34 protein-coding genes and 1 tRNA gene (1 of these 35 cut by a window edge) are annotated in these 40,876 nt (G+C 33.8%); 15 read left to right on the plus strand and 20 right to left on the minus strand.

Annotated features, from left to right (window positions below; genetic code table 11):
- The 7 genes from lon to RMR09_RS11180 form a co-directional block, all read right to left on the minus strand.
- Positions 1-691 carry the 5' end (the start) of an endopeptidase La gene (gene lon / locus RMR09_RS11150; RefSeq protein ID WP_310595879.1) on the minus strand. It extends 1,763 nt beyond the left edge of the window, so only the first 691 of its 2,454 coding nucleotides appear in the window; it begins with the start codon at positions 689-691; its stop codon lies off the left edge, out of view.
- 142 nt (positions 692-833) lie between these two features.
- A complete protein-coding gene (locus RMR09_RS11155) occupies positions 834-2,159 on the minus strand; it encodes an MFS transporter (RefSeq protein ID WP_310595880.1) in 1,326 nt (441 codons plus the stop codon).
- A gap of 148 nt (positions 2,160-2,307) precedes the next feature.
- Positions 2,308-3,123, minus strand: a complete 816-nt coding sequence (locus RMR09_RS11160) for a M48 family metallopeptidase (protein WP_310595881.1) — start codon at positions 3,121-3,123, stop codon at positions 2,308-2,310.
- 86 nt (positions 3,124-3,209) lie between these two features.
- Positions 3,210-5,117 carry a 1,4-alpha-glucan branching protein GlgB gene (gene glgB / locus RMR09_RS11165; protein WP_310595882.1) on the minus strand — a complete coding sequence of 636 codons (1,908 nt, stop codon included), beginning with the start codon at positions 5,115-5,117 and terminating at the stop codon, positions 3,210-3,212.
- A gap of 47 nt (positions 5,118-5,164) precedes the next feature.
- Positions 5,165-6,802, minus strand: coding sequence for a trehalose synthase (locus RMR09_RS11170; RefSeq protein ID WP_310595883.1), 1,638 nt, complete (start codon positions 6,800-6,802; stop codon positions 5,165-5,167).
- Entirely contained in the window at positions 6,802-8,736 is a 1,935-nt protein-coding gene (locus RMR09_RS11175) for an alpha-1,4-glucan--maltose-1-phosphate maltosyltransferase (protein ID WP_310595884.1), read from the minus strand. Before RMR09_RS11175 ends, RMR09_RS11170 begins: the two co-directional genes overlap by 1 nt.
- Positions 8,737-8,933: 197 nt before the next feature.
- On the minus strand, positions 8,934-10,214 hold the full coding sequence (locus RMR09_RS11180) for a glucose-1-phosphate adenylyltransferase (RefSeq protein WP_310595885.1): 1,281 nt from the start codon (positions 10,212-10,214) through the stop codon (positions 8,934-8,936).
- A gap of 144 nt (positions 10,215-10,358) precedes the next feature.
- Between RMR09_RS11180 and RMR09_RS11185 the strand changes: the two genes are divergently transcribed.
- Both RMR09_RS11185 and RMR09_RS11190 read left to right on the plus strand, forming a co-directional pair.
- Positions 10,359-11,228, plus strand: a complete 870-nt coding sequence (locus RMR09_RS11185) for an alpha/beta hydrolase (protein WP_310595886.1) — start codon at positions 10,359-10,361, stop codon at positions 11,226-11,228.
- 40 nt (positions 11,229-11,268) lie between these two features.
- On the plus strand, positions 11,269-12,621 hold the full coding sequence (locus RMR09_RS11190) for a M28 family metallopeptidase (protein ID WP_310595887.1): 1,353 nt from the start codon (positions 11,269-11,271) through the stop codon (positions 12,619-12,621).
- Positions 12,622-12,662: 41 nt separating this feature from the next.
- On the opposite strand, the gene menD is transcribed toward RMR09_RS11190, so the two are convergent.
- Positions 12,663-14,324, minus strand: coding sequence for a 2-succinyl-5-enolpyruvyl-6-hydroxy-3-cyclohexene-1-carboxylic-acid synthase (gene menD / locus RMR09_RS11195; protein ID WP_310595888.1), 1,662 nt, complete (start codon positions 14,322-14,324; stop codon positions 12,663-12,665).
- 150 nt (positions 14,325-14,474) lie between these two features.
- On the opposite strand from menD, the gene RMR09_RS11200 reads away from it, so the two are divergent.
- The 3 genes from RMR09_RS11200 to RMR09_RS11210 are packed head-to-tail and all read left to right on the plus strand — an operon-like array spanning position 14,475 to position 17,176.
- Positions 14,475-15,701 carry a thioredoxin fold domain-containing protein gene (locus tag RMR09_RS11200; RefSeq protein WP_310595889.1) on the plus strand — a complete coding sequence of 409 codons (1,227 nt, stop codon included), beginning with the start codon at positions 14,475-14,477 and terminating at the stop codon, positions 15,699-15,701.
- Entirely contained in the window at positions 15,701-16,198 is a 498-nt protein-coding gene (locus RMR09_RS11205) for an N-acetyltransferase family protein (RefSeq protein ID WP_310595890.1), read from the plus strand. Before RMR09_RS11200 ends, RMR09_RS11205 begins: the two co-directional genes overlap by 1 nt.
- A gap of 33 nt (positions 16,199-16,231) precedes the next feature.
- Entirely contained in the window at positions 16,232-17,176 is a 945-nt protein-coding gene (locus RMR09_RS11210) for a tRNA-dihydrouridine synthase family protein (RefSeq protein ID WP_310595891.1), read from the plus strand.
- 71 nt (positions 17,177-17,247) lie between these two features.
- On the opposite strand, the gene RMR09_RS11215 is transcribed toward RMR09_RS11210, so the two are convergent.
- From RMR09_RS11215 to RMR09_RS11240, 6 genes are all read right to left on the minus strand, one after another.
- Positions 17,248-17,835, minus strand: a complete 588-nt coding sequence (locus tag RMR09_RS11215) for a glutathione peroxidase (RefSeq protein WP_310595892.1) — start codon at positions 17,833-17,835, stop codon at positions 17,248-17,250.
- Positions 17,836-17,902: 67 nt separating this feature from the next.
- Positions 17,903-18,406, minus strand: a complete 504-nt coding sequence (locus RMR09_RS11220) for a hypothetical protein (protein ID WP_310595893.1) — start codon at positions 18,404-18,406, stop codon at positions 17,903-17,905.
- 10 nt (positions 18,407-18,416) lie between these two features.
- Entirely contained in the window at positions 18,417-19,832 is a 1,416-nt protein-coding gene (locus tag RMR09_RS11225; protein WP_310595894.1) for an SUMF1/EgtB/PvdO family nonheme iron enzyme, read from the minus strand.
- Positions 19,833-19,949: 117 nt separating this feature from the next.
- Positions 19,950-23,663: a hypothetical protein gene (locus RMR09_RS11230; protein WP_310595895.1), complete on the minus strand. Its 3,714-nt coding sequence runs from the start codon at positions 23,661-23,663 to the stop codon at positions 19,950-19,952.
- 5 nt (positions 23,664-23,668) lie between these two features.
- Positions 23,669-24,286, minus strand: coding sequence for a hypothetical protein (locus RMR09_RS11235; protein WP_310595896.1), 618 nt, complete (start codon positions 24,284-24,286; stop codon positions 23,669-23,671).
- The gene (locus tag RMR09_RS11240; protein WP_310595897.1) at positions 24,283-24,765 is read right to left on the minus strand and encodes a T9SS type A sorting domain-containing protein; all 483 of its coding nucleotides are present in this window, start codon (positions 24,763-24,765) and stop codon (positions 24,283-24,285) included. The genes RMR09_RS11235 and RMR09_RS11240 overlap by 4 nt, the downstream gene beginning before the upstream one ends.
- 297 nt (positions 24,766-25,062) lie before the next feature.
- Between RMR09_RS11240 and RMR09_RS11245 the strand changes: the two genes are divergently transcribed.
- The gene (locus RMR09_RS11245; RefSeq protein ID WP_310595898.1) at positions 25,063-26,238 is read left to right on the plus strand and encodes an AraC family transcriptional regulator; all 1,176 of its coding nucleotides are present in this window, start codon (positions 25,063-25,065) and stop codon (positions 26,236-26,238) included.
- A 56-nt stretch (positions 26,239-26,294) separates the two neighbouring features.
- On the opposite strand, the gene ccsA is transcribed toward RMR09_RS11245, so the two are convergent.
- A complete protein-coding gene (gene ccsA, locus RMR09_RS11250) occupies positions 26,295-29,444 on the minus strand; it encodes a cytochrome c biogenesis protein CcsA (RefSeq protein ID WP_310595899.1) in 3,150 nt (1,049 codons plus the stop codon).
- Positions 29,445-29,576: 132 nt separating this feature from the next.
- On the opposite strand from ccsA, the gene RMR09_RS11255 reads away from it, so the two are divergent.
- From RMR09_RS11255 to RMR09_RS11275, 5 genes are all read left to right on the plus strand, one after another.
- Positions 29,577-30,338, plus strand: coding sequence for a DUF2520 domain-containing protein (locus RMR09_RS11255; RefSeq protein ID WP_310595900.1), 762 nt, complete (start codon positions 29,577-29,579; stop codon positions 30,336-30,338).
- Positions 30,322-30,849: an HAD-IIIA family hydrolase gene (locus RMR09_RS11260; protein WP_310595901.1), complete on the plus strand. Its 528-nt coding sequence runs from the start codon at positions 30,322-30,324 to the stop codon at positions 30,847-30,849. The genes RMR09_RS11255 and RMR09_RS11260 overlap by 17 nt, the downstream gene beginning before the upstream one ends.
- A gap of 10 nt (positions 30,850-30,859) precedes the next feature.
- Positions 30,860-31,447 (plus strand): Maf-like protein, encoded by a 588-nt coding sequence (locus RMR09_RS11265; protein ID WP_310595902.1) that lies wholly within the window; start codon positions 30,860-30,862, stop codon positions 31,445-31,447.
- 10 nt (positions 31,448-31,457) lie between these two features.
- Positions 31,458-31,988: a mechanosensitive ion channel domain-containing protein gene (locus tag RMR09_RS11270; protein WP_409070964.1), complete on the plus strand. Its 531-nt coding sequence runs from the start codon at positions 31,458-31,460 to the stop codon at positions 31,986-31,988.
- A 145-nt stretch (positions 31,989-32,133) separates the two neighbouring features.
- Positions 32,134-33,858 (plus strand): sodium:solute symporter, encoded by a 1,725-nt coding sequence (locus RMR09_RS11275; protein ID WP_310595904.1) that lies wholly within the window; start codon positions 32,134-32,136, stop codon positions 33,856-33,858.
- A gap of 57 nt (positions 33,859-33,915) precedes the next feature.
- Here RMR09_RS11275 and RMR09_RS11280 read toward each other — a convergent pair whose 3' ends face one another.
- From RMR09_RS11280 to RMR09_RS11300, 5 genes are all read right to left on the minus strand, one after another.
- A complete protein-coding gene (locus RMR09_RS11280; RefSeq protein WP_310595905.1) occupies positions 33,916-34,761 on the minus strand; it encodes a DUF2911 domain-containing protein in 846 nt (281 codons plus the stop codon).
- A 64-nt stretch (positions 34,762-34,825) separates the two neighbouring features.
- Positions 34,826-35,488 (minus strand): HAD family hydrolase, encoded by a 663-nt coding sequence (locus tag RMR09_RS11285; RefSeq protein ID WP_310595906.1) that lies wholly within the window; start codon positions 35,486-35,488, stop codon positions 34,826-34,828.
- A 19-nt stretch (positions 35,489-35,507) separates the two neighbouring features.
- The gene (locus RMR09_RS11290; RefSeq protein ID WP_310595907.1) at positions 35,508-36,227 is read right to left on the minus strand and encodes a tRNA threonylcarbamoyladenosine dehydratase; all 720 of its coding nucleotides are present in this window, start codon (positions 36,225-36,227) and stop codon (positions 35,508-35,510) included.
- Positions 36,228-36,253: 26 nt separating this feature from the next.
- Positions 36,254-36,916 carry a TatD family hydrolase gene (locus tag RMR09_RS11295; protein ID WP_310595908.1) on the minus strand — a complete coding sequence of 221 codons (663 nt, stop codon included), beginning with the start codon at positions 36,914-36,916 and terminating at the stop codon, positions 36,254-36,256.
- Positions 36,916-37,518: a DUF1684 domain-containing protein gene (locus tag RMR09_RS11300; RefSeq protein ID WP_310595909.1), complete on the minus strand. Its 603-nt coding sequence runs from the start codon at positions 37,516-37,518 to the stop codon at positions 36,916-36,918. Before RMR09_RS11300 ends, RMR09_RS11295 begins: the two co-directional genes overlap by 1 nt.
- A 141-nt stretch (positions 37,519-37,659) precedes the next feature.
- Here RMR09_RS11300 and RMR09_RS11305 point away from each other — a divergent pair, with 141 nt between their 5' ends.
- The 4 genes from RMR09_RS11305 to RMR09_RS11320 all read left to right on the plus strand — a co-directional run bounded on the left by RMR09_RS11305 (position 37,660) and on the right by RMR09_RS11320 (position 40,283).
- Entirely contained in the window at positions 37,660-38,874 is a 1,215-nt protein-coding gene (locus RMR09_RS11305) for an MFS transporter (RefSeq protein WP_310595910.1), read from the plus strand.
- 139 nt (positions 38,875-39,013) lie between these two features.
- The gene (locus RMR09_RS11310; protein WP_310595911.1) at positions 39,014-39,916 is read left to right on the plus strand and encodes a hypothetical protein; all 903 of its coding nucleotides are present in this window, start codon (positions 39,014-39,016) and stop codon (positions 39,914-39,916) included.
- Between the two features lie 54 nt (positions 39,917-39,970).
- Positions 39,971-40,114, plus strand: a complete 144-nt coding sequence (locus tag RMR09_RS11315) for an SsrA-binding protein (protein WP_310595912.1) — start codon at positions 39,971-39,973, stop codon at positions 40,112-40,114.
- Positions 40,115-40,209: 95 nt separating this feature from the next.
- Positions 40,210-40,283, plus strand: a tRNA-Arg gene (locus RMR09_RS11320).
- Positions 40,284-40,876 lie beyond the last annotated feature (593 nt).

Genomic DNA, 40,876 nt, shown 5'->3' on the forward strand with positions numbered 1-40,876 from the left:
TTTCTAAAGCACGATCTTTTAAGTTATTAATTTTCAACAAATCTTGTTTCTCTTTGACCGAAAGGTTCATGTTAGACGAAACAAAATTCACCAAGAACGATTTACTTTCAATATTTTTAATTGCAAAAGTTGCTTCACTTGGTAAATTCGGGCTTTCTTGAATGATTTTAACGGCTAACTCTTTCAACGAATCAATAATAGCATTGAACTCCGTATCATTCTTTTTGGGACGTTTTTCAGGAACTTCTTTTACGGTAGCGGTAATGTAAGGTTCTTCTGAAACTACTTCTGCAATTTCAAAACGTTTTTTTCCTTGTAGAATCACAGTAATATTACCATCGGGCATTTTTAGCACACGTAAAATTCGAGCTACAGTACCAATAGTATGAATATCAGATTTAGTAGGATCTTCGTCTTCTTCGTTTTTTTGTGCTACAACCCCAATATTTTTACCTGAAGCATTAGCATCATTAATTAATTTAATGGATTTATCACGCCCCGCAGTAATAGGGATCACAACACCTGGAAACAACACCATATTGCGCAATGGCAAAATAGGTAGCATTTCAGGTAATTCTTCATTGTTCATTTCCTCCTCGTCTTCAGGAGTCAATAATGGAATTAATTCAGCATCTGAATCAAATTCTTGAAGTGACAGATTGTCAATAGTAAGTATTTTATGATTTGACATAAAGTATAATAAGTCGTTTTGTCATTAATTTTTAAAATTCAATTGGTCTAGACTATACAGAATGTATTTCATTAGACCGAAGCATAATAAGTCAATCTTTGTGCCAAAATAAAAAAATGAAGTACTATTAAAGACTTGTATCCTATTCTAATTCGGTGGTTTTAGGAACACGACGTAATAAAACAAGTCCGATAACAAAGAATACTCCCAAAAACACAATAGCAAATCTTGGACTGCCTGTAATCTGGTCTATAATTCCATACACACACATTCCAATAACAATTCCAATTTTTTCGGCTACGTCGTAAAAACTAAAAAAAGAAGCTGTGTCTTCAGATTGTGGCAACAACTTAGAATAGGTAGAACGAGACAACGCTTGAATTCCTCCCATTACTAAACCTACTAAGCCCGCCATAACATAAAAATGAATTGGCAATGTAATGAAATAGGCCAGCGCACATAATACAATCCAGAAGCCATTAATTACTACTAAAGTGGGGATATTACCATATCTAGCAGATGCTTTTGAAGTAAAGGTGGCTCCCACAATAGCCACTAATTGTATCAATAAAATACAAATAATTAATCCAGTCGTACTCTCACTTTGAGATGACCATTGAATTTCCTGTGCTCCAAAATAAGTAGCGATCAACATCACAGTCTGAACTGCCATACTATACACAAAAAAACTAGCTAAATATCTTTTGAGAGCTTTATTTTCTGCCAACAAATGCCATACTTTTTGCAACTCTTTGTAACCATTAAAAATAATGTTTTGTTTAATCTTACTTGCCACGAATTTATTCCCTTTAGGCAAATAGTAATACGTATATTGACTAAAAACAATCCACCAAATCCCTACCATGACAAAAGAATACCGCATAGCTTTCATAGCTGCCTCCCCTTTAGTACCTGAAATTCCAAATACATCTGGAATCATAATCATAGCCAAATTAACCACAAGAAGAATCACACTTCCGATATAACCATACGAAAATCCTTTTGCACTAATCGCATCTTGTTGCTCAGCAAAAGCAATATCAGGTAAATAGGAATTATAAAAAACCCAACTACCCCAAAAACCCACTAATCCTAAAAAATAAAAAACTAAACTGAGATAAATATTTTCAAGGCTAAACCAATACAGTCCAACACAAGAAAGCGCACCCAAATAGCAGAAAAATTTCATGAAGGATTTTTTATTTCCCACATAATCCGAAATTCCAGAAAGTATCGGAGAAATAAAAGCAACTACTAAAAACGCAAATGCAGTGACAAAACTAATTAAGGCTGAATTTTTAAGCGAGAATCCAAAAACAGTAATGTAATGGCTTCGTTCTGAAAATAATGCTTCGTAGAAAATAGGAAAAACAGCTGAAGATATAACTAATGAATATACTGAATTAGCCCAATCATAAAATGCCCAAGCATTTAATAACTTCTTATCCCCTTTTAGTAAATCTGCCATAATTCTTTTGGTTTAGGGGACTAATTTATTTATTTTTTAATTAGTATCACAAAAACCAGAACAAATTCGGGTTTTAAATCGTATTTGATAAAAAAAACAGGCTATTTTCTGTTAAAAAATAGCCTGTTTTTAAATTCAACTTATTTTATTATTTAGCAATTATTCCAACTTTAGCTGCAATTGTTTTCGCTTCAGGAATTAAAGCTTTTAAATCTGCAATTCGAGTGGCATCAGAAGGGTGTGTGCTCAAAAACTCTGGCTGCGATTTTCCCGATGATTTGGCTGCCATTCTTTCCCAGAATACAACGGATTCCTCTACATTATAACCTGCAATTGCCATCAAAGCCAAACCTATTTTATCGGCTTCACTTTCATGACTTCGACTAAAGGGCAACATCACCCCTACTTGAGAGCCTATACCATAATATTTCTGCCACATTTCTTGTTTATCGGCACTTTCTTTTCCTGTGGCCAGCGCTACCCCAACAGCGCCTATTTGTTGCAATTGAGCCGCACTCATACGTTGTGCTCCATGATTAGCCAAAGCATGAGAAACTTCGTGCCCCATTACCGTTGCAAGTCCTGCTTCATTTAGTGTAACAGGCAATATTCCTGAATACACTACAATTTTACCACCTGGCAAACACCAAGCATTTACTTCTTTACTTTCTACTAATTTGTACTCCCAAGCGTAATCTTTTAAATATTGGGTTTGTCCCAAATAATTCAAATATTTCTCAGCGGCTAATTTAATTCTGACACCTACTTTCTCTACTAATTTTGCTTCGGCTGTACCCGTAATTACTTTATTCTCCTTTAGAAATGTACCATATTGCTGGAAAGATGATGGAAATAATTCAGAATTAGAAACAAAGTTAAGCGTTGATTTTCCTGTTAATGGGTTAGTTGCACAAGAAAATAATAATCCGAAGGCGGATAATCCAAGTAAAAAGTATTTTTTCATTCGATTTAGATTTAAGAGTTACAAAATTACATTTTTAAAACATCTTTTAAAATCTAAATCGAATAAAAACAAAATATACAGCTAAACTACGAAACTCTAAATACCATTACAGCTAATGGCGCTAAATCCAATGCTACAGAATAATCTCGTCCATCATAAGGCGAATTTTCTATCGTTAATTTACCTAGATTCGCTACACCACTTCCTCCGTAAATTTCGGCATCACTATTGAAAATTTCTACTAATTTCCCTTTTTGAGGTAAGCCAATTCTATAATTTTTACGGACTACTGGAGTGAAATTGCACACTACGATTACATCTTCTTTTGAATTATTCCCTTTACGAATGTAAGCCATTACTGCATTATGATGATCTGAATAATTAATCCACTCAAATCCTTCTGGACTAAATTGTTTTTCGTGTAATGCGGGTTGCGATTTATACAGATCATTCAATCCTGAAATTAACTTTTTAACCCCCACGTGCAATGGGTATTCTAGTAAATGCCAATCCAAACTTTGTTCAAAATTCCATTCGCTACTTTGTCCAAACTCAGCTCCCATAAACAATAATTTTGTTCCAGGATGCGTAAACATATAACCGTACAATAATCTCAAGTTGGCAAATTTCTGCCATTCATCACCAGGCATTCTTCCTGCAATCGAACTCTTGCCATACACCACTTCATCATGAGAAAGTGGCAACATAAAATTCTCAGAGAACGCATAGGTCATGGAAAATGTCAAATCATTTTGATGGTATTTTCTGTGAATTGGGTCTTTTTTGAAGTACTGCAACGTATCATGCATCCAACCCATCATCCATTTCATTCCAAAACCTAAACCTCCTACAAATGTGGGTCTAGAAACCATTGGAAACGAGGTGCTTTCTTCAGCAATAGTTTGAACTCCTTCATAATTAGCATAAACGGCTTCATTAAAATCTTTTAAGAAACTGATGGTATCTAGATTTTCTCTTCCTCCAAAAATATTAGGCTCCCACTCCCCGTCTTTTCTAGAATAGTCTAAATACAACATAGAAGCAACTGCATCTACTCGAAGACCGTCAACGTGATAATGTTGCAGCCAAAATAATGCATTACTAATTAAAAAGGAACGCACTTCATTTCGTCCATAATTAAATACTAAACTTTTCCAATCCGGATGGTACCCTTTACGCCTGTCAGGATGTTCGAAAAGATTAGAACCATCAAAGAAACCTAATCCATGTGCATCATCAGGAAAGTGAGAAGGAACCCAATCCAAAATCACTCCAATTCCTGCTTGGTGTAATTTGTCAACCAAAACCATAAATTCTTGTGGCGTACCAAAACGAGAAGTTGGTGCAAAATAACCAACTAATTGGTATCCCCAAGAAGGGTCATACGGATATTCCATAACAGGCATAAACTCTACATGAGTAAACCCAGTTTCTTTTACATATTGAACTAATTCGTCTGCGAATTCTAAATACGTCAAAAAACGATTCTCTGAACCATGACGCCTCCAAGACCCCAAATGCACCTCGTAAACCGAATACGGCTTATCTAAATCGTTGTGCTCTTTACGAGTTTTCATCCATTTTGAATCCTTCCATTTGTAATCTAAATCCCAGATTACAGAGGCAGTATGAGGTGGTTTTTCACAATAAAAAGCAAATGGATCTGCTTTTTCAGTAATAATTCCACCATTATCTGATTGTATTTTATATTTATAAGACGTTCCTTTTTGAACTCCAGGAATGAAACCTTCCCAAATTCCAGAAGAATCCCAACGCACTTGTAATTGATGCTCTCCTTGAATCCAATAGTTAAAATCCCCAACAACCGATACTGATCGTGCTGATGGCGCCCAAACTGCAAAATAAACACCCGAAACTCCATCTACTACTATAGGATGTGCTCCTAATTTTTCATACAGTCTGAAATGTTTTCCTGCCTTAAATAAATCGATGTCAAAATCGGTAAAAAGGGAATATCCTTGTACTTTGTTCATTGTAAGTTTGTATTTCTATAAGTAGTTACTCTACTTTTATTTTCAAATTATTTTTTATCAAATTCCATAATGCTTGCAATACCCGTCAACGGAATCACAGACCAACGCGGACGTGAATTCAACTCATAACCAAGTTCATACACTGCTTTTTCTAACAAGCAATATTTCAACAAAAAGTCAATTTCTTTGTTGTAACCAATATTCAAATTACCTGCTTGAGCAACTTCTACATAGGTTTGTAAAAATACGCCAACAAAATATTTGAATAACACTTCTCCTGCCTTAAACAACTCTTTTTGTTCAAACGGATACTTCTCTTTATTGTTGAAAATAGTTGCATAAATAGAATAATGAAAGGAGCGGAACATTCCCGCCACATCTTTCAATGGCGGCTGTTTTACTTTTCTATCCCGAATAGTACTTTCTGGTTCTCCTTCAAAATCTAAAATATAAAAATCATCGCCATTCACAAGGACTTGTCCCAAGTGATAATCGCCGTGAATTCGGATACGTTCCGATTTCATTTTAGTCCAATCAAAATCCAAGAATAATTTTCGAATTTCTTTTTTATGATCTAAAAATTGATTGGCCAAGTCTAATGCTAAACCATCTAATTTATGCAAATTATTTTCCAGAATATTCAATCGATTCTGAAATTGATAGGTCAATCTGTTTTTTAACCAAACCGTGTAATCACCATTGTAAGTAGTTGGTGTAAAAGCCGTTTCGTGTATATCACTTCCTAAGGCAATATGCATTTCAGCAGTACGTCTTGCTAAAGTTTGGATACGCAAAATAACACTCAATCCAGCCCAATCGATAATTTCTGGAGGTACTTCATTCAATCGTAATTTCTGAAACAGTTGAATATTAGGTAACCTATCAATATTTATTTTTTTCGAACTCAAATTAGAGAAAATTCGATCTACTTCGTCCAACATATATTTCCAAGCATCGCCCTGATTTGGAACTAATTCTTGCATTAATCCTAAAGTTATATCTCCTTCAGAAAAATTAACGCTAATACTTCCTTTGTATTCAGGCGAACTTTTAAAATTCATTCTTTCTGTTAGAAAACGACTAATTTCGTAGTCGGGATTCATACTGATATAGATGCGTCTAAAGATCTTTAATACTAAATTTTCATTGTAAATAATGGAAGTATTACTTTGCTCTACCCCCATGAATTTAGATGAAATATATTCTTTATCAACTAATTTCACCCCCTTGTGAAAATTCACTTTTGAAATGTCATTTTCTTTTGAGTTAATGATTTTATCAAAAAGTAATTTTCTAAAATCTTCTTGATGCAAAGCATCTACCAAAAAACCTTCCTTATCGTTCAATTTAACAGGAGCAATAATCGTATTGGTATCCAATTCCTCTTCTAACATAAAAGAAATAGGCATAAAATAATGTTGAAAGAAAGCTTCTTTAAAATTTACCTCCAACAGCACACCATAGTAATTATTGTTTTTTGAGGTAATTTTAAAAGAATCAACTACCTCGATATATTTCAATGTACTCGCCTTACCGCCATACCAACGCTTGTTGATAATGTAGTTTTCTAAAATATCTGACGAAAAAACTTTTACAAATTCTTCGTCATCAAAGGCATTTTTCCAATCTGTTTTAAAAACAAATGGATTTTGAAATTCGGCTTCGTTGATCTTGTGTTCTTTCATTATCGCTGAATTTTAAATAGATGAAATGGTAGTTCTGGCGAAAGTTCTATAAAATTCCACTCCTGATTCCAGTAATAACTATTTCCTGTAATCAAGTCAGTCACTTGAATTTGTTGTGTTCCTAATTGCTCTACCGGAATTCTGATTGAAGTTTGAATCGTATTAAATGGATCCAAATTCACTACCATCAGTGTTTCATTTTGTTTGTCGTCATCAAATTTATAATAGGCTAAAATTTGATCATTATGGGTATCACAAAAAACAATATTATTCGTTTGTTGCAATGACGATTGCTCTTTTCGAATGAAATTGATTCGGGTTATTAAAGTGGTTAATTTGTTTTGTACACTCCAATCCCATTTCACAAATTCATACTTTTCTGAATTGAGGTATTCTTCTTTGCCTGGAGCCATTGGTTCACAAACTCGGTATTCAAATACAGGTCCATAAATTCCAACACTAGAACTTAAAGTAGCTGCTAAGAAATACTTTTGCAAATGCACGGATTCGTTACCACTTTGTAATGCAAATGGATTGATATCAGGAGTATTCGGCCAGAAATTAGGTCGGTAAAATTCTTTTTGATCGGATTGCGTTAATTCAGTTACATATTCTGTCAATTCACTTTTTGAATTTCTCCAAGTAAAATACGTATACGATTGACTAAACCCTTGTTTGGCTAATTCATTCATTATTTTTGGACGCGTAAAAGCTTCCGCCAAGAACAGCACATCAGGATGTTTCTTCTTGATTTCGGCAATCAACCAACCCCAAAAATAAAATGGTTTTGTATGTGGATTATCTACTCTAAACACTCGAATGCCGCATTCTTCGACCCAAAATAAAGCCACATCAAGCAACTCTTTCCAAAGATTTTTCCAATCACTACTTTCAAAATAAATAGGTAAAATATCTTGGTATTTTTTAGGCGGATTTTCAGCATATTGTACCGTGCCATCAGGACGCCATTTGAACCATTGAGGAAATTCCTTTACATAAGGATGATCAGGAGCCGCTTGTAAAGCATAATCCATAGCCACCTCAATACCTAAATCTTTAGCTGTTTTTACTAGTGATTTAAAATCTTCAATAGTTCCTAATTCAGGATGAGTGGCTTTATGTCCGCCATATTGAGAACCTATTCCCCAAGGCGATCCTACATCTCCTGGCGCTGCATTCGTAGCATTGTTTTTTCCTTTTCGGTTCACTTCTCCGATAGGATGAATGGGAGGAAAATACAACGTATCAAATCCCATAGCGGCAACTCTTGGTAAAAGCGTTTCACAATCTTTAAATGTTCCATGTTTTCCTTCTTCTTGCGAAGCCGAACGTGGAAAAAATTCGTACCAAGTACTAAACAAAGCTTTTTCTCTATCCACATATACCTGAAGTTCTTGTGATTGATTCGCAAGAAAACGCGTAGGATATTTTTTGAAAATCTGCGTCAAATCATGAGATATTGCTTCACTAACCCCATTTTCATATTCAGAATCTGTCGTAAATAAAGTCACCACATTGTCTAAATATTTCTTTTCTTCTTTTGTTGCTAATGCAATAACCTCTTTTACATATTCGGCACCTTCTAATAATTCAGACTTCACATGCTGACTATCAAATATTTTTCGTTCTGTACCATGCTGCCAATTCAGCGCATAATCCACCCAACCTTCAACAAAATAAGTATATGTGCCTTGTTTTTCGACTTTAAATTCGCACTGCCATTCATCATTTTCCATAGGAATCATTCGAACTTCTTGCCATTTTTTATCCGATTGGTGTTTGAATTTTACACTACACTGAATTACATCATGTCCATCTGAAAAAACAGATGCAGTAACACGAACTTTTTGACCAACAATTCTTTTTATTGCAAAAGCACCTCCATCTAATTGAGGTGAAACATTTTCTATTATAATACGGGTTTGATACTGCATTGTATAAAATTATATTGAATTGGAAATTTAGTAAAAAAAATAGATACGCAAAACTTTACCCTAAAAATTATGGGTATTCTAAAAATAATAGATTTTGAATGCTAATAATTATAAATAAACTTAAAATTATCAACATTCACGCTATTATATTTTACCAATTGAGTTTTTTGCTTTTTAGGATAAAATAGCCCAAGTAACTACTTCACAACAAAATTATTTGGAATTATAGCTCCTTTTTTAATGACAACGATTCCATCTTTAACCGCGTACAATTCATTGGAACAGTTTTCTAAGTGCTTACCGCCATTAATATAAACATCATTTCCAATACGGACATTCTTATCAACAAGTGCATTATTGATAAAACAACGTTCTCCAATACCCACTAATAATTTGTCATTATAAATATCATCGTTCATATCCTCGATACTTTGATAGTAGTCATTTCCCATCACATAACTATTTTGAATAATAGTACCCACTCCTATACGGGAACGAATACCAATAACAGACTTATTAATTTCCTTTGCATTTAAGATACATCCTTCAGAAATGAGCGATTTATCTATTAATGTTTTCTGAAATTTAGAAGGAGGCAATAACCTTGGTCGTGTATAGATTTTATTTTCGTTATCAAATAAATTGAATTGTGGAATATCATCTGTCAATCCAATATTAGCTTCAAAAAACGAATCAATATTTCCAATATCTGTCCAATACCCTTCGTATTGGTAACTCAAGATTTTTTGATGACCAACAGCCTGAGGAATAATTTCTTTACCAAAATCTTTGGTGTCAGGATTTTTCATCAACTCCACCAATAATTTTCTGTTGAAAATATAAATCCCCATCGAAGCCAAATAATGTTTTCCTTGCGCTTTCATTTCGTCACTCACATCCGATTCCCACTTAGGCAATAATTCCGCTGCTGGCTTTTCAATAAAAGCTTCAATACAACTTTCTGCATTGGTTTTTAATATCCCAAACTCAGGTGCATCTTTAGCATTTACAGGCAACGTAGCAATAGAAATGTCTGCTTGAGCGGCAATATGCGCTTCAATCATTTCATTAAAATCCATTTGATATAATTGGTCTCCAGAAAGAATCAAAGCATAATCAAAATCATGATTTAAAAAATGAGGCATGCATTGACGCACCGCATCCGATGTCCCTTGGAACCAAGTTGGATTATCTGGAGTTTGTTCAGCAGCTAAGATATCAACGAACGAGTGGCTAAATACACTAAAATTATAGGTGTTTTTAATGTGTGCATTTAAGGAAGCCGAATTGAACTGAGTCAAAACAAACATTCTATAAATATCAGAATTCAAGCAATTGGAAATTGGAATATCTACTAATCGGTATTTTCCACCTATTGGAACTGCAGGTTTCGAGCGGGTTTCTGTTAATGGATACAATCGAGAACCTTGTCCTCCTCCTAAAATAATCGCAATTACATTTTTCTTTTTTGCCTTCATTTCCGAATGAATATTTAATGTTAGTAAAGTATTATGGATTCTTCAAAATATTGGGGTAATACATTGTTAATTAAAGTACTTTTATGTTTTTCTAAATTTAGTAAAAAAACGATTACTTTAGAACTTTCTTAAAGAATTACGACAATGTCAAAAAAACCAATAAATTCAGCTAAGCCTTTAGCGATTCCTAAAATTATTCTATGGATTAGTGCATTTTTAAGCCATATCTCTACAAGAGCCGTTACTGTATTTGCTGCAAAATTATTCACCACTCCCATCAAACACAAAGTACCTAAACGAGAATTAGGCATGGATAATAGTACTAAACAGCAATTAATTCTGATCCCTAACATCAATAAATCGATTATGGTGTATGAATATGGGAATAGTTCTAAAAAAGTGCTTTTAGTTCACGGTTGGTCCGGAAGAGGAACGCAACTTTTTAAAATAGCCGATGCTTTACTACAAGAAGGCTATGCTACTATTAGTTTTGATGCGCCTGCTCACGGAAAGTCACCAGGTAACTCAAGTATTATGCTCGAATTTATTGCCTCTATTTTTGAATTAGAAAAACAATTTGGCCCTTTTGAAATTGCTATTGGACACTCTTTAGGTGGAATGGCGGTGTTAAATGCTGCAAAATCAGGATTACAAGTACAAAAAATTGCGGTCATTGGAAGTGGAGATAGTGTTCAGGATATTTTGGATAATTTTATTCGAAGACTAAAATTAAAACCTATCATTAGTTTCAAATTGAGAGACTATTTCGAGAAAAAATATAACGAAGCAATGGATAACTTCTCAGCCTATAAAGCAGCGAGAACTCTAGACGTTCCTATATTAGTAATCCACGACAAAAACGATCTTGAAGTTCCAGTACAAGCTGGAATTAATATTCATCAACATTGTAAAAAAGGAGAACTTATGTTAACCGAAGGTCTAGAACACCGCAAAATATTAGGTGATTCTCAAGTAATTAAAAAAATAATTGAGTTTATAAAAATCAATAATTGAACTCTTTCAGTAACTTTAGCGCATCAATAAAATCCAATTTATGAAAACTACCTCTTTTATTTATACAATTCTAATGGGATTGATGTTTCAAATTAGTCCTGCACAAACAATTGTAAGCGATCCAGAAATTAAAAAAATGGTTTCGGAAGTTAGCGCTTCCAATATGGAAAATACGGTACGAAAACTAGTCTCTTTTGGCACGCGTCATACCTTAAGCGATACCAAAAGTAATACACGAGGTATTGGAGCTGCGCAACGCTGGGTAAAATCCGAGTTTGATAAATATGCTAAAGAATCCAACGGAAGATTATCTGCCGAAATTGATTATTTCACGGTTAAAGCAGATGGTAAAAGAATTGCTACTGATAGCCAATTAGGCAATGTAATGGCTACATTAAAAGGAACTGATCCAACCGATAATCGTGTTTTGATTATCAGTGGACATCTAGATTCACGAGCATCAGATGTAATGAATACTACAATTGACGCCCCAGGTGCCAATGACGATGGTTCTGGTGTCGCGGCGGTAATGGAAATTAGCCGAATTATGAGCAAAAGAGAATTTCCTTTTACGATTATTTTCGTTGCTGTTGTTGGAGAAGAGCAAGGATTATATGGTGCTAAACATTTAGCCGATAAAGCCAAAGCAGAAAATTGGAATGTTGTTGCCATGCTAAATAATGATATGATTGGCAATAGCTTATCAAACGGAACTGGTTTAAGAGATAATTTAAATGTACGCGTTTTTAGTGAAACTATTCCGTATTTAGAAACTGAAGCGGAAGCCAAAGTGAGAAAATCTACAAATCGTGAAAATGATAGTCCGTCACGTCAATTAGCACGTTACATTAAAACAACAACAAGTCAATATGTGGATCAATTGAATATTAATTTAGTATACCGAAACGACCGCTTTCTTAGGGGTGGAGACCATACTCCATTTTCGCAGAACGGATTTACCGCCATTCGCTTTTGCGAAATGAACGAGAACTACGATCATCAACATCAAGATATTAGACTAGAAAAAGGAACCCAATTTGGTGATTTACCTGAATTTATGGATTTTGAATATATGAGAAAAGTGACCTGTGCCAACTTGGCTACTTTGAGTAATTTGGGCTTGTCTCCTAAAGCACCGAATAATGTAGGAGTGAAAATAACGGAACTAACCAACTTTTCCGATTTAGTTTGGACAGCTCCAGAAGGGAAAAAAATTTATGGTTACAATGTATTAATCCGTGAAACATCTTCTTCTCATTGGGAAAAAACATTTTTTGTAAAAGACACGGTCACCTCCATTCCGTATTCAAAAGACAATTATTTCTTTGCCATACAATCCGTTGATGAATTGGGACATACTAGTTTACCCATTTTTCCAGTTCCTGTAAAATAAATATTCCAATAAAAAAGGCGTTCAATTGAACGCCTTTTTTATTAAACCAATTGTTTGAAGTAATCTAACAATATCGTATCGTTCTCACGAGTTGGAGTGAAGACTTCCAAAATAGCAGGTTGGTCATTTTGACCAAACAAATTAGTCAAAGCCTTTTCTAAACTATTTTCATCACTTGCAATAGAATAATTGAAACCATACATTTTTGCCAAATGTTCCGCAGTCAAACAATGTGAGGTTTCGAAAAAAGTATTAAAAACTGGTGTTTCTTCATGACCAGGTAGGATTCTAAAAATACCTCCGCCTCCATTATTAATCAAAATAATTTTGAAATCCTTGGGGATATAATTATTCCAAAGTGCATTGGTATCATACAAGAACCCAATATCTCCAGTTATAAAAGTGGTTTGTTTCCCATTGGCAACAGCCGCACCTATAGCGGTTGATGTAGCCCCATCTATCCCACTCGTTCCTCTATTGCAATACACTTCAATGGAAGCGTCTATCGGAATTAATTGCGCGTATCGAATAGCCGAACTATTACTAATTTGTAATTGGCTATTTTTTGGCAATTGAGGAATTGTTTTCTCAAAAACTTTAAAATCAGAAAAAGGAATTGTTGATAAATACTCCTCGTGTTTTATTTTTCTACTTCGCTTTACACTATCTAATTGTTGTGCATAATTACTTGCTGCTGATTGTGTCAAAGGAAGAAATTGATCAAAAAACAATTGCGGACTGATTTCAAAGTGCTTGGTTAAAGCATTAAACGTATCATAAGCTCTTAAACTGTCAATATGCCAATGATGTTGTGGTTTGAATTTTCTCAGAAACGCTTTGATGCGTTTAGAGACTACCATTCCGCCAAAAGTAACTAGAATTTCAGGTTGAAAATTCTGAAAATCTTCAGGCGTAAAAGGCGTAATAATCGTATCTATATTTGCAATGAAACTAGGATGATGCAAATTTGAAGTCGTTTCAGTCAATACCACTACCGAAGGATCGTTTGCCAATAAATCAATCGTTTTTTCATCAATAGCTTTGGGTTCGTTTACACCCACCAATACCATTTTTTTGGTAGACTGATTCCAAATCTCAGAAAACAAAGTTAAATCTCCAAGTGATTTTTCTGTATTGTCATTTGTGAAATTTGAAATAAATGGCTGAATAAACATCTCCGCAACCGTTTCGTACAAAGGTTCTTCAAAAGGAGCGTTAATATGCACTGGTCCTTTTTTGGCGGAAGCCGTGTCCAAGGCTTCGTTTATTTTGATGTCGTTTTCTAGACCTGCCAATTCTTCCAAATTCGCATTGTATAAAGAATGATTCGCAAATACATTTTCCTGACGAATAGTTTGCCCATCGCCAATATCAATTTTACTCTGTGGTCTATCTGCAGAAAGTACCACCAAGGGAATTTGACTATAAAACGCTTCGGCAAAAGCGGGATAATAATTCAATAAGGCAGAACCTGAAGTGCAAACTAAAGCCACTGGTAGCTTGGTTTGTTGTGCTATTCCTAAAGCAAAAAATCCGGCCGAACGCTCGTCAGCAATACTGTAACATTGAAAAGCAGGATTCGATGCAAAACCAATAGTTAAAGGTGCATTACGAGAACCGGGTGAGATTACTATTGTGGTGATTCCTTTGGCTAACAAAATCTCAAGGATGCTTTGCGCTAAAGGTATTTTGGGGTATATCATGTTTCTGAATACTTCTTTTAGAATAAAAACTCAAATGAGAAACAAATTTACGATTGTAATTCCATTCTGTTAGTAAAATCCGATATAAATTTGAGGTGGATTCTAAAAAACAAAATATATTTGTAGCCAATATTAAAATTAATAAAAGTTATGAAGCCCCACTTTAAACACCTAATTTATTCATTTATTCTATTTTGCAGTTTATCCATTCAAGCTCAAGACTCTATTCGTTTTGATCAGAGTGGATTGGAGGCGGTAATGCAGCGTGCCAAAATAGAGAAAAAACCAATATTTTATATGGTCTATGCTGATTGGTGTCCGCATTGCAAAAACATCAAAGCAACTACGCTAAAAGATGCTGACGTAATTACATTTATGAATGCAAATTATATCTTTGCAGGATTGGATTTTGAAAAACCAGGATCAGAATCTTTTAAAGAAAAATATAAAATTAAATCCTTTCCTACTTTCCTAGTTTTAGATGAAAATGGAATTGAATTATCTCGTTTTACAGGAGAATTAAAAAAGGATAAATTCCTTACGGAAGTTAAAATTGCACTAAATCCAAAACAACAACTACCTTATTTAAAAGAAGAATACGAAAAAGACAAAACCAATGGAATCAATTTAATGCGTTATTTAGTTGCATTGAAAAAAGGAAATGAAAGAAAAGAATTGAATCCAATTGCTCATGACTATTTTGAAAAAATTACAGATGACAAAATGGTAAGTGAAGTCAACTGGAAGATATTTACTAATGGGATAACCGATATTGAATCTAGAGAATACAAATTTGTAATTGTCAACCAACAAGCATTTGCTGCTATTACTTCTCAAAAACGAGTAAATGATAAGTTTGTTAACAGTATAATTGAATTATTAAAACCTATTGTTAAAACTAACGATACAGCTGCTTACAAAAAACAACGCGCTGTTGCACAAACTATTATGTCACCAGTAGTAGATTCTTTATTATTTCAATACGATTTAGATCATTATGAAGCGAATAAAGATTGGACAAAATACAAAAAAGTAGCCGCTGAAAATATTAAAAAACACACTTGGAATAGTCCTAAAGCAATCAAAGAAATTGTTTTAAATGTAATGCGCAATTCAACTGACGCTCCAAGCTTAAATCAATCTTTAACTTGGATCAAACACTCCAATGAATTAGAAGAATCCTATGATGGGATTTTGCTTGAAGCTCGTGTTCAAAGAAAACTCAATAATATCCCTACAGCTATAGCAATGACAAAAAAAGCAAAAGCGTTTAGTACTAGTATGGGATGGGATGGCAAAGAAGCAGATAAATTACTTGCCGATCTTTTAGAAAGACAAAAAACACCTACCAAACCAAGTCCGAAAACCAAAAAATAATGGGAATTACAATTCGGAATTATCAAAAATCAGATGCTGTAGCAATACTTGATATTATCAATTATAATATTTTGAATGCTACAGCTTTGTATGATTATACAATTCGAAGTTTAGCACAACAAGAATCGATTTTAGAATCCAAAATACAATCAGGGTTCCCTGTAATTGTAGCAGAAAATAATGGTGAAGTTGTTGGCTTCGGAATGTATTCTGAATTTCGTTTTAGAGAAGCCTATAAGTTTACCGTTGAGCATTCTGTTTATGTAAATCAGACTTATCAAGGTTTAGGTATTGGCAAACTCTTATTAACCGAATTGATTCAATTGGCAAAGAAACAAGGATTACATACTATGATTGGCGTAATTGATGCCGAAAACCAGAATAGTATTGACTTTCACCATCAATTTGGTTTCAAAACGGTTGGAATAATTAAAGAGTCTGGTTTCAAATTTGGAAGATGGCTTGATTCTGTTTTTGTTCAATTGATTTTAGATTAAAAACAATCGTATCTTTGCTCCATAACCAATAGTATGGATTTTACTTTACTCTCCTCGCCTTTACAAGGATTTACTGATTTTCGATTTAGAAATGCCGTCAACACTTATTTTGGAGGAATTGACACCTACTACTCCCCTTACATTCGATTGAATGGTAAGATGGTGATCAAATCGTCTTATGAAAGAGATTTATTACCTGAGAATAATTTAGACTTGGAAGTGATTCCGCAAGTAATCACCAATGATGCTGATGAGTTTTTATTTGTTGCCAAATATGTTCGGGAATTAGGTTATAAAGAGTTGAATTGGAATTTGGGTTGTCCCTATCCAATGGTGACAAAATCAGGCATGGGATCGGGTTTAATTAGCAACACCGAAAAAATAAATACTATTTTAGAAAGAGCGCATGCTGAATCGGATATTTTAGTATCCATGAAAATGCGTTTAGGGTATGATACCACCGAAGAAATTTTAGATGTATTACCAATTTTAGACAAATACCCCATTAAAAATATTGCGATTCACGCCAGAATTGGCAAGCAATTGTACAAAGGCGGCGTACATTTGGACGCATTCCAACATTGTATTGACAATACTAAGCACAAGTTATACTACAACGGAGATATTACCTCTGTTACCAAGTTTAAAGAAATGCAAGAACGTTTTCCAAGCATCGATCACTGGATGATTGGTAGAGGCTTAATTGCTGATCCATTCTTGCCTAGCATGATAAAAAAAGATACCATTGAATATCCCGAAAACAAAATGGCGTTATTCAGTGATTTTCACGAAACTTTGTACCAAGGTTATAGCGAATCGCTTTCAGGACCAGCTCATATTTTATTAAAAATGCACCATTTATGGGAATACTTTTCGGTTATCTTCTCCAATCCGCATAAGGTATTGAAGAAAATCAACAAGACTAAAAACATTCGGAATTACGAATTGGCTGTAAAAGAAATTATTGCAGCAGAATAGTAGCCCAAAACAAAAAAGAGATTTTCAGTTGTTGAAAATCTCTTTTTTAATTCCTATTTCTAATTATAAAATTACCCTTTTATCCAATTGACAATTTCAGCATCTGTTGGCAACGTTCTTGGAGAAATTACCTTTACTAATTCTCCTTTTTCATTCAATAGATATTTTTGAAAGTTCCATTCCACTTCCGAATCTTGTAAACCATTTTTCGATTGTTTAGTCAAAAATTGGTACACCTCACACATGTCGGTTCCTTTTACAGATACTTTTGCCATCATTGGAAAACTCACGCCATAATTCAAATGGCAAAACTGCGCAATTTCTTCATTAGTGCCTGGTTCTTGTGAAGCAAAGTTATTAGCCGGAAATCCTACAATAACAAACCCTTTGTCTTTATACATTTTATACAGAGCTTCTAAATCTTTGTATTGTGGAGTTAATCCGCATTTTGAAGCGGTATTTACAATCATTACTTTCTTACCTTTCAAAGAGGCAAAATCAAAAGTAGCACCTGATAAATCAGTTACTTTAAATTGATGAATAGATTGTTTAGTCATAGTTACATTAGTTGAAGTTGACGGAGTATTACTAATAGTTTGCGCTTTGTTTTGACAGCTGAAAAGGAATACGATACAGGAAAGAAGGGAAGCTAGTTTCATGGTTATTTTTTTATAAATATAGTATAAAAAAATAAGCTGTCCATCGGGACAGCTTATTTATATTAAATTATTGACAAATAGTTTGAAAAACTGTTTTTTGCTGACTGTCATACCCTAAACCTCCATAATAGATAGATTCAACTAAAAAGGATTGACATGTTGACTGAACTACTACTACTTCTTGACTTCCAAAACCTTGACCTCCAGAGTAAATTGATTCTACTGTTATTGGTGCACATATTGATTGTATATTCATGCCTATTTGACTTCCGTATCCTCCTCCTCCATAAAAAATGGATTCAACAGGTACTGCAGTACAAATCAATTGTGAAAGCATATTAGCTTGGTTTCCATACCCTTCTCCTCCAAAATAGATAGATTCCACTTGTAACGGTGAACACATATTTTGAATTAATTGTTTTTGGTTCGACCCGAAACCTTTACCACCAGAGAACATAGTAGAAATTATACTTTTGGAATTTATAACTCCTCGCATACTAGGTAAATTAATTTGTGCCATAGCAAAATTCATCCCAAAGAATAGATAGAACAGTATAATTGCTTTATACATAATCGTTTATTTAATAAGATCGTACCCCTCTACCTCCTTGATAATGTCCATAATTATCAAATTGAGTCCATTGTCTAGCTGATACATCTTGCCATACATCCTGCCAATTAGCACCTCCTCCTCTCACAATGATTCTATTCGATATCCATTCAGTCATATCAGTAGATCCATTATTGTTAGAATCTCCATTTTCATATAAATTTCCATCACCATTAGCAGTAGTGAAATTGGAATAGTCTATTCCCCATCCACCTATACAGGATTCCCAAACTCCTCCTGTCATATCTAAAACACCATAATAAGTTGCTCCGGCGTGAACTCTATCAGAAATTGCTGTCGCATACATACCTGTTCTATACAAAGTATCAGTACCACAGTTTGTTGCGCCTAAACCTGATCTTCTATTGTATTCTGTAGATTTTCCGCGATCCGCCATATCAAATTCTCTGAACATATCTGTTGATCCCCAAGCAAATTCATTCATCACAGGAGTAATTGGCCCTCTACATATTTTTTCATATTCAAATTCCGTCATAGGTCTAATTGCAGCCCAATCCAAAAAAGCAAAGAAATTTTTCATATTCAATACTACGGGGAATCCTAAACCATCAGAGTCCTCATTATAGACACCATTATTATCAAAATCATTTGCATACACTGCAGGAGACAATTGAGTAACTGATTGTCCAGGAGTTGCAATTACAATATTTGCAGATCTATTCCCACAAGGCCAACAATGAAATTGTGTTCCTACAGGAGATGTTGGAGGAGTTGTATTAGCATTATAATCCCGCTGCATTCTTAATTGCTGCTTGTATGTTAATGTATTTAAAAAAGATACGTATTGTGCAGCCGTAATTTCATATTTCATACAGTAAAATCGATTATATCCTAAGGGGAAAGTAGTAGGAAGTGCGACTGAAGACCCCAAATTATCTTTTTGATAATTAGATACACTCCCTAGACCCGAAGATTGTACTGAAGCGTCAATTAATTTGGGGTTATTTGAATTTCCATCTGTAAAACATCTAAGATCTGATCTTCCATCACCAATATAAAATTGCCCCTGAGGAATATTTACCATCTCCACTCCATACACTCCTATATTATCAGAACCTATAGCAGTTGCTAAAGTCAATGTAACCGTTGCTAGATTAATATTACCAATTCCAGCCGCATTTCTTCTAATAAATACTCCTTTATTATCTGCAACCGTATCAACTCGTAATTGTGAACCCGTTACCGAATGCCCTGAACCAGCTAAATCAGCATGAGTCCATGGACTTGTTGAACCACTTACACACGTTTGTCTTTTTATAAAGATCCAAACAGCATCCCAGTTAGAAGGGCCTGTCGTTACATTCCAACTATTGTCCCATTTAATAGTAAAGGTTACTGTATTCCCACTAACAGTCGGATTTCCCATTATTAAATTATTTGCAAAACTCTGAAAGCTGATTGCAAAAAATAATATTGCTATTACCGTACTTTTTTTCATAATATATGTGTTAAAAATTAAAAATTCTTTATTATATTTTTTTGATTATTGCATATCTCCTGCAGTGACTATAATATCTCCACCAATACTAACCACAGTTACAATGGCATAATTTCCAGCTGTAGATGTATAATTATTTCTATTTTTTATTGTTACCCCTGTTTCTCCTGCTAAATTGATTATATTGGCATCAATACTTTTTTGTAGGATCATACAATTGAATCCTTTAGGTAATTGGCTACCAAAAGTAATTGTAATAGGATTTGATGGATTGCAAATCAACACCCTTCCTTTATATTGTTCCACATTGGTAGTATTTATCGTTAAATCTGAAGTTATTTCATCACTAATTGCAGCATTAGCAGTAATAGAACCATAAGTATTAACATTAGTTACTAAGGTATTTCCAAGTTGAATTGTATTATTTGAAGCTACTGTTGCACCAAATCCTATAGCAGTTGCATTAGTAATTCCAGTTGATGAAACAACAGTAGAAGAACCAATTGCAGTATTATTAGAACCTGTTGTATTAGTTGAGAAAGCATTTAATCCAATGGCAGTATTATTATTTCCTGTAGTACTATTAATTAAGGCATTTGTACCAACCGATGTATTCCCTGTTCCAGATGTATACATCAAAGAACGACTACCTACACCTGTATTATTAGAACCCGGAATAGATTCACTAATCGCTTCATTACCAATAGCAGTATTAGACCACGAATCTGTATTTTTTTGTAAAGCATATGTCCCTATAGCAGTATTCCAACTCCCACTGGCATTGCTCGACAAAGAAAAATTACCAATGCCAATATTTCTGTTGTCTGTATTACTTCCAGAGCCTCTTCCGAATTTAGTATTATTAATGGTTAATTCTGAACTAAATGCTTTATTACCTGCAATTGTTTGATCAGTTGTTAAGTTTACAAAATTTGAAGTTGAGATAGTTGATGGTGTAGTCCATGATACAATTCCTAAACCATTTGTAGTTAACACTTGTCCCGAAGTTCCATCTGTATTAGGTAAAGTAATTGTGCCTGTAGTTAATTTTCCACTAGCTTTTACATTCCCAGTTACTTCTAATTTTTCAGAGGGGGATGTATTTCCAATTCCCATTTTACCATTTTGATCAACAACCAATAAAGTGCTTGGCGCACTGTTTCTCAATTGCAAAATATCACTACCTGCTTTTCCATCCACAGTTAATGCAACATTTTCATTATAACCATGACTATTTCCACTTGCATCAAGTAGTGTTCCTGTCCCCCCCCATACTACTAGTCCATTCCCAGCTATGTGTACTTTAGAATTAGCATAATTTGATGTAGTTCCAACACCAAGAGTGCCTGTTATATTACCACCAGTTACTGGTAAATATCCAGATAACGATGTCGAATTCAAATAATCTGTTCCTGCTACCGCAGCAGTAATATTACCATTCCCATCCGATTTTAGTATTCCATTAACAGAATTTAAATTGTTTGATGTTAGGATACTAACATTAAAATAGTCAAGAAAGAAACTACCGCCTCCCATTGCATTTGGATCAAAACCTATTGGATGAAAAACTAATTTTCTAATTCCATTAAAATTAATATTGATATTTGAATAACTAAATAAATTAAGTGACGAAGTTGCAACAGTAACTGTTCCTACTAAATTCCCAGCCGCATTATATCCTTTAAATTCAACCGATGTAGCCGTACCGTTCATATCTCTTTGTATATACAAAGAAGCTAAATTAAAATCTTTTGATCCTTCTAAAGTAAAATCTTGAGAATCTGGTGCAATAATCGAATATGAACCTTGATAGGCTGTTCCATTATAATCCCTTGTATTTGCCCAACCGCTAGTTATTGTCCATTGAGTATTTAATTCTATCCAGTTTTGAGCACTAAAAACTCCTGTCTCAAAATTTAAATACCCAGAAGTTTGAGAAGAAGATGAAACAATATCTGAAGTACTAAGTGATTGCCAACTTGGTACTGTTGCACTTCCGCTAGAACCAACAGAACTTAAAAATTTTCTTGTGCTTGATGTATTAGCGGCAAGAAAACTAGTTGTATTTGAACTAGTTTGATAAGGTAGTTGTCCTACAGTACCTCCTGTAATATTTGAAGCCGTAGATGCATTTCCAGATAAATTAGCAATAATATTAGAACTAAACGTTTTTGTTCCTGAAATCGCTTGATTGGTTGTTATATCCACAAATTTTCCTGTTACAGCATCAGAAACAAAAGCAGTAGTGGCCAGTTGAGTGGTATTAGTACCTGAAACAGCAGTTGGAGCAGTTGGTACTCCTGAAAAAGCAGGGGAAATACTATTGGCTTTTAGGCCCAAATCAGTAGTTGTAACATACGAACTTAAATCTTGATCACCCGTATTGGTTCCTGTGATAGCCGCTAATTTGGTTTTCTCAATAGTAGTATAATCATTCGAAGACAAATCCTTACCTACTACTTTATCAACTTTAGCTGCTAATGCTGTAATAGTTGCATACGAACTCAAATCCTGATCGCCTGTATTAATACCTGAAATTCCAGCCAGTTTTGTTTTTTCAGCAGTAGTATAATCATTTGTAGACAATTCTTTACCGGATACTTTGTCTACTTTAGTAGTTAATGCTGTAGTAGTTGCATACGAACTCAAATCCTGATCACCTGTATTAATACCTGAAATTCCGGCCAGTTTTGTTTTCTCAACAGTAGTATAATCATTCGAAGACAAATCCTTGCCTACTACTTTATCTACTTTAGTAGTTAATGCTGTAGTAGTTGCATACGAACTCAAATCCTGGTCACCAGTATTCACCCCAGAAATCGCAGCTAATTTGGTTTTCTCAACAGTAGTATAATCATTTGTAGACAATTCTTTACCCACTACTTTATCAACTTTAGTAGCTAATGCTGAAGTAGTTGCATACGAACTCAAATCCTGATCACCTGTATTAATACCTGAAATTCCAGCTAGTTTTGTTTTCTCAACAGTAGTATAATCATTCGAAGACAAATCCTTACCTACTACTTTATCTACTTTAGTAGTTAATGCTGAAGTAGTTGCATACGAACTCAAATCCTGATCACCTGTATTAATACCCAAAATTTCAGCCAGTTTTGTTTTTTCAGCTGTAGTATAATCATTTGTAGACAAATCCTTACCTACTACTTTATCTACTTTGCTACTTAAAGCTGTTTGTGTAGCTATACTAAGTGGTTTATTCAAATCACTCGTATTATCTACATTTTGTAATTGCAAATTAGTTTTCGCTCCTATTAAAGTGCTAGAATTAGTACCACCATGAGCAATACTAACTACACCTGAAACAGTTGCAGCACTATTAGCAGCTAAAGCATAAGGAACATAAGTTAATACTTGATTACTTATTTCATAAAAATTAGAACAACTACCCGATTCGTCTAAACTGACTTTTAAATTTTTTCTAGAATTTGACCAATCAATAGCATTAAATGAGCTTGCATAACCTCCTATTTGTGTTCCGTTACCAATAACTAAATTCACCATTCCAAAATCATCTGTGGTGACAGTTACTTTCTCTTGGTATTCAATTTGAGTATTTTCATCAACAATACCAAATTGTAAACAAATGGGTTTATTGACTAAAGGAGAATTAGAATTATGAATCCCAGGAATAGATTCTCCACCTGTACTATAAATAACCGCTTGGTAGGTAATCCCATTATTTTGAGCAAATGTCAAAACTGATACTAATAAACTTATTAGAAGTAGTGTTTTTTTCATAATGATTAATTATTAATGTTAAAATGAAGCCCAAAAACAATTTGATTGGTAGATATATTTACATACTCTTTATTTGTAAGAGAGGGTTTAAAAGAAACCGAATGATTATAACCTAATGAGATATATCCATAGTCCTTAATTTTATATTTAGCCTTAAATCCTAAATAAGGAATCAATTTTAAACCTGAAAATTCAGAATGATTACTAATGTCATAGATAGCCCCATTAATTTCTTGTTTTCCATAAATTATTGAAGATAAATTCATCCCGACGAGCGGGACTAATTTAATATTCTGAATTTCAACAAATTCATATTCAAATCCAGCTCTAATCCCTAAATACTTTGTATTCCATTTATAAGAATTTACCGTATTTCCTGCCAAAGCATTATACTCATTAAGTCCTAGTCCGAAATTATACATCAATTTTTCTTTACTTGAAGGAAGTAAATAAGCAATTTCATAAAAAGAACCTGAACCTGATTGTAAAGGAGTTCCCGTATACGTTTCTGGATTTTTTAAATTATATTGAGTAAAATTAGTTCCTACATTAAAGGAAATTTCTTGTGATCTAACAGTATAGAATGACAGAAAAACAAATAGAATTAGTAGTTTTTGTTTCATTGGGTTTGAATTATTTGTGTTGAGTAATTATAATTAGGTGCCGATAATTTGACTAGATATTCATTCTGAGAAAAATGCAGATTATCTAATGTCAAAATATTTTGTGAGGCTTCTTTTTGTACTTTGTATACTAATCTTCCTAATAAATCAAAAACGGTTACGGTAATCAATCCGCTAATTGGACTAGAAAATTGAAAATTAAGTTGATCTACAAATGGATTAGGATAAGTCGTAGTCGAAATGAAATTTGAAACAGAAGATACTCCTGATTTAGCAATAAGACTTTGTTGAAATCCTTGACCAATAATTGAATTCGATACCTTATAATTGCCTATCACACTTTGTTGACCAATAGTCTGGTTTACTAAAGTACCTGTGGGTAAAACATTTGAACTTCCTTGTGAAGAAAGCATTTGATGATGAACTTGTTGTCCATATAAAGAAAATCCTATAAAGAATAAAAGTAGTTGTTGTTTCATGTAGTTGGGGATATTTTATACAATAGTACAACAACCCTAATCTTGAAAAAATATCTTAACCAAACTGCAGCTTATTTTTAAAGATTAAAATAACAACTTTTAAGTATTTAGTAAGTAGTTTGAAATCTCACTAATCCTTTTTTAAACAAATAGTAACTACTAAAATTTGCGAATACTACTAAAAAATAAATAATATTACGAGACAATGTATTATATTTGTATATCACTATTATACTAAACAAAACTAGTCTTCCCCCTTTCTAGATGAAATAAATATTTAATTTATTCCTACATCAGATGATTGAAAATTTAATAATTTCTTTTTCAGGACTTATAGGCTTTTTAACGATTTTTCTAATTCTTTTGCGTTACAGAACAAATCGAATTACAAATAGCTATCTTATTATTATTTTTCTCATTGTATCCACCAGAATGTTGTTAATTGGGAGTTTTACAATTATAAATGACTCTTTTATACTGATAATTCTGAATAAATATAATAATCTTTTAATAGCGATTGTTCCTTGTATTTATTTGTATTTTTTCAATCTAATCAAGGATCTTAAAAAAATAGAAATTAAAAATTATATTCATTTCATAATTCCATTATCATTCAATTTAATTGACTATTTTTTAGAAAATTATGATTTAAAAACAGTCAATACTGCTTACTATTATTACATATTTTTTACGATTTATACTTTTGCGTATTTTATACTTATATACAATTTATTAAATAAAAACATATGGAATAGAACAGGAGAAATTAGAATTGTAATTCAACAAAACCAACTCATACGAAAATGGAGTATTTATTTATTTTCATTTTTTGTAATCATTGCAATACGATTAATTGCCGTTTTGTTTTTAGAAATAAATAATAATAATTATAATTTCGGTTCTAGCTATTTATGGATTTCTAGTGTTTTATGGCTAATTATTTATTTTAAAATTATTACCTCTCCTGAGATATTGTATGGATACAATTTTTTAAATGAAAAAATCACTGAACAGAAGCGATCTGAAAATGCGACTATTTCATTTTGGACAGATACACCGATATCAGAAATAAACAATATCCAAGATTTACAATTAAAAGAAAAAATAAAAAGTTCTATAAAAAAATACATGGGAGAAGTAGACCAATTTTCATTTCACCATCAAGCTTATAGAAATGCTAAATTTTCACTTACTGATTTAAGTAATAAATTAAATATTCCAAAAAGTCACCTTACCTATTTATTCAAATACCATTCTAAAATATCTTTTCCTGAATACAAAAAAATTGTTCGTATCCAAGATGGATTGGAATTAATACACTCAGGTTATTTAACGACAAACACTTATGAATCATTAGCTAAAGAGATTGGTTTTACAGCTTATAACACTTTCTTTGTAAGCTTTAAAGATGTGACAGGAATTACGCCTCAAGAATACTTAGTCAGACTACTAAAAAACAAACATTTTGAATAGTTCAAAAAAAAAGGTTCAACTTATGTTGAACCTTTTTTTAGCAGAATACTATTCTTTTATTTTTTATAGTATTTTCTATATTCAGGATATGAAATAGCTCCTAGTAATGCTATACCTCCCAATGTTTCCCAAATCCATCCTAACGACTTTGCTTCGCCACTAGCATAGGAGTGCAAACCTACTAAATGAAAATTCACACCATAATAGGTGAAAAGAATTGACACAAAAGCAAACATACTCATCAAATTGAAAATCCATTTTCCTCTTAAAGCAGGAACAAATCGAGCGTGAATTACAAAGGCATAGACCATAATACTAATTAAAGCCCAAGTTTCTTTTGGGTCCCAACCCCAATAACGTCCCCAACTTTCATTAGCCCATTGTCCTCCCAAAAAGTTTCCAATTGTTAACATAATCAATCCGATAGTGAGCGCCATTTCATTGATATAAGTAAGCTCTTGAATGTTTAAATCCATTTTGTTTTTGTTCTTCTCATTGGTAAACAAAATCAATACTAAAGAAACCAATCCTAAAATCATTCCTAAAGCAAATGGTCCATAACTCGCCACGATAACAGCAACGTGAATCATCAACCAATACGAATTCAATACGGGTTGTAGATTAGCAATTTCTGGATCTATCCAGTTCATATACGCCGCCATCAAAATCATTGCAGTTACAAATGCCGATGAAGCAATTGTTAATTTTGATTTTCGATCAAAGGCCAATCCAAAGAACATTGTTGCCCATGCTACATAAATAATAGATTCGTAAGCATTACTCCATGGAGCATGTCCAGAAATAACCCAACGTGCAATTAATCCTAACGTATGTAAAACAAATAAAAGTCCAATAATTACGTGAATTACATTGATACTTACTCGTATTGCTTTTCTTGATTTGAAGATTTCAATTATAGTCAATAATAACATCAAAACGGCAGCTGTCAAATACCAATACGGCAAGTTTTTGAAAACGTCGTATTTATTATACGTAATCTCTAAATCGATTTTATCTTCCGAAGGCATGACGGTACTTCCAAACTTCTTTTGAAAACCATTCAAACTTTCTAATAATTCATTCGCTGATTTATAATCATTTGAGGTAGCCGCATTACTTAATGAGCCAAAATACAAAGGCAAAATACTCTTTGTATAGGTCGCATCCATTCCTTTCATTCCGGATTCATTCAACTCTAAATAGGAAATCCATTTGCTATTAGGATCATTCGGAATAGGAAATATTTTCAAGATTCGTCCGCTTAATGCCGCTTCCATCAAGTTCACTTTTTTATCCGTTTCGATAAAATCTTTTTCAAATTGATTTGGATTCGCACTCTTAAATGCTTCTTCTAAATAAGGAGTTAATTTGTAATTCCCTTTGGCATCAAAAAACGAAATAAAAGGAGCAAATTTAGCTTCAGAATCAACCCCAATAATTTTACGAATACTATCATTCCCCGCTTTGATATAAATAATTGGAACCTGAATCCAAGCACTTGCAAATTGTGTCATGGACAAGAAGGCTTGATCTGAATTCATATCCTTGTACTTATCCGAATGACTTACTTTTCGTAATAATTCAGATGAAAAGGTATTGATTGGTTTCATTCGACCTCCCGCATCCTGGATGATCAAACGTCCAAATTGAGCCGCATGCTCCTCAGAAACTTTGTATTTATTGATCAAAGAGTCTATTTCCTTTGTAGAAGGCATTTTTTGAATGTGGCCCGAATGATTGTGCTCTTGAGTCCAACCATTAAAACTAAACATCAAGAATACAATAGCCGCTAATACCGCTTTTTTAGCTTTTACTGCTTCTAATTTTCGCTTCAAATCGGCGAAACGAGAATGTTTGGTAAACAAAATAGCCATCATAGCAATGTACAATAAAAAGTACCCTAAATAGGTAATATTAGTTCCCCAAAAATCATGATTCACAGACAATACGGTTCCTTTTTCATCTGGATCGAATGACGATTGAAAGAAACGATACCCTTTGTAATCCAAAACATGATTCATATAAATCTGGGCATTAAATGTTTCTAATGAATCTTTTACAGTCACTTGACTTTCAAAAGCCGAATAACTTTTCTCTGTTCCAGGATATTTTTTAGCAATAAAATCATTCAACTGAATTTTAAAAGGAAGCACATAGGCCTTACTTCCGTAAAAGAAAGAATAATCCTTGTTACCAATTTTTACCGTTTGAGGTTCTCCAATTTTCCCTTTCGAACCTAGAATAGTGACCTCTTTTTCTTGTCCTTCTGCTTTGATAGTAATCATTAAAGCATCTTCATGAGTCTTGGCCTTAAAATCATTATTCGATTCATAAGCAATAACCCCTTTAGTAGGAGGATCAGGAAAAACAAATCGTTTTTCTCCAATAGAATATAACGAACGCATCATTAAAGGCTGTTCAATATCTTTCGCTGCTTTACCTTGTAATTTATCCGCCATTCGCATAAAATTTCCTTCAAATGGCGTTTGAATTGTTGGAGCTGCACCTTTTGTATTGATATTAATTGCCCCGTCAGTAGGTTTGTTCAAAGCAAATAAGACATTGTGAATATTCTGTACCTCACCTTCTTTCAAGAAATGTTCTTCACGTCCGCCAGCGCCAGCTTCAACTAATTTAAGATACAAAGTCCCTTTAGCATCGGGTTGAATTTTTTGTTTAGCGCCCATAATGAAATTCTTATAATGAACTTCAAATGGCACATTGTCAAAATCTCCTGAAAGTTTAAAATCGTTATTAGTCACAGGAGACAACAATAATTGTTTTTCAAAAACACGACGTTTCATTTCGCCTTTGTACTCTCCATCAACAAAAACAGTTAAAAATGTTTTATCTGAAAACACTTGACTTTCTGTAGCGCCTTCGCGAATAGGCATCATACCTTCGTAACTAATGTAGCGTGTAATGAACGCTCCTAATAGAATAAATATAAAAGCCAAATGCAATAACAAAGTTGCCCATTTTTCTTTTTTTAACAATTGGTAACGCTTAATATTTCCAATGAAATTAATCATAAAAAATACCATAATTACTTCAAACCACCACGAATTGTAAATCAGAATTCGAGCCGTATCGGTATTGTATTTACTTTCGATGAAAGTCCCTGCTCCCATGGCTACTGCAAAAACTATAAAAAGTACTGCCATCAAACGAGTAGAGAACAAAATTGAGCCTATTTTTTTATCCATTAGTTAGGAATTTATTTTATGTAAAGTGTCGCAAAAGTACTTAAAAATGTTGACTTCTATAAACGGACACTTGTTAATTTAATCCAAAATTAATATCCTTTACATCTTCATTTTTTTGCTAAATTTGCCTCTATGACTAAAGTAAGTATCATCGGTTCTGGAAATGTTGCGCAACATTTGATTCAGGCTTTTCAATTGAATAGCCAAATCGAACTGGTTCAAGTATTTGCACGCAACAAAAAGAGTGTCGCTCACCTACTCGATTCAGATGCTATTACTTCTGACTATTCCCAATTACAAGTTGCAGATGTATACATTATTGCCGTATCAGATGATGCAATTGCTGAGGTATCCTCTCAATTACCTTTTGAGAATCAATTAGTAGTTCATACCTCTGGAACGGCAGATTTAGATACTTTGCATGAGAAAAATCGGAAAGGTGTTTTCTATCCGCTACAAACGTTTTCTAAAAACAAAGCCGTTGACTTTAAAACAATTCCCCTTTGTTTGGAGGCCGAAAACAAAACGGATTTACAACTTTTAAAAACAATAGCGCATTCTATTTCTAATGCTATTTATGAAATTAATTCCGAGCAACGAAAAGCATTGCACGTAAGTGCCGTTTTTGTCAATAATTTTGTCAATCATTTGTACCAAATAGGAAATGAAATTTGTGAAGACAACCAAATTCCTTTTGACATTCTAAAACCGTTGATTCAAGAAACAGCCAATAAAATTGTGACACTTTCACCAAAACAAGCACAAACAGGTCCTGCTAAACGAAACGATCTTAAAACAATTGCAGCGCATGAGCAGTTTTTAACTGATGATAACCAAGCTACTATTTATAAACTACTAACTCAATCTATACAAAATAATGGCAAAAAGCTATAAAGAAATAATGAACGACATCACCACATTCATCTTTGATGTGGATGGTGTTCTTACTGACGGTTCCGTTTTTGTTTCTACTGAAGGAGAAATGTTAAGAACAATGAACATTCGTGATGGATATGCACTAAAATCAGCGGTAGATAGTGGCTACAATGTATGTATCATTTCGGGAGGAAGTAATGAAGGGGTTCGTGTACGCTTACGCAATTTAGGTATTACTGATATTCATTTAGGAACTCCAGATAAAGTGGCTACTTTTGATGAATACACTGATATTTATAACATTAAGCCTGAACAAGTCTTATATATGGGAGACGATATTCCTGATTATCACGTGATGAAATTAGTAGGTTTACCCACTTGCCCACAAGATGCAAGTCCCGAAATAAAAGGTATTTCGACTTATATCTCACATAAAAATGGCGGCAAAGGCGCTGTTCGTGATGTGATTGAACAAGTGATGAAAGTGCAAGGAAAATGGATGGAAAACTTTGATGGAAAACACGATTAAGAACAAACAAATGCTTGCAACTAAATTAGCCCAATATTCTTTAATTTTAGCTTCGGGTTCGCCAAGACGCCAACAATTTTTTAAAGATTTAGATTTGGATTTTGAAATTCGACTTAAAGAAGTAGAAGAAGTATATCCTCCCGAACTAACAGCTGAAGCAATTACCAATTATTTAGCTGAATTAAAAGCGAATGCTTTTGACGGAGAATTAAACGAAAATGAAATCCTAATCACGAGCGACACCATTGTTTGGCACAACAACAAAGCTTTAGGAAAACCTAAAGACGAGCAAGATGCTTTTGCTATTTTGAAATCATTATCTAATGATACACACGAAGTCATTACTTCAGTTTGCTTTAAAACAAAAGAGAAGTCGGAAATAATTTCAGAAATCACAAAAGTAACATTCAACACCTTGAGCGACGAAGCGATTCAATACTATTTGGATCATTATAAACCGTATGACAAAGCGGGTGCGTATGGAATTCAAGAATGGATTGGTTTTGTTGGTGTAGCCAAAATAGAAGGTTCGTACACCAATGTGATGGGAATGCCAACAGATAAAGTATTCGACTATTTAAACAACTTAGACAACTAAAATTATGTACATCTCTTTTTTTAACGATTTTGCACGCGAAGCTATTGGTACTGGAATTGTATTGATTCTTTTGGTGATACTTCGAATAGTTACCACTAAATTAGTTCGCCGTTATGCCCGACTGAGTCAAACCATTGAAAGAAGAACTAATTTAGTAATCAAATATTTGCACTTGCTTATTAATATTCTTTTAATAGTTGCCCTAATTATTATTTGGGGGGTTGATGCCAAAGACATTATTCTAGCTATTTCTTCTATTGCCACAGTTGTAGGCGTAGCTATGGTAGCTCAATGGTCGATTTTAAGCAATATCACATCAGGTATAATTTTATTTTTCTCCTTTCCTTTTAAAATTGGGGATACTATTCACATTCATGATAAAGATTTTCCAGTAATTGCTGAAATTGAAGATATCAGCGCTTTTTATATCAGTATGGTGAATAAAGATGGGGAACGCGTTATTTACCCTAACAACTTGTTATTACAAAAAGGAGTTTCAATTATTAATCCTGATTTTGAACCCACCGATTTTACAGATTAAATGGAATCAATAGTTCTAACGAGACAATCCTACGATGATGAAAGCAAAAACTAAAATTTGGAGAAAAAGTTATACTTGGGTACTCGTTATTAATGCCATATATATCTTGTTATTTTATTTCATAATGCAGTTATACGCTTAAATTATGGAAGTATTTGATTGGATCATACTCGTAGTTACATTACTCTTTATAGTAATTTATGGCGCATGGAAAACCAACGGAAGTAAAAATGTCCAAGACTATATTCTTGGAAGTAATGAAACCCCATGGCACATAGTTGGACTTTCGGTAATGGCGACTCAAGCCAGTGCGATTACCTTTTTATCTACTCCTGGTCAAGCTTATCATGACGGAATGGGGTTTGTACAATTCTATTTTGGCTTACCAATAGCTATGGTAATTGTTTGTGTAACATTCATTCCCATTTACCATAAGTACAAAGTATACACCGCCTATGAATATTTGGGCAAACGATTTGATTTACGTACCCGTTCTTTAGCAGCATTTCTTTTCTTATTTCAAAGAGGATTAGGGACCGGATTAACCATTTATGCCCCCGCCATTATTTTGTCAGCCTTATTGGGTTGGAATATTAATTATCTTAATATAATAATTGGTCTATTAGTTATTATTTACACCGTTACTGGAGGTACAAAAGCAGTAAACGTCACCCAAAAACAGCAAATGTTTATCATATTAATAGGGATGTTAGTAACCTTTTTCTGGATTTTATACTACTTACCTAACGATATGACTTTCAGTAATGCCATGCATATTGCTGGTGCCAATGACAAAATGAATATTGTCAATTTTTCATTTGATCCTGAAGAAAAATATACGTTTTGGAGCGGAATAACAGGTGGTTTTTTCTTGGCTTTGGCCTATTTTGGAACAGACCAATCTCAGGTAGGACGCTATTTGTCAGGGAAATCCGTAAGAGAAAGCCAAATGGGCTTGTTAATGAACGGACTTTTAAAAGTACCAATGCAGTTCTTTATTCTCTTGACTGGAGTCATGGTTTTTGTATTCTTCCAATTCAATCCAGTTCCATTAAATTTCAATCCGAATAATAAAATTATTGTTGAAAATTCTCCTTTCAAAAAAGAATACCATTCGCTAGAAAAAAAATTAGAAGATTTATCTGAAGACAAAAAAGTAATCAACCTCTTGTATATTGACCAACTCAATCAAGATTACGACAATCCTATTCTTCGAAAAGAAATGATTGCACTTTCAGACAAAGAAAAAGATTTAAGAGATCGTGCTAAAGAAATTATTTCTAAAGCAGATAGTCACAGCGAAACCAACGATAAAGATTACGTATTTTTTCACTTTATCTTGAATTACCTACCCAAAGGACTCATCGGCTTATTATTAGCCGTAATTATATCCGCTGCAATGTCATCAACGGCTTCGGGATTGAACGCATTGGCATCCACCACTACCATAGACATTTACAAACGCAATTTACAAGAAGAGAAATCAGACAAGCATTATCTAAATGCTAGTAAACTATTTACTTTGTTTTGGGGGATTATTGCTATTCTTTTTGCTTGTATTGGAACCTTATTCGAAAACTTAATCCAATTAGTCAACATCATTGGATCTATTTTTTACGGAACCGTTTTAGGCATATTCTTAGTGGGTATTTACTCAAAAAGAATTCAGTCCAGCGCTATTTTCTATAGTGCTGTATTAAGTCAAATCACCATATTTATAATCTACTATTTTGCCATTTATATTTACCCAAGTGGAGAAGAACGATTGGGTTATTTATGGCTTAATTTTATCGGAGCGACTTTGACAATTATTTTGGCATGGTTGCTGGAACGATTGGTATTTAAAAATCAGAAAGCCTTTGCTAACTAATTAAAAAATCCCGTTTGAAAATACAAACGGGATTTTTTATTGAATGCTAATTGGAAATTATTTCTTGCTCCACTCAGCAATACTGTCTTTATTCATTTTTACATAATCTTGATTTTTTGCGGCTTCAGCTGCTTCCAAAGATAATTTAGCAGCTTCAATTGCGGCTTTTTTGTCTCCTTGTTTTGCCAAGATTAATGATTTCAAGCGGTTAAACCAAAATGGTTTTTCAACACTCATATCTAACGCCTTATTGATATAACCTAAGGCTTTTGTTAAATCACCATTGGATTGAAATATAAATTGTGCTGCCGAATTATAATCCGCTGCAGTAGGACCGGCTAAGACTTTTTCGATATTAGCAATCGCTGTTTTTTGTGTAGGCACTTCAAATTTTAAAGCAACGTACGAATTCTCCCAATAGATTTCTAAATATGCAAAATTAGCATCTAAACTTGCAATATTAATAGTCAAACTCTCTACTGGTTTTGATAAGGCTTCTTCTTTAACAGTAGTTCTAAGCGCTACATTAGCTTCGTTAAATTCTTGTGGTAATCCCCAGTTATCAGTTGTGGTATAGAAAATAACATCCCAACTTTCAATTCTAGGCACAGTGTACAATGCATACTTCCCTTTCTTCAAAGTTTTTCCGTCAATGATTACATCATCGCTAAAAGAAACTGTTGTGTTTTCATTAGCACCTGTTCTCCAAAGTTTTCCAAACGGAACTAAATTCCCAAAAACAGGTCTCCCCTTTGCGCCTGGACGAGAATAGTTTACTTCCACATCTGTTAACCCTACGGTTTGAAACACATTGGCTCTAGGACTGGCTTGAGGTGTTTTTACTTGCGCCTCTGAAGAAAAATGCGTGATTAAAATTGCTAATGCAAAAAATAGTTTTTTCATAGTTTTATTTTTTATTGGTTTCCAAATTTACAAATTCAAATGAAGGATTACTGTTAATTGATAATTAATTTAATTTCAATGCTTTTACACTTGTAGCATCCAATTCATTGAAATGATTGATTACTACATCTGCCTCGGCTAAATCTTGGTCTTTTGAATGTTCGCTATTATAACCCACACAAAAAATCCCCGCTGCTTTTGCTGCTTTTACACCATTGGTGCTGTCTTCAATTACGATACAATTTTCTTTTGGCGCAACCGACAAAGAAGCGGCATGTTCAAAAATTGCAGGATGTGGTTTCGACTTTGGAAAATCTTCTCCACTCACAATATGAGTAAAAAAATTATGCAAGCCAAAACGAGTAAAAACTCGGTCAATAGTCACTTTCGAAGCCGAAGAAGCCACTATTAGTTGGATTCCGTTTTGGTATAAATCTTCAATCAAAGCACGAACACCTTCTAATAACTCCAAATCTTCTTTGGTATCAAAAGCATCATTAAAAATACTTCTTTTTCGTTGGATCAAGTCTTCTACCTCATGCTCTAATTGAAATTGCTCTTTTAAAGTTTGAAATGTATTTCGAGTAGAAAATCCAGTAAACGAAGTGTACATGGCTTCGGTCACTTCGATATTCAATTCCTCAAATTGTTTGTAATAGGCATAGCGGTGAACCGGTTCTGTATCCACAATTACACCATCCATATCAAAAATCACCGTCTGTATCATAGTTGTTTTGTATAACTAATTAGTCTCTGTTTAATAAATAACGAATCACCGTTTCGGCAGCATACAAGCCAAATAAACCTGGCATATAGCTATTAGTACCATAAAATGATTTTTTATAATTCTTTCCGTCAGTAGTTTTTAAACTAGTTTCGTCCTGAATCTCCGAAGAAAAAACCACCTTCACTCCTTTGTCTATTTTCACTTCTTTCAAACGTCTTTTAATGGTACGAGCCAAAAAACAATTCTCCGTTTTGCTAATGTCCGAAACTTTCACTTTAGCCGCTTCCATTTTACCACCAGCTCCCATACTACTGATTACTTTTACTCCTTTTCGTTTAGCAGCAATAATTAAATTTAATTTTGGAGTCACACTGTCAATACAATCTAAAACGTAATCAAATTCAGGTGAAACCAATTCAAATGCGCGCTCTGGCGACAAAAATTCTTGGATTCGAGTCAATTGTAATTCGGGATTGATATCCATCAAACGATCGCCTACAATGGTAATTTTAGGTTGTCCCACTGTTGAATGCAAAGCGGGCAATTGTCGGTTAATATTCGTAATATCGACTACATCACCATCTACAATTGTCAATCTTCCTACCCCTGCTCTTGCTAAAAATTCTGCTGCAAAAGAGCCAACACCACCTAATCCAACGACTAAAACGTTAGCATTCTGTAATTTTTCTAATCCTTCTTTTTTAAATAATAATTCGGCTCTTTCTGTCCACTCTGCCATACTATTTTGTTTATTTGGTTATTCGTTTATTTGGTTATTTGTTCTGAATCAAAAACCTTTCTAAAATTGGTATTCACTAGTTCTTTGATTTGGGCAACTGATAGTCCTTTATATTGTGCTGCTAAAGCATACACTTCTTGAATCGTTTGCTCATCTGTATCGGTTTCTAAGAAAAATCGATCGTTGGGCATCGCACGAAAAACCGATTCTAATTGAGGCATTCGCAACAAATACTTTCCAAAAGAAATGTAACATCCATTGGCTACTAATTCATTGGCCACTTGTTCATTTTTAGAAAATCCGTGAATCAAAAAAGGGACGGAAATTTTCAATCTCTTTTTAATGGCAATCAATTCCTGAAAAGCCGCTACACAATGAATCACCACTGGTTTTTGGTATTGTTCTGCTAAAAGCAATTGGCGTTCAAAAACGGTTTGCTGTAATTCAAACGGAATTTCAATTCGTTTATCTAATCCGCATTCACCCACTGCCAAACAATTCGGTTCTTTCAATTTATTTTCTATAATAGCTAAATCGGCCTCTATTCGATCTTCCCCAATAAACCAAGGATGAATTCCAATAGAATAATTAGGAAATGTATCCGTAAACTCTTGAGGATATTGGTTAACTAATTCAACCACATCTTCTTGATTGCTATACGAATGAGTATGTAAATTAAAGTATTGCATTACTCATGAAACTTTTTCACCCCTGCACGTATTTCGATTTTCAAATCGTTTTCCAAAGGCACTTTGGGACACGAATATTTAGGACTATAGGCACAATACGGATTATAAGAAGTATTGAAATCAATCACAATCGTATCGCCTTGGGGAATCTTCATGTCAATGTATTTTCCTCCAATATAACTTTCATTTCCACACGTTAAATCTGAAAAAGGCAAAAACAAATAGTCTTTGTATTGCTCTTTTTTAGACAATTCAATATTTCTATAAATATTCAACTTAAAAGATTGACCATCAATGGTAAAATGTGCTTCTCCATATTTTACATAAACAGGTTTTCTGTCTGTAGAGGTTTTCATCTCAAAAGGTAGTTCATTCTCCGTACGAATGAATTTTGCTACTACAAAGAATTTCTCGTTGGCTGGGTAAAAATCCAAACTTTTGAATACTTTCAAATCTTCTGGTAAAAGCGGACTTGTTTTAGCATCAGCGTATTCAGCATTCAATTCCTTTTGAAATTTTTCAACGTTAGCCAAATCAAATTGAGCTTGGGCAAAGCCAAAACCAAATTGCAATACCATTAAAAATACGAATGCTTTTCTCATCTGAATATCTTTTTAGCAAAAATAGTACAATCCAAAAGAAAACAAAGCGATTTCAAGGCAAAAGGAATTTATTTGGCTAACATTGAATCTAAAATTAATCGCTAGCAAAAAAGTTGGTACCTTTGCTATTCAAACTTCAATATGATTCAGTCAGGATTTCAACGATATATCAACAACTTTAAAGGCTTTCGACGAGAAGTATGGATCTTGGCATTGATTACCTTTATTAATCGTGCAGGAACAATGGTGTTGCCGTTCTTATCCAAATATCTCAAAGAAGACTTGCATCTTTCCTATTCTCAAGTGGGTTGGATTATGGTATGTTTTGGATTTGGCTCCATGTTAGGATCGTGGTTAGGTGGAAAATTATCCGACAAAATTGGATTCTACAAAATCATGATTTTCAGTTTGTTTACAAGTGGTGTATTGTTCTTTTTCTTGCAATACGTAACCTCGTTTTGGGCATTGTGCGTCAGTATGTTTACCATTATGGTCATTGCCGATATGTTTCGTCCTGCTATGTTTGTTTCGTTAAGCACCTATGCAAAACCCGAAAATCGCACGCGCGCTTTAACACTCGTTCGATTAGCGGTGAATCTTGGTTTTGCCGCCGGACCTGCACTAGGAGGTTTGATTATTTTAAGCCAAGGTTATCAAGCGTTATTTTGGGTTGATGGTAGTACTTGCATCATTGCTATTGTACTCTTTGCGGTCTTAGTGAAAGAAAAGAAAGTCCCTGACGATTTAATCGCCAAAAAAGAAGCTGAATTGGGACGTCAATCCGTATTTAAAGACAAAATATTTTGGATTTTCTTATTCGTATGTTTTATTACTGCGGTCTTGTTTTTTCAATTATTTACGACGCTCCCACTCTATCACAGTGAGCATTTTGGCTTAACAGAATTCCAAAGTGGTTTGATTCTTTCCTTCAACGGAATACTTATTTTCTTTTTGGAAATGCCAATTGTGAGTTATTGCCAACGCAAAGATAGTAGCAAACTCAGCATCGTTCTTTGGGGATGCGTCTTGATGGCTATTAGTTTTTACATTTTACTTTTCAACGCTTGGGCAGGAATGCTAATTGTGAGTTTACTCTTTATCACTTTTGGCGAAATGTTCATTTTCCCTTTCTCCAATTCCTTTGCGATGAGTCGCGCACCAAAAGGTCACGAAGGTCGCTATATGGCACTTTTTACGATGAGTTTTAGTTTGGCGCATATTGCGAGTTCTAAAATGGGATTAGAAATCATCAGCCACTTTGATTACCAAGCCAATTGGTTTGTAATGGGGACTTTGGGTGTAATTGCAGTGTTGTGTTGTATTTGGTTGCAGCGTTTAATGTCAAAAGAATCATAATCTTTTTCAGAAAAAAATGTTGGCAAAATCTTATCAAAAAGTTAATTACGTTAAAATTTTGTAAAGGACTTTTCTGCTGCCAAAATCAATTAATATGTTTGCCTTATAAAAAACAACGTATTAATTAATTTTTTATACCATGAATACCAAAAAACAGTACTTAACATTGGCCCTTGCTTTCACTTTAATTGTAGGCGGATCTGTTTCTATTTGGGCACAAAACAAGAAAAAACAAGACCTCATAACAATCAATGACACTTCAAAAGATGTGGTGATGACTTGGAACAAAACTACGCCTGAGTCGGAAATGAACGATGATGTAAAAGCTTTGAAAAAATACGGCGTGACCATCAATTACTCTGATGTGAAACGCAATGTTAAAAATGAAATTACCGGTTTAAAAGTAAGTTACGAAGACGAAAAAGGTAATAGAGGCGAATTAAAACTCAATCAACAATCTCCAATTTCCACAATTAGTTTTTACAAAGCAGGAAGCGAAATCGGTTTTGGTACACCTGCAAATTCTAACGGAATGGAAAATTTCTTCTTTAATGGAGTTCCAAATGGGAAAATGCTACAACAATTTGGTTTCCACGATGAAGATGGAAATCCTTCAACTGACAATTTCCAATTTAATTTCTCTGACAATAACGATGCCCCTAAATCAAATAGAAAGTCGAAAATCGTCATCAAAAAACCGAATAAAAAAGACTTGATTATTGAAGATGGCGAAGTGATTTCAGGGGCTGACGATTATACTGCTGAAGAAATCGAAAAAATTAAGAAGGATTCCGATATAACTTCAGATGATTTTAGAAATAAAGACGCGAATCCACTTGGAGAATTTGATTTACGAAATGAAAAAGGCGTTCAAGAATTCAAGAAAAAAATCAAGAAAATAATTAATTCTGACGAAACGGATACCGATGAAAAATCAGAACTAGCTAAAGCAAAGGAAGAAATGATTAAGGCAAAAGAAGAATTAGAGAAAGCCCGAATTGCTTTGGAGAAAGCCAACAAAATACAAGCTAAAAAGAAATAAACTACAAAAAGACCATTATATCAATGGTCTTTTTTATTTTTACCAAAAAAAGTAATGTTCAAAGTTATAGCTAAAATCAATAAAATACTATTACCCAGTTTAACTAAACAAGGCTTGGACGTGACCAAAGCGAAGAAATGGCAAATGGCACTGATAGGCTATCGCTATTACGTAACCTGTAGAGCCTTAGATAAATAAATACTAAAAGGAAGAAGTTGTCCAAAAAAAGCAGTTATTTTTTAAATTTCGATTTGGATATCTACCAATTTTACCTATATTTGCACCCGCAACAAGGCCTCGTGGCGCAACTGAATAGCGCATCTGATTACGGCTCAGAAGGTTACTGGTTTGAATCCAGTCGAGGTCACGAATAAAAACAAAACAATCCAAAAATAATCAAGTTTACTTGAAATTGTTTTTGGATTTTTTTTTTTTCAAAGCGGAGCTTTACTGGATCTATAATCCTGTCAAAATAATCAAGCTTGCTTGAGCGTTTTTTTGTTTTAATAGTATTTTCAAAGCGGAGCTTTACTGGATATGTAATCCATAAAGTGCTTGAACTTTTCTTGTTTTTATAGTATTTTCAAAGCGGAGCTTTGCTGGATATGTAATCCAGAAACCGCTTGAGCGTTTTTTTATTTTCAATCGGTTAGCTCAAAGTCAGGAGACTTTGCACAGCGGGGACATACAGCCTCTCCTTTTCTAAAATAAATTAACTTAAATCTTAATTATCAACATGGTAACTTGTATATTTATATCCATCACTAATTTTGATACACTACCAATTTTTGTTTATTAATCATGCACCACACGAAAGGATTCGTTGTCATTAAATTCCAAACATTCTAAAAACTACTACATCATCTATCAGTCCTTTTTGACCTGAATAATCTATTGCACTGCTATAAACATAATCCTCTGGTTTATAAACTAAACCTTCTTCTACGGGATTATTGTGCA

The organism is Flavobacterium sp., assembly GCF_031537875.1.
Classification (GTDB): domain Bacteria; phylum Bacteroidota; class Bacteroidia; order Flavobacteriales; family Flavobacteriaceae; genus Flavobacterium.

Excerpts from the sequence above, each read along its gene's own strand:
- RMR09_RS11260 (WP_310595901.1), top strand. The coding sequence starts at position 30,322 with ATGGCAAAAAGCTATAAAGAAATAATGAACGACATCACCACATTCATC.
- RMR09_RS11230 (WP_310595895.1), bottom strand. The coding sequence starts at position 23,663 with ATGAAAAAAACACTACTTCTAATAAGTTTATTAGTATCAGTTTTGACA.
- RMR09_RS11295 (WP_310595908.1), bottom strand. The coding sequence starts at position 36,916 with ATGCAATACTTTAATTTACATACTCATTCGTATAGCAATCAAGAAGAT.
- RMR09_RS11255 (WP_310595900.1), top strand. The coding sequence starts at position 29,577 with ATGACTAAAGTAAGTATCATCGGTTCTGGAAATGTTGCGCAACATTTG.
- RMR09_RS11220 (WP_310595893.1), bottom strand. The coding sequence starts at position 18,406 with ATGTATAAAGCAATTATACTGTTCTATCTATTCTTTGGGATGAATTTT.
- RMR09_RS11155 (WP_310595880.1), bottom strand. The coding sequence starts at position 2,159 with ATGGCAGATTTACTAAAAGGGGATAAGAAGTTATTAAATGCTTGGGCA.
- RMR09_RS11285 (WP_310595906.1), bottom strand. The coding sequence starts at position 35,488 with ATGATACAGACGGTGATTTTTGATATGGATGGTGTAATTGTGGATACA.
- RMR09_RS11300 (WP_310595909.1), bottom strand. The coding sequence starts at position 37,518 with ATGAGAAAAGCATTCGTATTTTTAATGGTATTGCAATTTGGTTTTGGC.
- RMR09_RS11315 (WP_310595912.1), top strand. The coding sequence starts at position 39,971 with ATGTTCAAAGTTATAGCTAAAATCAATAAAATACTATTACCCAGTTTA.
- RMR09_RS11185 (WP_310595886.1), top strand. The coding sequence starts at position 10,359 with ATGTCAAAAAAACCAATAAATTCAGCTAAGCCTTTAGCGATTCCTAAA.
- glgB (WP_310595882.1), bottom strand. The coding sequence starts at position 5,117 with ATGAACAAAGTACAAGGATATTCCCTTTTTACCGATTTTGACATCGAT.
- RMR09_RS11205 (WP_310595890.1), top strand. The coding sequence starts at position 15,701 with ATGGGAATTACAATTCGGAATTATCAAAAATCAGATGCTGTAGCAATA.
- RMR09_RS11225 (WP_310595894.1), bottom strand. The coding sequence starts at position 19,832 with ATGGGAAATCCGACTGTTAGTGGGAATACAGTAACCTTTACTATTAAA.
- RMR09_RS11245 (WP_310595898.1), top strand. The coding sequence starts at position 25,063 with ATGATTGAAAATTTAATAATTTCTTTTTCAGGACTTATAGGCTTTTTA.
- RMR09_RS11190 (WP_310595887.1), top strand. The coding sequence starts at position 11,269 with ATGAAAACTACCTCTTTTATTTATACAATTCTAATGGGATTGATGTTT.
- RMR09_RS11215 (WP_310595892.1), bottom strand. The coding sequence starts at position 17,835 with ATGAAACTAGCTTCCCTTCTTTCCTGTATCGTATTCCTTTTCAGCTGT.
- RMR09_RS11290 (WP_310595907.1), bottom strand. The coding sequence starts at position 36,227 with ATGGCAGAGTGGACAGAAAGAGCCGAATTATTATTTAAAAAAGAAGGA.
- RMR09_RS11180 (WP_310595885.1), bottom strand. The coding sequence starts at position 10,214 with ATGAAGGCAAAAAAGAAAAATGTAATTGCGATTATTTTAGGAGGAGGA.
- menD (WP_310595888.1), bottom strand. The coding sequence starts at position 14,324 with ATGATATACCCCAAAATACCTTTAGCGCAAAGCATCCTTGAGATTTTG.
- RMR09_RS11305 (WP_310595910.1), top strand. The coding sequence starts at position 37,660 with ATGATTCAGTCAGGATTTCAACGATATATCAACAACTTTAAAGGCTTT.
- RMR09_RS11235 (WP_310595896.1), bottom strand. The coding sequence starts at position 24,286 with ATGAAACAAAAACTACTAATTCTATTTGTTTTTCTGTCATTCTATACT.
- RMR09_RS11240 (WP_310595897.1), bottom strand. The coding sequence starts at position 24,765 with ATGAAACAACAACTACTTTTATTCTTTATAGGATTTTCTTTATATGGA.
- RMR09_RS11170 (WP_310595883.1), bottom strand. The coding sequence starts at position 6,802 with ATGAAAGAACACAAGATCAACGAAGCCGAATTTCAAAATCCATTTGTT.
- RMR09_RS11160 (WP_310595881.1), bottom strand. The coding sequence starts at position 3,123 with ATGAAAAAATACTTTTTACTTGGATTATCCGCCTTCGGATTATTATTT.
- RMR09_RS11265 (WP_310595902.1), top strand. The coding sequence starts at position 30,860 with ATGCTTGCAACTAAATTAGCCCAATATTCTTTAATTTTAGCTTCGGGT.
- RMR09_RS11175 (WP_310595884.1), bottom strand. The coding sequence starts at position 8,736 with ATGCAGTATCAAACCCGTATTATAATAGAAAATGTTTCACCTCAATTA.
- RMR09_RS11275 (WP_310595904.1), top strand. The coding sequence starts at position 32,134 with ATGGAAGTATTTGATTGGATCATACTCGTAGTTACATTACTCTTTATA.
- RMR09_RS11210 (WP_310595891.1), top strand. The coding sequence starts at position 16,232 with ATGGATTTTACTTTACTCTCCTCGCCTTTACAAGGATTTACTGATTTT.
- RMR09_RS11200 (WP_310595889.1), top strand. The coding sequence starts at position 14,475 with ATGAAGCCCCACTTTAAACACCTAATTTATTCATTTATTCTATTTTGC.
- RMR09_RS11280 (WP_310595905.1), bottom strand. The coding sequence starts at position 34,761 with ATGAAAAAACTATTTTTTGCATTAGCAATTTTAATCACGCATTTTTCT.
- RMR09_RS11310 (WP_310595911.1), top strand. The coding sequence starts at position 39,014 with ATGAATACCAAAAAACAGTACTTAACATTGGCCCTTGCTTTCACTTTA.
- ccsA (WP_310595899.1), bottom strand. The coding sequence starts at position 29,444 with ATGGATAAAAAAATAGGCTCAATTTTGTTCTCTACTCGTTTGATGGCA.